The 54,809-nt window shown below is 47.6% G+C and carries 47 protein-coding genes, 2 tRNA genes and 3 rRNA genes (1 of these 52 running past the window's edge); 31 read left to right on the top strand and 21 right to left on the bottom strand.

Annotated features, from left to right (window positions below; all coding sequences use genetic code 11):
* Nucleotide 1 precedes the first annotated feature (1 nt).
* The 4 genes from rrf to NC996_RS05355 form a co-directional block, all read right to left on the bottom strand.
* A 5S ribosomal RNA gene (rrf, locus tag NC996_RS05370) occupies nt 2-119 on the bottom strand.
* Nucleotides 120-179: 60 nt separating this feature from the next.
* Nucleotides 180-3,067 (bottom strand): 23S ribosomal RNA (locus tag NC996_RS05365).
* A gap of 271 nt (nt 3,068-3,338) precedes the next feature.
* Nucleotides 3,339-3,412 (bottom strand) — tRNA-Ile (locus NC996_RS05360).
* A gap of 109 nt (nt 3,413-3,521) precedes the next feature.
* Nucleotides 3,522-5,012 (bottom strand): 16S ribosomal RNA (locus NC996_RS05355).
* The 16S, 23S and 5S rRNA genes sit together here with 1 tRNA gene alongside, the layout of an rRNA operon.
* 337 nt (nt 5,013-5,349) lie before the next feature.
* On the opposite strand from NC996_RS05355, the gene nadC reads away from it, so the two are divergent.
* Together nadC and argS are read left to right on the top strand one after the other, a co-directional pair.
* Complete coding sequence (gene nadC, locus NC996_RS05350) at nt 5,350-6,279, top strand: carboxylating nicotinate-nucleotide diphosphorylase (protein ID WP_190688585.1); 930 nt, start codon at nt 5,350-5,352, stop codon at nt 6,277-6,279.
* Nucleotides 6,263-8,020 (top strand): arginine--tRNA ligase, encoded by a 1,758-nt coding sequence (gene argS / locus NC996_RS05345; RefSeq protein ID WP_190688562.1) that lies wholly within the window; start codon nt 6,263-6,265, stop codon nt 8,018-8,020. The genes nadC and argS overlap by 17 nt, the downstream gene beginning before the upstream one ends.
* 67 nt (nt 8,021-8,087) lie before the next feature.
* Here argS and def read toward each other — a convergent pair whose 3' ends face one another.
* Nucleotides 8,088-8,624 (bottom strand): peptide deformylase, encoded by a 537-nt coding sequence (def, locus tag NC996_RS05340; protein ID WP_190688559.1) that lies wholly within the window; start codon nt 8,622-8,624, stop codon nt 8,088-8,090.
* An 80-nt stretch (nt 8,625-8,704) separates the two neighbouring features.
* Here def and dnaA point away from each other — a divergent pair, with 80 nt between their 5' ends.
* Both dnaA and dnaN read left to right on the top strand, forming a co-directional pair.
* Entirely contained in the window at nt 8,705-10,087 is a 1,383-nt protein-coding gene (gene dnaA, locus NC996_RS05335) for a chromosomal replication initiator protein DnaA (RefSeq protein ID WP_190688557.1), read from the top strand.
* Nucleotides 10,088-10,504: 417 nt separating this feature from the next.
* Nucleotides 10,505-11,677, top strand: coding sequence for a DNA polymerase III subunit beta (gene dnaN, locus NC996_RS05330; protein ID WP_190688555.1), 1,173 nt, complete (start codon nt 10,505-10,507; stop codon nt 11,675-11,677).
* On the opposite strand, the gene NC996_RS05325 is transcribed toward dnaN, so the two are convergent.
* The 6 genes from NC996_RS05325 to NC996_RS05300 form a co-directional block, all read right to left on the bottom strand.
* Nucleotides 11,674-13,116 (bottom strand): trypsin-like peptidase domain-containing protein, encoded by a 1,443-nt coding sequence (locus tag NC996_RS05325; protein ID WP_190688553.1) that lies wholly within the window; start codon nt 13,114-13,116, stop codon nt 11,674-11,676. The two genes, dnaN and NC996_RS05325, sit on opposite strands and share 4 nt — an antisense overlap.
* 128 nt (nt 13,117-13,244) lie before the next feature.
* Nucleotides 13,245-13,730: a PD40 domain-containing protein gene (locus NC996_RS05320; RefSeq protein WP_190410269.1), complete on the bottom strand. Its 486-nt coding sequence runs from the start codon at nt 13,728-13,730 to the stop codon at nt 13,245-13,247.
* A 215-nt stretch (nt 13,731-13,945) separates the two neighbouring features.
* Nucleotides 13,946-14,470, bottom strand: a complete 525-nt coding sequence (locus tag NC996_RS05315; protein ID WP_190410187.1) for a PD40 domain-containing protein — start codon at nt 14,468-14,470, stop codon at nt 13,946-13,948.
* A 2-nt stretch (nt 14,471-14,472) separates the two neighbouring features.
* Nucleotides 14,473-15,030: a PD40 domain-containing protein gene (locus NC996_RS05310; protein ID WP_190688551.1), complete on the bottom strand. Its 558-nt coding sequence runs from the start codon at nt 15,028-15,030 to the stop codon at nt 14,473-14,475.
* A gap of 100 nt (nt 15,031-15,130) precedes the next feature.
* Nucleotides 15,131-15,961 carry a Ycf66 family protein gene (locus NC996_RS05305; protein ID WP_190672827.1) on the bottom strand — a complete coding sequence of 277 codons (831 nt, stop codon included), beginning with the start codon at nt 15,959-15,961 and terminating at the stop codon, nt 15,131-15,133.
* A 238-nt stretch (nt 15,962-16,199) separates the two neighbouring features.
* Nucleotides 16,200-16,319 carry a photosystem II reaction center X protein gene (locus NC996_RS05300; protein WP_190410189.1) on the bottom strand — a complete coding sequence of 40 codons (120 nt, stop codon included), beginning with the start codon at nt 16,317-16,319 and terminating at the stop codon, nt 16,200-16,202.
* A 271-nt stretch (nt 16,320-16,590) separates the two neighbouring features.
* Between NC996_RS05300 and NC996_RS05295 the strand changes: the two genes are divergently transcribed.
* Nucleotides 16,591-16,884, top strand: a complete 294-nt coding sequence (locus tag NC996_RS05295; RefSeq protein ID WP_190410190.1) for a YggT family protein — start codon at nt 16,591-16,593, stop codon at nt 16,882-16,884.
* A gap of 61 nt (nt 16,885-16,945) precedes the next feature.
* On the opposite strand, the gene accC is transcribed toward NC996_RS05295, so the two are convergent.
* On the bottom strand, nt 16,946-18,298 hold the full coding sequence (gene accC / locus NC996_RS05290) for an acetyl-CoA carboxylase biotin carboxylase subunit (protein WP_190672824.1): 1,353 nt from the start codon (nt 18,296-18,298) through the stop codon (nt 16,946-16,948).
* A 192-nt stretch (nt 18,299-18,490) separates the two neighbouring features.
* On the opposite strand from accC, the gene NC996_RS05285 reads away from it, so the two are divergent.
* A tRNA-Leu gene (locus tag NC996_RS05285) sits at nt 18,491-18,571 on the top strand.
* A gap of 167 nt (nt 18,572-18,738) precedes the next feature.
* Nucleotides 18,739-19,362 carry a chorismate lyase gene (locus NC996_RS05280; protein WP_190536009.1) on the top strand — a complete coding sequence of 208 codons (624 nt, stop codon included), beginning with the start codon at nt 18,739-18,741 and terminating at the stop codon, nt 19,360-19,362.
* A gap of 245 nt (nt 19,363-19,607) precedes the next feature.
* Here NC996_RS05280 and purF read toward each other — a convergent pair whose 3' ends face one another.
* The 3 genes from purF to pdhA all read right to left on the bottom strand — a co-directional run bounded on the left by purF (nt 19,608) and on the right by pdhA (nt 24,843).
* Nucleotides 19,608-21,101: an amidophosphoribosyltransferase gene (purF, locus tag NC996_RS05275; RefSeq protein ID WP_190688548.1), complete on the bottom strand. Its 1,494-nt coding sequence runs from the start codon at nt 21,099-21,101 to the stop codon at nt 19,608-19,610.
* A gap of 164 nt (nt 21,102-21,265) precedes the next feature.
* Nucleotides 21,266-23,623 (bottom strand): phosphoribosylformylglycinamidine synthase subunit PurL, encoded by a 2,358-nt coding sequence (gene purL, locus NC996_RS05270; protein ID WP_190688545.1) that lies wholly within the window; start codon nt 23,621-23,623, stop codon nt 21,266-21,268.
* Between the two features lie 185 nt (nt 23,624-23,808).
* Nucleotides 23,809-24,843, bottom strand: coding sequence for a pyruvate dehydrogenase (acetyl-transferring) E1 component subunit alpha (pdhA, locus tag NC996_RS05265; protein WP_190410195.1), 1,035 nt, complete (start codon nt 24,841-24,843; stop codon nt 23,809-23,811).
* 169 nt (nt 24,844-25,012) lie between these two features.
* On the opposite strand from pdhA, the gene NC996_RS05260 reads away from it, so the two are divergent.
* The 6 genes from NC996_RS05260 (at nt 25,013) to NC996_RS05235 (ending at nt 32,832) form a co-directional block, all read left to right on the top strand.
* Nucleotides 25,013-27,451, top strand: a complete 2,439-nt coding sequence (locus NC996_RS05260) for an IMS domain-containing protein (protein WP_190688542.1) — start codon at nt 25,013-25,015, stop codon at nt 27,449-27,451.
* Between the two features lie 88 nt (nt 27,452-27,539).
* Nucleotides 27,540-28,502, top strand: a complete 963-nt coding sequence (locus NC996_RS05255) for an AEC family transporter (RefSeq protein ID WP_190688539.1) — start codon at nt 27,540-27,542, stop codon at nt 28,500-28,502.
* Nucleotides 28,503-29,248: 746 nt separating this feature from the next.
* Nucleotides 29,249-30,517: a DUF4912 domain-containing protein gene (locus NC996_RS05250; RefSeq protein ID WP_190426891.1), complete on the top strand. Its 1,269-nt coding sequence runs from the start codon at nt 29,249-29,251 to the stop codon at nt 30,515-30,517.
* A gap of 99 nt (nt 30,518-30,616) precedes the next feature.
* Nucleotides 30,617-31,186, top strand: a complete 570-nt coding sequence (locus NC996_RS05245) for a hypothetical protein (protein ID WP_190410199.1) — start codon at nt 30,617-30,619, stop codon at nt 31,184-31,186.
* Between the two features lie 23 nt (nt 31,187-31,209).
* A complete protein-coding gene (locus NC996_RS05240) occupies nt 31,210-31,611 on the top strand; it encodes a DUF2358 domain-containing protein (protein WP_190688536.1) in 402 nt (133 codons plus the stop codon).
* A 33-nt stretch (nt 31,612-31,644) separates the two neighbouring features.
* Nucleotides 31,645-32,832: a TRC40/GET3/ArsA family transport-energizing ATPase gene (locus NC996_RS05235; protein ID WP_190426895.1), complete on the top strand. Its 1,188-nt coding sequence runs from the start codon at nt 31,645-31,647 to the stop codon at nt 32,830-32,832.
* A 148-nt stretch (nt 32,833-32,980) separates the two neighbouring features.
* Here NC996_RS05235 and NC996_RS05230 read toward each other — a convergent pair whose 3' ends face one another.
* Entirely contained in the window at nt 32,981-33,181 is a 201-nt protein-coding gene (locus NC996_RS05230; protein ID WP_190672816.1) for a chlorophyll a/b-binding protein, read from the bottom strand.
* Between the two features lie 30 nt (nt 33,182-33,211).
* Nucleotides 33,212-34,231, bottom strand: coding sequence for a succinate dehydrogenase/fumarate reductase iron-sulfur subunit (locus NC996_RS05225; RefSeq protein ID WP_190535995.1), 1,020 nt, complete (start codon nt 34,229-34,231; stop codon nt 33,212-33,214).
* A gap of 453 nt (nt 34,232-34,684) precedes the next feature.
* On the opposite strand from NC996_RS05225, the gene NC996_RS05220 reads away from it, so the two are divergent.
* Complete coding sequence (locus tag NC996_RS05220) at nt 34,685-35,113, top strand: AbrB family transcriptional regulator (protein WP_190524196.1); 429 nt, start codon at nt 34,685-34,687, stop codon at nt 35,111-35,113.
* Between the two features lie 226 nt (nt 35,114-35,339).
* Nucleotides 35,340-36,221: a type II CAAX endopeptidase family protein gene (locus NC996_RS05215; RefSeq protein WP_190688533.1), complete on the top strand. Its 882-nt coding sequence runs from the start codon at nt 35,340-35,342 to the stop codon at nt 36,219-36,221.
* Between the two features lie 11 nt (nt 36,222-36,232).
* Here the strand turns inward: NC996_RS05215 and cbiE are convergent, their stop codons facing one another.
* The 3 genes from cbiE to NC996_RS05200 all read right to left on the bottom strand — a co-directional run bounded on the left by cbiE (nt 36,233) and on the right by NC996_RS05200 (nt 39,066).
* Nucleotides 36,233-37,516, bottom strand: coding sequence for a precorrin-6y C5,15-methyltransferase (decarboxylating) subunit CbiE (gene cbiE, locus NC996_RS05210; protein ID WP_190688530.1), 1,284 nt, complete (start codon nt 37,514-37,516; stop codon nt 36,233-36,235).
* Between the two features lie 94 nt (nt 37,517-37,610).
* Nucleotides 37,611-38,228, bottom strand: a complete 618-nt coding sequence (locus tag NC996_RS05205; RefSeq protein ID WP_190426908.1) for a cobalt-precorrin-8X methylmutase — start codon at nt 38,226-38,228, stop codon at nt 37,611-37,613.
* A 52-nt stretch (nt 38,229-38,280) separates the two neighbouring features.
* A complete protein-coding gene (locus NC996_RS05200) occupies nt 38,281-39,066 on the bottom strand; it encodes a DUF1868 domain-containing protein (RefSeq protein ID WP_190410208.1) in 786 nt (261 codons plus the stop codon).
* Nucleotides 39,067-39,100: 34 nt separating this feature from the next.
* Here NC996_RS05200 and holA point away from each other — a divergent pair, with 34 nt between their 5' ends.
* The 11 genes from holA to NC996_RS05145 all read left to right on the top strand — a co-directional run bounded on the left by holA (nt 39,101) and on the right by NC996_RS05145 (nt 50,987).
* The gene (gene holA / locus NC996_RS05195) at nt 39,101-40,120 is read left to right on the top strand and encodes a DNA polymerase III subunit delta (protein ID WP_190440258.1); all 1,020 of its coding nucleotides are present in this window, start codon (nt 39,101-39,103) and stop codon (nt 40,118-40,120) included.
* Between the two features lie 339 nt (nt 40,121-40,459).
* Entirely contained in the window at nt 40,460-40,939 is a 480-nt protein-coding gene (locus NC996_RS05190) for a DUF4168 domain-containing protein (RefSeq protein WP_190688527.1), read from the top strand.
* A gap of 98 nt (nt 40,940-41,037) precedes the next feature.
* Nucleotides 41,038-41,481: an urease accessory protein UreE gene (gene ureE, locus NC996_RS05185; protein WP_190410211.1), complete on the top strand. Its 444-nt coding sequence runs from the start codon at nt 41,038-41,040 to the stop codon at nt 41,479-41,481.
* Nucleotides 41,482-41,627: 146 nt separating this feature from the next.
* A complete protein-coding gene (locus NC996_RS05180; RefSeq protein ID WP_190440252.1) occupies nt 41,628-42,329 on the top strand; it encodes an urease accessory protein UreF in 702 nt (233 codons plus the stop codon).
* Between the two features lie 103 nt (nt 42,330-42,432).
* Nucleotides 42,433-43,050, top strand: coding sequence for an urease accessory protein UreG (gene ureG / locus NC996_RS05175; RefSeq protein WP_190688524.1), 618 nt, complete (start codon nt 42,433-42,435; stop codon nt 43,048-43,050).
* Nucleotides 43,051-43,190: 140 nt separating this feature from the next.
* On the top strand, nt 43,191-44,525 hold the full coding sequence (gene urtA, locus NC996_RS05170; protein WP_190688522.1) for an urea ABC transporter substrate-binding protein: 1,335 nt from the start codon (nt 43,191-43,193) through the stop codon (nt 44,523-44,525).
* Between the two features lie 290 nt (nt 44,526-44,815).
* A complete protein-coding gene (gene urtB, locus NC996_RS05165) occupies nt 44,816-45,976 on the top strand; it encodes an urea ABC transporter permease subunit UrtB (RefSeq protein ID WP_190410215.1) in 1,161 nt (386 codons plus the stop codon).
* A gap of 63 nt (nt 45,977-46,039) precedes the next feature.
* Nucleotides 46,040-47,170, top strand: coding sequence for an urea ABC transporter permease subunit UrtC (gene urtC, locus NC996_RS05160; RefSeq protein WP_190688582.1), 1,131 nt, complete (start codon nt 46,040-46,042; stop codon nt 47,168-47,170).
* A complete protein-coding gene (gene urtD, locus NC996_RS05155) occupies nt 47,145-47,924 on the top strand; it encodes an urea ABC transporter ATP-binding protein UrtD (protein ID WP_190410217.1) in 780 nt (259 codons plus the stop codon). The genes urtC and urtD overlap by 26 nt, the downstream gene beginning before the upstream one ends.
* A gap of 62 nt (nt 47,925-47,986) precedes the next feature.
* Nucleotides 47,987-48,688 (top strand): urea ABC transporter ATP-binding subunit UrtE, encoded by a 702-nt coding sequence (gene urtE, locus NC996_RS05150; RefSeq protein WP_190688519.1) that lies wholly within the window; start codon nt 47,987-47,989, stop codon nt 48,686-48,688.
* Nucleotides 48,689-48,866: 178 nt separating this feature from the next.
* Nucleotides 48,867-50,987: an ATP-binding protein gene (locus NC996_RS05145; protein WP_190688516.1), complete on the top strand. Its 2,121-nt coding sequence runs from the start codon at nt 48,867-48,869 to the stop codon at nt 50,985-50,987.
* A gap of 123 nt (nt 50,988-51,110) precedes the next feature.
* Here NC996_RS05145 and NC996_RS05140 read toward each other — a convergent pair whose 3' ends face one another.
* Nucleotides 51,111-51,932 (bottom strand): hypothetical protein, encoded by an 822-nt coding sequence (locus tag NC996_RS05140; RefSeq protein ID WP_190688514.1) that lies wholly within the window; start codon nt 51,930-51,932, stop codon nt 51,111-51,113.
* Nucleotides 51,933-52,044: 112 nt separating this feature from the next.
* Between NC996_RS05140 and NC996_RS05135 the strand changes: the two genes are divergently transcribed.
* The 5 genes from NC996_RS05135 to NC996_RS05115 all read left to right on the top strand — a co-directional run.
* Entirely contained in the window at nt 52,045-52,932 is an 888-nt protein-coding gene (locus tag NC996_RS05135) for an urease accessory protein UreD (protein WP_190440233.1), read from the top strand.
* Nucleotides 52,933-52,981: 49 nt separating this feature from the next.
* Complete coding sequence (gene ureA, locus NC996_RS05130) at nt 52,982-53,284, top strand: urease subunit gamma (RefSeq protein ID WP_190688511.1); 303 nt, start codon at nt 52,982-52,984, stop codon at nt 53,282-53,284.
* A 27-nt stretch (nt 53,285-53,311) separates the two neighbouring features.
* Complete coding sequence (locus NC996_RS05125) at nt 53,312-53,869, top strand: DJ-1/PfpI family protein (protein WP_190688508.1); 558 nt, start codon at nt 53,312-53,314, stop codon at nt 53,867-53,869.
* Nucleotides 53,870-54,006: 137 nt separating this feature from the next.
* Nucleotides 54,007-54,312 carry an urease subunit beta gene (locus NC996_RS05120; RefSeq protein ID WP_190429162.1) on the top strand — a complete coding sequence of 102 codons (306 nt, stop codon included), beginning with the start codon at nt 54,007-54,009 and terminating at the stop codon, nt 54,310-54,312.
* Between the two features lie 118 nt (nt 54,313-54,430).
* Nucleotides 54,431-54,809 carry the beginning of a DEAD/DEAH box helicase gene (locus tag NC996_RS05115; protein WP_190688504.1) on the top strand. The gene runs 2,141 nt beyond the window's last position, so 379 of the gene's 2,520 nt are visible here — the first part of the coding sequence; it begins with the start codon at nt 54,431-54,433; its stop codon lies off the right edge, out of view.

Below are 54,809 nucleotides of genomic sequence, written 5' to 3'. Positions count from 1 at the left end.
AACCTGGCACTGAGCTATTTTCCCAGGCAGTCACCCACCGAGTATCTTCGCCGCAGTTGCGTTTCACCTCCGAGTTCGGGATGGAGTCGGTGTGGTTCCACAACGCTAGTAGCACCAGGAAAGAATGTGAGGATGAACCCTCAATACTGCATAGTAACGTTAGTTTAGTTTTAGGAGTTGAGGTCAAGCCCTCGGTCTATTAGGACGCTTCGGCTGCATACATTGCTGCACTTCCACCTGGCGCCTATTTACAGGTGTTCTTCCTGTGACCTTACTGGATTATTTCCATGAGAGCACTCATCTTGAGGTGGGCTTCCCACTTAGATGCTTTCAGCGGTTATCCGCTCCGCACTTGGCTACCCAGCGTTTACCGTTGGCACGATAACTGGTACACCAGCGGTGCGTCCCTCCCGGTCCTCTCGTACTAAGGAGGGATCCTCTCAATGCTCTTACGCCTGCACCGGATATGGACCGAACTGTCTCACGACGTTCTGAACCCAGCTCACGTACCGCTTTAATGGGCGAACAGCCCAACCCTTGGGACGTACTTCCGCCCCAGGTTGCGATGAGCCGACATCGAGGTGCCAAACCTCCCCGTCGATGTGAACTCTTGGGGGAGATCAGCCTGTTATCCCTAGAGTAACTTTTATCCGTTGAGCGACGGCCCTTCCACGCGGTGCCGTCGGATCACTAAGGCCGACTTTCGTCCCTGCTTGAGTTGTAGCTCTTGCAGTCAAGCTCCCTTTTGCCTTTACACTCGCCGCCTGGTTTCCAACCAGGCTGAGGGAACCTTTGCGCGCCTCCGTTACCTTTTAGGAGGCGACCGCCCCAGTCAAACTGCCCACCTGAAACTGTTCCTCGCCCCGATTCAGGGGTCAAGGTTAGAATTCTAGCCTCGCCAGAGTGGTATCTCACCGTTGGCTCCATACCCCCCACAAGGGGTACTTCAACGCCTCCCACCTATCCTGCGCAAGCGAAGCCCGAACACCATTCCAGGCTACAGTAAAGCTTCATAGGGTCTTTCTGTCCTGGTGCAGGCAGTCCGTATCTTCACAGACATTCCTATTTCGCCGAGCCTCTCTCCGAGACAGCATCCAGATCGTTACGCCTTTCGTGCGGGTCGGAACTTACCCGACAAGGAATTTCGCTACCTTAGGACCGTTATAGTTACGGCCGCCGTTCACCGGGGCTTCAGTCGCCAGCTTCGGCTTGCGCCTAACCGACTTCTTTAACCTTCCGGCACTGGGCAGGCGTCAGCCCCCATACATCGTCTTGCGACTTAGCGGAGACCTGTGTTTTTGGTAAACAGTCGCCTGGATCTCTTCACTGCGACCTTCATTTCTGAAGGCACCCCTTCTCCCGAAGTTACGGGGTCATTTTGCCGAGTTCCTTAGAGAGAGTTATCTCGCGCCCCTTGGTATTCTCAACCTCCCCACCTGTGTCGGTTTCGGGTACAGGCGGTAATTGTTTATGGTGTTTAGAGCTTTTCTTGGAAGCTTGACTGATACCACTTCCCCCCCGTAGGGGGTCGTACTCGCGCCTTAGCTCGGGCCGTTTTCTCCGTCCCTCATCACCTCGAACGCTTGAACCGGTAACCAACATCCGGCTGGCTCTTGCCTTCTCCGTCCCTCTGCACCAACAATTACTGGTACGGGATTGTTGACCCGTTGTCCATCGACTACGCATTTCTGCCTCGCCTTAGGCCCTGACTAACCCTCCGCGGACGAGCCTTCCGGAGGAACCCTTGGGGTTTCGGGGCATTGGATTCTCACCAATGTTTGCGCTACTCAAGCCGACATTCTCACTTCCGTTTCGTCCACACCTGCTTGTCGCTAGTGCTTCTCACTACTGCGGAACGCTCCCCTACCGATACTTTATATATCCCACAGCTTCGGCATGTCACTTAGCCCCGTTCATTTTCGGCGCAGGAGCGCTTGACCAGTGAGCTATTACGCACTCTTTCAAGGATGGCTGCTTCTAGGCAAACCTCCTGGTTGTCTTTGCACTCCCACCTCCTTAATCACTTAGTGACCATTTGGGGGCCTTAGCTGGTGGTCTGGGCTGTTTCCCTCTTGACGATGAAGCTTATCCCCCACCGTCTCACTGGCTGTGTGTGCATCTGGTATTCTGAGTTTGTCTCGATTTGGTACCGCTCTCGCAGCCCGCACCGAAACAGTGCTTTACCCCCAGACTATAATCACAACCGCTGCGCCTCAACACATTTCGGGGAGAACCAGCTAGCTCCGGGTTCGATTGGCATTTCACCCCTAACCACACCTCATCCGCTGATTTTTCAACATCAGTCGGTTCGGACCTCCACTTGGTGTTACCCAAGCTTCATCCTGGACATGGTTAGATCACCCGGGTTCGGGTCTATAAACAGTGACTTATCGCCCTTTTCAGACTCGCTTTCGCTTTGGCTTGAGCATTGAATGCTTTGACCTGCCACTGCTTATAAGTCGCCGGCTCATTCTTCAACAGGCACACGGTCACTCGTTCAATCGAGCTTCCATTGCTTGTAAGCTTACGGTTTCACGTTCTATTTCACTCCCCTTCCGGGGTTCTTTTCACCTTTCCCTCGCGGTACTGGTTCGCTATTGGTCACACAGTAGTATTTAGCCTTACCGAGTGGTCTCGGCTGATTCACACGGGATTTCACGTGCCCCGTGCTACTCGGGATTCAGCTAGGGCTTTTGAAGCTTTCGACTACAGGACTTTTACCTTCTCTGGTGCAGTTTTCAGTTGCTTTGTCTAACTTCTCGAGTCCCACGTTGCTGTCCCACTACCCCACCAAGCATGCTTGATGGTTTAGGCTCTTCCCGTTTCGCTCACCACTACTCAGGGAATCTCTTTTGATTTCTTTTCCTCCAGCTACTAAGATGTTTCAGTTCACTGGGTTGGCTCTTTACTGCCTATGGATTCAGCAGTTAGTTCTTTGGGGTTGCCCCATTCGGATATCTCCGGCTCATTGCTTGCTTCCAGCTCCCCGGAGCGTTTCGTCGGTCGCCACGTCCTTCATCGCCTCTGTGTGCCGAGGGATCCACCATAAGCTCTTTGTAGCTTGACCACATTCTCTTGCTTGGATGATACGGACGCCTTCTTTGATTGGACGTCTCGTTTTTTCCTGCTTTTTAACGTTACTATGCAGTTTTCAAGGTTCTTTGGCTGGAATTAGAGTCCAGCAGTCTCTCTGAGGCTTTTCGAGTTTCAGAGTCGATGCTGACTTCTTTTTCCGGTTTTCGGTTTTGACTTGCTCGGGTGATAGATATGCCCCTCAACCGGGCTTCCCAACTCAAGCTTTACCCTCTTACTTGTCAAGCAATCAGCTTGACTTTAGGTGGGCCATCCTGGACTCGAACCAGGGACCTCACCCTTATCAGGGGTGCGCTCTAACCACCTGAGCTAATAGCCCATGAACCGGAACCGTAATAGTTTGAAAGCTTTTGATGACACGACCTCGACGACCTGGGATGACCTTCTGTGACCGACTTCATCGGTTTTCAGAGGTTTGGTCTCCCTTAAAAGGAGGTGATCCAGCCACACCTTCCGGTACGGCTACCTTGTTACGACTTCACCCCAGTCATCAGCCCTGCCTTCGGCGTCCCCCTCCTTTGCAGGTTAGGGTAACGACTTCGGGCGTGGCCAACTCCCATGGTGTGACGGGCGGTGTGTACAAGGCCCGGGAACGGATTCACCGCCGTATGCTGACCGGCGATTACTAGCGATTCCGCCTTCACGCAGGCGAGTTGCAGCCTGCGATCTGAACTGAGCCACGGTTTATGGGATTTGCTTGTCATTGCTAACTTGCTGCCCTTTGTCCGTAGCATTGTAGTACGTGTGTAGCCCAGGACGTAAGGGGCATGCTGACTTGACGTCATCCCCACCTTCCTCCGGTTTGTCACCGGCAGTCTCCCTAAAGTGCCCAACTTAATGATGGCAACTAAGGACGAGGGTTGCGCTCGTTGCGGGACTTAACCCAACATCTCACGACACGAGCTGACGACAGCCATGCACCACCTGTGTTCCGGTTCCCGAAGGCACCCTTCTGTTTCCAGAAGGTTCCGGACATGTCAAGTCCTGGTAAGGTTCTTCGCGTTGCATCGAATTAAACCACATACTCCACCGCTTGTGCGGGCCCCCGTCAATTCCTTTGAGTTTCACACTTGCGTGCGTACTCCCCAGGCGGGATACTTAACGCGTTAGCTACGGCGCGGCCCGGGTCGATACAGGCCACACCTAGTATCCATCGTTTACGGCTAGGACTACTGGGGTATCTAATCCCATTCGCTCCCCTAGCTTTCGTCCCTCAGTGTCAGTTGCAGTCCAGCAGAGCGCTTTCGCCACCGGTGTTCTTCCCAATCTCTACGCATTTCACCGCTACACTGGGAATTCCCTCTACCCCTACTGCACTCTAGCCGTTCAGTTTCCACCGCCTTTCCAGGGTTAAGCCCCGGTCTTTAACGGCAGACTTGAACAGCCACCTACGGACGCTTTACGCCCAATTATTCCGGATAACGCTTGCATCCTCCGTATTACCGCGGCTGCTGGCACGGAGTTAGCCGATGCTGATTCCTCAGGTACCGTCATTTTGTTCTTCCCTGAGAAAAGGGGTTTACAATCCAAGAACCTTCCTCCCCCACGCGGTCTTGCTCCGTCAGGCTTTCGCCCATTGCGGAAAATTCCCCACTGCTGCCTCCCGTAGGAGTCTGGGCCGTGTCTCAGTCCCAGTGTGGCTGATCGTCCTCTCAGACCAGCTACCGATCGTCGCCTTGGTAAGCTTTTACCTTACCAACTAGCTAATCGGACGCGAGCTCATCTTCAGGCTATAAATATTTCACCTCTCGGCACATCCGGTCTTAGCAGTCGTTTCCAACTGTTATCCCCGTCCTGAAGGCAGATTCTCACGCGTTACTCACCCGTCCGCCACTAGAATCCGAAGATTCCCGTTCGACTTGCATGTGTTAAGCAGACCGCCAGCGTTCATCCTGAGCCAGGATCAAACTCTCCATTGTGTTAAGTGAGTTTGTTTTTTTGGCTATTGGAAACTATTAGTTTCCTACCGACTTCGTCTGGGTGATTGAAGTTTCCTCCAATTCACCTGATTTTTTTGACGAGGTACTTGTGTTTACTTGGCTTTCAAACTATTATTTTTTCTAGGTTCGGTGCGCTTCGGTGTCGCTTCACTTTCGCTTGCTCTCCCGACCGCTTTATTAATGTAGCAACCACGAACCGCTTCTGTCAACTGTTTTGAAAAACTTTTTTGGAAAACTCTCAAAAGCTCCAAGGGCGCAGCTTTTGGGCTAAGTTGGTTGGGCAAGCTTTTAGAAAAATTAGGGGAAAACTGAAGTGGTGAGTCCCAGGGCTGTTCTACCTCCCTCGATCGTATTAGACCCGATGTTACGCAGCTGGTTGTTGGAGGATGTCGGTCGCGGCGATCGCTCGAGTCAAGGTTTGTTAGGCAACAAAGTACGTGTGGGGCAAGCTGAGTGGACTGCTAAGGAGGCAGGAATCATTACCGGATTGCCGATAGCTAGTCGGATATTCCAACTGTTGAACGATAGAGTCAGTTTTGTTGCTGTTGTCGCTGAGGGGGAACAGTGCCAGCGAGGACAGTTGGTTGCTCGCGTTGATGGCTCGCTCGAGGCTCTGCTGCTCGGAGAACGAGTTGCTTTAAACCTAGCTATGCGTTTGAGTGGGATTGCTACACTCACCCGTAAGTATGTTGAGCAAATTGCGGATTTGCCAGCTCAATTGGTGGATACTCGCAAAACGACTCCGGGGCTGAGAATTTTAGAAAAGTACGCGACACAGGTGGGGGGAGCGATGAACCACCGAATGGGGTTAGATGATGCTGTGATGATCAAGGATAATCACATTGCTGTGGCTGGAGGGATTGGCAAGGCGATCGCTTGTATTCGCTCCCAAATGCCCTATCCATTGACTATAGAAGTAGAAACCGAAACCCTAGATCAAGTGAAAGAAGCCTTACAGCACGGCGCTGATATCATCATGCTGGACAATATGCCGCTGGAGATGATGCGGCAGGCAGTGCAGATAATCCGCCATAGCAATGACCGGATCAAGATTGAAGCATCGGGCAACATTACTCTAGAAACTATTCGTGCTGTGGCTGAAACTGGCGTAGACTACATTTCCAGTAGTGCCCCGATTACTCGCTCAACATGGCTCGATTTGAGTATGAACATAGACGTTAGTACGATGGAGGAGAGAAGTACGCTGCCTGAGGTTTCGGCAAAACCCAATGAACTCTACCCTTGAACAACTTAAAAATAGATTTGAGCAGGCTTTAGTTGCCGCTTTCGGCAGTGACTATGCTGGGGTAGACCCAATGTTAGTGCCTGCTAGCAATGCCAAGTTTGGCGATTATCAGTCTAATGTGGCAATGTCTTTAACTAAAAAGTTGAGTCAGCCGCCACGAGCGATCGCCCAAAAAATCGTTGAGTATATAGATGTCACCGATTTCTGTCGTCCGCCAGAAATTGCGGGTCCTGGTTTTATCAATTTCACCCTGAAACCAGAATATTTGGAAGCGCAGCTAAGTGCTATTCAGGCAGATTCCCGATTGGGTGTCAGCAAGGCAAAACATCCCCAGCGGGTAGTGGTGGATTTTTCTAGCCCTAATATTGCTAAAGAGATGCACGTTGGGCACTTGCGTTCAACGATCATTGGAGATTGCATTGCCCGAACTTTGGAATTTCAAAATCACGATGTTTTGCGCCTGAATCATGTAGGCGACTGGGGAACCCAGTTTGGAATGCTAATTGCCTACTTGAGAGAAGTTTGTCCAGAAGCTTTGACAACTGCTAATGCGATAGATTTGGGCGACTTAGTGGCTTTCTACCGCAAAGCAAAACAGCGGTTTGATGAGGATGAGAAGTTTCAACAAACGGCCCGACAAGAAGTTGTCAAGTTGCAAGCGGGTGACGAAGAGTCTCGGCGGGCATGGCAGCTGTTGTGCGAACAGTCTCGGCGCGAGTTTCAGATTATCTACGAGCGACTTGATGTCTATCTGACAGAACGAGGTGAATCTTTCTATAACCCTTTGCTAGCAGGAGTGGTGGAAGACCTCGCCCAGATGGGCTTGCTAGTGGAAAACAATGGGGCTAAATGCGTATTTCTGGAAGGGTTTACCAACAAAGAAGGTGAACCTTTGCCCATGATTGTCCAAAAGTCTGATGGAGGTTATAACTACGCCACTACTGATTTGGCAGCCTTACGCTACCGAATTGAACAAGATCGAGCCGAGCGGATAATCTACGTTACAGATGCTGGACAAGCCAATCACTTTACTCAGGTGTTTCAGGTAGCGCAACGGGCTGGCTGGATTCCAGAAAATTTAGAGTTGGTACACGTCCCCTTTGGGTTGGTGCTGGGGGAAGATGGAAAGAAAATAAAAACTCGTTTTGGAGAAGCGGTACGGTTGCGGGATTTGCTGGATGAAGCGATCGCGCGTGCCCGTGCTGATTTAGAAACCAGACTCAAAGAAGAAGGTCGCGAGGAAACAGAAGAGTTCATCACCCATGTTGCTAAAGTGATTGGCATGAGTGCGGTTAAGTACGCCGACCTGAGCCAAAACCGCACTAGCAACTACGTCTTTAGCTATGACAAGATGTTGTCTCTCCAAGGCAATACCGCACCTTACCTGCTTTATGCCTATGTACGAGTACAGGGAATTAGCCGCAAAGGCGATATTGACTTTGAGCAGTTGGGAATGAATGCCAAAATTCTGTTGCAGGAAGAAACCGAATTGGTGTTAGCAAAGCATTTACTACAACTAAGCGAAGTTCTCAGTGACGTTGAGCAAAATTTACTACCCAATCGCCTTTGTCAATATTTATTTGAACTGAGCCAAAAGTTTAATCAGTTCTATGACCAGTGTCAGGTGCTTAAAGCGGAGGAACCAGTGCGGACATCTCGTTTGGTTTTGTGCAATCTAACAGCGCGAACTTTGAAGTTAGGATTATCCCTACTTGGCATTTCCGTGCTAGAGCGTATGTAGACAGGGTGGAAGCGATCGCTCACGCTTCTAATCAGTCAAACCAAACAATCGTCAACAATCTAGGATATCAGTGCTGCTGTTGAACAATTCGTTGCTGATATTCCTGTTCGGTCATCATCTCTTGCGTGCTTTGTAAACGATCTACAAACACGATGCCATCCAGGTGATCGGATTCGTGTTGAAAAATTCGGGCGACAAAATCTGTGAACTGTTGACGATGCAATTTAGCATCCCGACTGGTGTATTCCACATCAATCGCCTGATATCTGGGAACCAACCCTCGAATTCCTGGAATGCTGAGGCACCCTTCCCAGCCTTTCACCACCTCATCAGAGTGAGCAATGATGCGAGGATTTATTATGGCGGTTGGTTCCATCTCAGGAGCGGTGGGATACCGAGGATTCGGACGAGATGCGACGATGAACAAGCGATAAGATTGAGCTACCTGGGGTGCTGCAATGCCAACACCGCTTGCTTGAACAACGGTTGTAATTAGGTCATCAATCAGCTTTTGGATCTGTCCAGAGTGGACATTTTCAATAATTTGAGCTTGTTGGCGCAGGATGGGATTTCCCAGTTGAGTAATTGGCAGGATTTCAGCCATAGTTGAGACTGGTTTAAAAGAGCGATCGCTCTTCACAAGAATGGATAATACTATTCTGCACAAAGCCGTAGAGGTGAGGCGTGGATATTTCTCTTGAACAGCTCTGGAGCCAAGTGCTAGAGCGTCTACAGCTACAACTGAGCCGTCCTACCTTTGAAACGTGGATCAAAACTGCCAGCGCTCAAGAGCTGGAAAATAACTGCTTGGTGATTTGCACGCCTAACCCGTTTGCCCGGAATTGGTTGCAGAAATATTACATCAAAACAATTGCTGATGTCGTACAAGATATTCTGGGACAGCCGGTGGAAATTCACATCACGGTTGCCAAAGGAAATGAAATCTCTAGCGCTGATGATGCCGAAATTTCCTGGTCGCTGCCTATAGAAACGAGTGTCCCCGAAATTTCCCCTAACCAGCGACCCAGACCAACCGAATTAAATCCTAAATACGTTTTTTCACGCTTTGTTGTCGGCTCTAATAATCGGATGGCTCATGCAGCTTCTTTAGCTGTGGCAGAATCTCCAGGACGTGAGTTTAATCCATTATTTTTGTGTGGGGGTGTTGGGCTAGGAAAAACTCACTTAATGCAAGCAATTGGGCATTACCGTTTGGAAATTCACCCAGATTCAAAAATATTTTATGTTTCTACTGAGCAGTTTACAAACGACTTGATTGCAGCAATTCGTAAAGATAGTATGCAACGGTTTCGAGAACATTATCGAGCTGCCGATGTACTGTTGGTGGATGATATTCAATTTTTAGAAGGAAAGGAATATACTCAAGAAGAATTCTTTCATACTTTTAATACTTTACATGAAGCTGGAAAGCAAGTAGTAATCGCTTCTGACCGCCCTCCTAATCAGATTCCTCGCCTGCAAGAACGTCTTTGCTCCCGCTTTTCTATGGGATTAATTGCCGATATTCAGCGCCCAGACTTAGAAACACGGATGGCAATTTTACAAAAAAAGGCAGAATATGAAAATATGCGATTACCGCGAGATGTTATTGAATATATAGCGACTAACTATACTTCAAATATTCGGGAATTGGAGGGCGCTTTAATTCGGGCTGTGGCTTATATTTCAATTTCCGGTTTGTCGATGACTGTCGAAAATATTGCTCCAGTTTTGAATCCACCTGCGGAAAAAGTAGCGGTTTCTCCAGAAGCGGTAATGATAGCGATCGCAGAAACTTTTGAGCTTCGCATTGAAGATTTAAAAAGTAATTCTCGCCGTCGAGAAATTAGCTGGGCGCGACAAATTGGTATGTATTTAATGCGTCAGCACACAGATTTGAGTTTACCCAGGATTGGTGAGGAATTTGGAGGTAAAGATCACACCACAGTAATGTATAGCTGCGAGAAAATTACTCAATTAAAGGATAGCGATCCTGATGTAGCTAGAACGCTACGCCAACTTAGCGATCGCATCAATTTTGCTAGCAGAAGCCAAAATAAATCCTGATACTCCTCTCACAGCTAGCCAGTAGCCGTTAATTTAAGTTTTCGGAAAGTACTTATAAAGAATGATTCACCTTTAGAAGGGTTGTGGAAAACTCCTGGTTTTCTGTGGAAAAGCTTGTGGTAAAGCCGTGAAAAATTTTGTGCCATCAGTGGAAAACAATGACAAGTATAAATACCTTGTGGAAAAGTGACTCTTTTTTCCACAAGGTTTCCACAATTCATTAGAGCTGCTAAAACATACACAGGAAATTCATTTGACAACATTTTCCACATTTTCCACAGCTCCAGCAGTTTTGCCTGAAGCAGGTAAGCAGGCTAATCTGGATTGCTGAGGACAAGGGTGCTACGATCTCCTTCTGTGCCAAAAGTACCGCGCTATGAGCGTCGGTTGGCTGAACAACTCCAAGGTTGAACATCTATGAAACTGGTTTGCACCCAAAACGATCTCAGTACCAACCTTTCTCTCGTCAGCCGAGCAGTGCCATCGCGCCCGACACATCCTGTCCTCGCAAATGTCAAGCTGGAAGCTAACAAAAAAACTCAGCTCGTCAGTTTGACGGCATTCGATCTCAGCCTTGGCATTCAGACCAGCTTTCCAGCACAAGTGGAAGAGGAAGGTTCTCTCACTTTACCCGCTAAGCTGTTAAACGATATTGTTTCCCGTCTAGCAGACGGAGAAATTATTTTAGAGGATAAAGGGGAGGAAGGGACAAGTGAAGGAATTGTTGCCACGCTGACTTCTGCCTCTGGGCGTTATAAAGTCCGGGGTATGACCGCAGAAGAATTTCCAGAACTGCCAGTAATAGAAAATGGCGAAGCTGCTCAATTGCCTGCTGCGGCATTAATTGATGGCTTGCGGGGTTCCTTATTTGCCACTAGTCCCGATGAAACGAAGCAGGTTCTCACGGGCATCCATTTAACAGTCAAACCAGAATATCTTGAATTTGCCGCGACAGATGGTCATCGTTTATCGGTTGTTGAAACGACTAACCAAGGTCAAACGGATGAAGAAGCCTCTGAGACGATTAGTCAGACAGCTCCGTTAGAAGTCACAATTCCAGCACGGGCACTGCGAGAACTGGAACGAATTTTAGGAATGCGCCAGTCAGCGGAAGCTATCGCTCTCCATCTTGACCAAGGGCAGGTCGTATTTGAGTTGGTCGATCAACGTTTGACTAGCCGCACCCTAGAAGGTCAATATCCCGCCTATCGTCAGTTGATTCCCCAACAATTTGAGCGGCAGGTGACAATCGATCGGCGTCAGTTGCTCAATGCATTAGAACGAATTGCCGTGCTAGCTGACCAAAAAAATAATATTGTCAAATTCACGATAGACAGCACTAACCAGCAGATTGCCTTATCAGTGGAAGCACAGGATGTTGGTAGCGGACGCGAATCTCTACCTGCACAGATATCGGGAAAGGATCTAGAGATTGCCTTCAACATCACTTATCTCAGAGATGGACTGAAGGCGCTGCAATCCTCCGAGATTCAAATGCAAATGAATACAGGGAATAGCCCGGTGATTTTGACACCGCTAGGAGGTCTAAAAATGACTTACTTAGTGATGCCGGTGCAGATTCGTGCTTAACGAATTGTCAAGAGATAGCGACCTCGACCGCGCGGATTTGAGGCGGTGGCGATCGCTCGATAAACGCCTGTTCGGGGTAAAGTCACACTCATCTGAGAATTGGGATTGCTGCGGCTGATGTTATCATTCTCAGCAATCTTCCGACCATTTTGATCGACCAAAATCAGATAGGTATCAAAATCAGGACTGGCGAGTGCGATTGTCAGAGGCTGACCGGCACGACCTTGAAAGGAATATTCCTGAAACAAACTGCCATCAGAAAGCACCTTGGCACCCCGACCCAAAACGCCCGCTTGCCGCATCAGCAAGCGATTTTGAGAAGTTTGATAGCGATCGCTCCCAGCAGTTGCCATTGCTCGAAGACGGTAAGCACCCGCTTGTCTTCCCTCAGAAGAATTAGCAATGATTAAATAAGTGCCACTTGCTGGCAGTGTCGCCACAAGGCTGGCATTTCCCCTACCGCCCCTATCATCGTCTTGGGCAACTTCATTGCCATTGGGGCCAAGCAGAATTAAGTAGGAGTCAATCTGCTGACTAGCCATATCAATTCTGACTTGTTGACCCGCTCTCCCCTGGAAGGTGTAAAGGTCAAAATAGCTGTTATCCGCTCGGAGAACATTATCACCACTGCCGAGAGTGGCGTTAATCACCGTACCATTCAAAGCAATGGGCTGAGGCGGTTGCCTTCTACCAGGAGTGGGTTGTTGCCGTTGAGCGGTCGTAGGGGCGCGTCCTTGGCGCACCGCTGTTAAGAACGGTTGCACCTGGTCTACAGAAATCGCAAATCCAATACCAATGTTTCCCGCAGTCTGACCGTTGGTAAAAATGGCAGTATTGACGCCAATTAATTCTCCCTGACTATTGAGAAGAGGACCACCAGAATTGCCTGGGTTGATGGCTGCATCGGTTTGGATTAAACCGCGCTGTTGATCAATCCGACTAACAATGCCAACAGTGAAGGTTCCCTGAAATCGACCGAAAGGATTCCCAATCGCAAACGCCCGCTGACCGACTTGTACGGAGTTTGGAGGAGCGATCGCAACAGTAGGCAAATTGTTCTGTCCGCGAATTTTAAGGACGGCTAAATCTAGACTGTTGTTAGCAAAAGCAACAATATCGGCTGGGAGTCTTCTGCCATCTGAGAGAATAACAGTGACAGTTTGGCGACCATTTGCCACAACGTGAGCATTGGTCAATACCAGACCGTCTCGGCTAATGATGCTACCACTGCCGCTACCGTCACCAGCCTGGATAGAGACTACTCCTGGACTAGCGCGTCTATAAACCTGAATATTTGTTTGTTCTTCAGCATCTTGGGCAACAGCGATATTTGACTGTTGCCAGTTAAAGGGAGCAATTGCGTCGATTGCATTAGCACCAATGGCAGCGGCGGCTGCGATGATGCCCGAAGTGGCAATACGCAGAACTTTGGTACTCATTATGTTGATTTTTTAAGCTTTTTTGACTGTTCTAGCATATTTAGCAGCGATCGCTCTCAAGCAATGCTCTTTCCATAGAAGAAGCATCTGACTCGCTCGTGCAGGAACTCGCCAATTTCATCGATCTTCTACTGTTGTAAAGAGCCAGAATTTGTTGCTGAAGTTCCTCTTTCTACAGTTGCAATATGCCATTGGCCTAACTGGCTAGTTTCAAACGCGACGTAGCGACCATCACCAGAAATAGTGGGATGGCGTACCGAGCCTCGGATGCTGCTAGTGAGCAATTCGGAGCGTTGAGTTTGACGGTCGTAGACAAAGATATCCGTCTTGCCTCGTTCGCTAGAAACATAAGCAATAAATCGACCATCAGCATTCAAAGCGGGTTGATCCTGTCTGGAGTCCCGACGATTGATATTGGGGAGATCGACGAGACGGCGTTGCTGCAAGTCGTAAAGGAAAATGTCTCGATTATTATTGCGGTCAGAAGCAAAGGCGAGATAGCGACCGTCACTGCTGTAGGCGGGATATTCGTCAGGGGTCTGGCTGTTGATACCGCCAGTCAGTATTTGCGGCGGGTTGAAGAGCTGGGTATCAAGACAACCAGTTATCCCCATTGTGAATAAAATCGTTAGCCAGCGCCAGTTAATTAGCCATTTCATATCACTTGCGCCTAAATACCTGATGACTGTAGCTGTGAAGTGCGACTACACGAATCAAGCCTGCCTTTATAGGCTAAAAAAATCCCCTGATTCGCCAAAGCTGTGTATTCAGATAAGCGGGTATTTACTTTTTCCAAGCATTCCTTCCCAAATACTCAGCACTTTTACCCTCAAGGAGGTGCTGGAAGATTCAGCGTTTGTCCAGAGCGATCGCTAACTACAATATCCCACTGACCATTTTCACTAGATTCAAAGGCAATCGTACTGCCATCAGCGCTAATCGTTGGATTTCGCACTTCTGCTTGCACGTTTTCCGCGAGATTCCTTAACTGGCGAGTTTCCCGGTCATAGAGGTAGATTCCCGACCGACCCTGACGACTTGCAGCAAAGACAATGTAACGACCATCAGCGGAAACAGCAGGGTTAGATGCGATCGCATCCAGGGAGTTTAATCCAGGCAAATCAATCAAACGCCGATCCACCGTGTCGAAAAGGTAAACATCCTGACTGCTGCGCCGGTCAGAAATTAGCACAATGTACCGACTGGCGATTTGAGGATTAATGTCAGAAGCTGGGCTATTTAAACTTCGCCCTGCTGAATCAAAGGGAAAACTCATAAGACGACCTGAGCCAGTACAACTACTCAATAAACTGGCTAAGGTAACAAATACTGATAGAAAAAGGTTACGTTTCACGCTCAGGGAGAGGCAGATGGACTGCCATCGGGGATATCTAACTCAATATTAGGCCCCCGGTCTAGGACCTCTACATCCCACTGACCGCGACTGCTGCTTTCAAAGGCAATATAGCGACCATCTGGACTAATGCTAGGATTTCGCACCCAACCGCGATAGCCCATTGTAAGAATTTGTGAGGATTTGGTGCTGCGATCGTAAAGTTCAACTTCCGGGCGTCCTTGGTCGCTGGCAATGTAGACAATGTAACGACCGTTCTGACTGAGACTGGGATTTTCTGCGATCGCGTCTTGTCGGTTCAAGCGCGGTACATCTACAAACTGCCGCTGTTGCAAGTCATACAGCCAAATCTGTCGGCTGCCATTGCGGTTAGAAACAAAGGCAAGCAACCGACCATTGCCGCCCAAAGCCGGTTGCTCATCTGTATAACGACTGTTGAGGGCAACTGGTCCTGTTGAGCGATTGACTGGGGTACAGGCAACGACTAACCCAGCCATGCTAAACCAGATTCCCCATTTGACCCAGGTATGGATTCCCAGACCGCACGTCAATCTTTTCATGTCAAAGTTGGATTGTTGCTTGCAAAAGTAACCCGACCCAATGAACCAGATGCGTCTCATGAAACGCGGGGCAGACACGAAGACACCGCCCTTACCAGACTCATTCTTGGTCAAAATTGCTGGAGTTGCCGCCTTCGTCTTCCGGGTAGTCTATGGGTTTGTAGTCTACATAGTCGGTTGGGGTTGCTTCTACATCTTCCCGGCTCTCTCGATTAGGCGATCGCTCCGATGATTCTCCCCTAGGTGGACGACTTCTTCTTGGCTTGGCAGCAGTCTCTGGATCTCGGCTGGGTGGACGAGTCGAGCTGGGACGGCTACTGCGAGACGGTTTTTCCTCCCATGTGTCTGAGACTTCCCAATCGTCCGGTTGTTCGGTTGGGCGAGTTTCTGTTGGACGGGGACGACGCTTGCGAGGACGGTCTCCTTGTCCCAGCCTTTCAGGATTACTATTACTAGGATTACTGTTACTCCGACTGGATGGACGGCGACGCGGTTCATCGTCGTAAGTCTCTACCGTTCGGCTATTGCGAGATTCTTGCGTTCCCCGAATCCGGCGTCTCGGTGGTTCCTCATCCATCGGTTCGAGTTGATCCAACTCGGCTCGATACACGCGGCTTACGGGACGATCGTCATCGACAATTTGCGTATTTCGCTTTGCAACCTCCGTCGCCACTCCACGCATCCGAATACTTTCAAATGCAAAAAAGATAGCAGAGCCGGTCAACAGAAATTGACCGAATTGCAAAATCGGATCGAGTCGCCATCCTTGAAATAAAAGAATGAAGCCGCACAAGAGACCGACCGCTGCAAAAAAGATATCGTGATCTCGCGCTAGCTCTGGACGCACGGTACGCAGAAAGTACAGTGCTGCCCCTGCCACTGCCAGAAAAATACCCAGAAGACTGGCTGAGTTAAGCCCGAAGTTTACCATTGCTGTTTTCCCAAGACAAATCTATGTTAACGAGTTAACCGCAGAAATTGGTACGCAGGTTGGGAATTTTAATTCTAAGTATCCTGGGTCAGCAGGAGAACGAGCGGGCAGAAACTGGCTTGCTGCATCGCATCAGCTCTTCTCCCTTTAACATATAAAACCTCAGTTTTTTTAGAGCGAGCAACTAATTTAATAATTACTCTCTCGACAAACTGAGGTTTCCGGCTATTCCGACAATCTAGGAACGTTGGATTTTATCCTTCTGACTAATAAAAATCAGCGCCACCGTGGCTGGGATGACAACAATTACAGCACCCCAGAGCAGACTATAGAGAAAATTCGCTAATGAAGGCGTCATTTTTTTCGCTCGCTTTGACAACGATTTCTTTTGATCAATTTTAACGATATGTTATGAACTTGAGAAGCCTATTTTTCGCTTCATTTTGTTTTTACGTCTCTTATACCCCTGTACCAGTCTGGCTGAATAGGATTGAGTGCCACGCTGCGTTAGAATAATGAGAGATTTGGTTACAAAACTTTAACTATAATGCCTTGCCGCGTCAGTTGCATGACAAATACGCGACACGGCTAAAGTTTTGACACCCGGAAATATTCTTGATTAAGAACCAATGGACGCTGTTTCGCTTGCTAGCTGGATTCTTGGCCCGCTTGTGGGCTTGATGACTTTGCTGTTTATCTTTCGGATCGTCCTTACCTGGTATCCCCAGATAGACTTAAATCGGCTTCCCTTTAACTTGATTGCTTGGCCTACAGAACCTTTTTTAGTGCCATTGCGGAAAATTGTGCCCCCTATCGGTGGTGTGGACATTACCCCGATCGTTTGGGTAGGGATCTTTAGCCTAGTGCGAGAGATTCTCTTGGGTCAGCAAGGACTGCTGACGATGTTTGCTCATACTCATTAAGGTGCTTCGGAGGTTAGTAAAAGTGGGTAACGGAAAAAATTACCGATTACCCACTCCTTACTTACTGCTGGGACTGCATTAACTTCTCAACAAAATTGGTATAAACCTCGCCTTGTAAAAACTCCGGTGTCTCCATAATTTTTTGATGGAAGCCAATGGTTGTGGGCAAACCCGTGATGGCACACTCCCGCAATGCCCGTTTCATACGCTTAATTGCAGTAGGGCGATCGCTACCCCAAACAATTAACTTACCAATCAGGGAGTCATAGTAAGCAGGGATTTCGTAGTCCGTGTAGACATGAGAATCCATGCGAACACCAAAGCCACCAGGAGGCAGATAGCCGCTGATCCGCCCCGGATGAGGACGGAAGTTGTGGTCGGGGTCTTCCGCATTGATTCGACATTCAATGGCATGGCCTCGGAGAACGATTCGATCTTGAGTCAGCGACAATTTCTCCCCTTGAGCAATGCGGATTTGCTCGGCAATCAAGTCTAACCCAGTGATCATTTCTGTCACCGGGTGTTCGACTTGAATCCGAGTATTCATTTCCATGAAATAAAATTCCCCAGAGGGTGCAAGCAGAAACTCAACAGTCCCGGCACCCGTGTAGTTGATAGACTTAGCAGCCATGACAGCGGCAGTGCCCATTTTTTGGCGCAGTTCTGAACTGAGAACTGGACTAGGGGCTTCTTCTAGTAACTTTTGATGACGCCGTTGGATAGAGCAATCGCGTTCACCCAGGTGAATTACGTTGCCGTAGCTATCGGCTAAGATTTGAAATTCGATGTGACGGGGACGTTCAATAAATTTTTCCAGATAGACGCCTGGATTGCCAAATGCAGCTTCTGCTTCTCCCTGTGCAGCTTGGAAGAGCTTGACGAGTTCGCTTTCTTCCCGCACCAAACGCATTCCTCGCCCTCCACCTCCGGCGGTGGCTTTGATCATGACAGGATAGCCGATTTCATCCGCGATCGCTAATGCTTCCCGATCGGACATTAATATCCCGTCACTTCCCGGCACTGTAGGCACCCCCGCCCGTTGCATCGTTTCTTTTGCGGTGGATTTGTCTCCCATTGCCCGAATCGCTTCCGGCGTTGGACCAATGAAAGAAATCTGGTGATCCGCGCAGATTTCCGCAAATCGGGCATTTTCTGCTAAAAAACCATAGCCCGGATGAATAGCGATCGCGTTGCGCGTCAAAGCTGCCGCAATAATATTGGGAATATTCAGATAACTTTTGATACTGGGGGGTTCACCAATGCAAACGGCTTCGTCAGCCAGTTGCACATGAAGGGCGTGTCGATCGATCGTCGAGTGAACTGCAACAGTCGCAATCCCCATTTCTTCGCAGGTACGGAGAATGCGGAGAGCAATTTCCCCTCGGTTAGCAATTAAAATCTTTGAAAAACGCATCTTCTAGTTTTTAGAGAAATGGGGTAGCGCAAGGAACAATCATTATTATTTCAGGATGTTGCCTTCAGCATCAGTACAATATATAGATCGCATCACCTCGCATTAGAACAGTTATTGATACTGATTGAAAGTCTTGTTTCTTCCAAAGAGAACGAAATTGCCTCAAAGATGATACAATTGGTATATATGCAAGCGGATGTGGCGGAATTGGTATACGCGCACGTTTGAGGGGCGTGTGGCTTTGCCTTGCGAGTTCGAGTCTCGCCATCCGCATTACTTTTTCAGTTCTCAGTGCTGCAAGCGCATCAACGCATAGTATGCACTGAGAACTGAAATTGCAAAAGAACTAAACTCACCACTCAATTTTTTTTGCTGGAATAGGTTTCCGGCAAGAAATTGTTTATGATTTTATATAAGAAAATGAAGTTTTGTAAAGAGCTTTGACTTCAACTGTTATACCTACAAACAGCATTAGCCTACCAAGAAATTGGTATGCTCTCAGCCCGCTTTGGCAGGGAGGCGAAGAAGTGGTGCAGCAAGGACTGCCTCACACACAGCTAGCACCAGCATGGCAGATGCTTTTACTGGGAGATGGCTCCCCGACGCGCCACCTGCAACTTTTGACGGGTGAACCAACAGAAGTAGATGTCATTGATATGTCGCCTGTTGGCATGGATGCTGATGCAGCACCCAATCAAATCCAGGCTGTACCAGGACCTAGGTTGCGACGACAGGTATGGCTGCGTACTACCTCCGGTCAGCGGCTGGCTTACGCGACTTCCTGGTGGGAAGCCAGCCATGTAGATGAGTATTTACAAAACCGTTCCTTGCCAATTTGGGCAAGTTTGGCTCGCCTGCGTACCGAGTTATATCGGGATGTCCAGGGAATTTACTACGGTCAGTCCGATGCTTTAGAATCTGCCTTTGGACAAACAGGACCATTCTGGGGGCGTCACTACCTATTTTGGCATCATGGGCGTCCGCTGACGCTGATTTATGAAGTTTTTTCACCCTATTTGACAAACTACTTGGGGCCAATGCAGCCGGTGAAGCCAGGGGATTAATTAGAGAGACTTCATTAATTTTTAGGATGGGTAGAGCAGGAGCGAAACCACCCAACATTGTCAATGTTGGTTTGACAATCGCCCAAACTTCAAAATGACAGAGTTTTATTCAGTTCTCCCATCTTCTTGACACTCTCCGGCATAAATACGCAAAGCAAACATGAAGTGAAAAACTTACACGGGAATGAAGTTTTGACCTCTTTCCCGTGTAAGTTTTTCAAACTTATTTAACCACTGACAAAAAGCTAACAGGTGGCTGCTTTTTCCAACATCAGCTTAGAACGCTTAACTTGCTCTGGAATTGAAATGGGATAGTCACCCGTAAAACAAGCAGAACAAAAATTGTTGGGATCTTCGCCGGTAGTTTTTAACATTCCCTCGCGGCTGAGATAAGCTAGCGAGTCTACACCTATTTGTTCGGCAATTTCTTCGACTGACTTTGTTGCCGCAATCAACTGATCTTGGCTATCCGTGTCAATACCATAAAAGCAGGGATGAGTTACGGGTGGAGAGGAAATTCGCATATGAACCTCGGTGGCACCAGCATCTCGGAGGGCTTTGACAAGTTTGCGGCTAGTCGTTCCTCGCACGATAGAGTCGTCAACAATAACGACTCGTTTCCCACTCAGCACATCTTTAAGAGGATTGAGTTTCATCTTGATGCCACACTCTCGCATTGCCTGAGTCGGCTGGATGAAAGTGCGACCAACATAGCGATTTTTAATCAATCCCTCGGCGTAAGGAATGCCGGATGCTTGGGAAAATCCAATCGCGGCGGGAATGCCGGAATCGGGCACGCCAATAATGATATCGGTATCCGCTGGAGATTCATGAGCGAGTTGCCGTCCTAAGCGCAGCCGGTAGCTATAGAGACTCTCGTCATGCATGACGCTATCCGGACGAGCAAAGTAAATCATTTCAAAGATGCATAGTTTCCGCTTGGGTTGTTCTGCCCAGAAGAAGGAAGCCATACCTTCTTCGGTAATCCAAACTAACTCGCCCGGTTCAACATCCCGCAGGTACTCAGCCCCAATAATATCTAAGCCACAAGTTTCTGATGCGAGGACATATCGCTGAGGGTTTGTGTTTAAAATGCCAATCACTAAGGGACGAATACCGTTGGAGTCGCGGGCACCCATCAAGCCGTCTGGCGTTCCGATTGCCAGACTAAAGGCTCCTTCGCATTGCCGAAAGGCTCGGATCGCTCCTTCTAACCAGTCTTTGCCTGCGTTAATTTCTTCTGCGATCGCAAAGGCAATCATCTCAGAATCCGTCGTCGTGACTAAGTTACAGTCGCGTCGCAACAACTCTTCCCGCAGTTTCCCAGTATTGACTAAATTCCCATTGTGTGTTAGAGCAAGGGTTCCTAACCGAGTCTCTACAACTGCTGGCTGAGCATTAACAACGCGGCTGGAACCCGTCGTGGAGTAACGGGTATGACCAACTGCCAAGTTCCCCGGTAGCTGGTTCAAAATGGATTCGTTGAAGACTTGGGAAACTAAGCCCATCTCTTTGTGTAAATGAACCTGCTTACCGTCAAAAGCGGCAATACCAGCAGATTCCTGACCCCGGTGCTGTAACGCATACAAACCAAAATAGGTCAGTTTGGCGACATCTTCATCTGGTGCATAAACCCCAAAAACGCCACAGGCTTCCTCTGGCTTATCAGGTCGCTGATCGTTCAAGTGGTTAGACTCAGCTGGAGACTCATCACTTGCAAAGGGATGGTTGGGAATCATTTGAGAACTTGGCTCCTACTTGTTGAGGCAGAGAAAAACTAACCAGGCTTAGTAATTCTTAATAATCTCATAACAAAGCGTTAATGTCGCTAGCCGAAGACATAGACCAGGAATTTAGCTCTGTCTGGGTCAGCGATTTCTGGAAGTAAATTGGGGAAGGTTGACTAAACGGTTAAACGGCGTTGGATAGCATTGTGATAAGCATCGCCCATTTTCTTAATGCTAACGTCAATCAAAGTTTGGCTTTGAGTGGTAAAAACCCGTAACTCGCTGTCCGGTTTTCCGACGCGACCCATTTGTTCCCAGCAATTTTCCAGTTGCTCCTTTAAATAGGATTCCCAAATTTCTTGATGTTCTTGCACGACAGAAACTAAAATTCGCGCTCCCCCTTCACCAAAAAGGATAGAATCCCAGCGTACAGAGGGTTCTGGAGGAAGTTTCCAGTGAATTTCGGCTCCCAAATTGCTAGCGATGCAAGCTTCCGAGAGAGCGATCGCAACTCCTCCCTCAGCACAATCGTGAGCTGAGCGAATCCAACCTTGACGAATTCCCTCCCGACAAGCAGCTTGTACCCGACGTTCCAAATCAAAATCTACGGTGGGCGGTTTACCGGCGACAATGTCATGAATGACTGACAAATACTCGGAGGCACCTAACGTGACTCCCTCTGAGGAATCCAAACGTTTTCCCAATAAATAAATTAAATCTCCCTCGGCTTGCCAAGCTTGGCTGCAAACTCGCGTGATGTCAGGAATTAACCCCACCATCCCCACCACGGGCGTTGGATAAATTGGCTGGGGATTCCCGTCAGCGTCCAGGGTTTCATTGTAGAGAGACACGTTGCCGCCAGTCACCGGCGTTCCCAATTCCCGACAAGCTTCCGCGATTCCCCGACAAGCATTTGCCAGTTGCCAATAACCCACCGGCTTTTCTGGACTCCCAAAATTTAGGTTATCCGTTACCGCTAAAGGTTCGGCTCCCACACAACTAAGATTACGAGCCGCTTCTGCGACGACTGCCTTGGCTCCTTCATAAGGGTCAAGATAGACGTAACGAGCATTGCAATCGACAGTGGCAGCAACCCCTTTATTGTCCCCCTGGTTAATCGAGTAATTTGGCGAGGGTTCCAGCGGACGCACCCGCACCACTGCTGCATCTGCCCCGCCTGGAACAATCACAGTATTGTTTTGCACCTGATGGTCGTACTGACGATAAACCCAACGCTTAGAGGCAATTGTGGGAGTATCTAACAGACTCAAGAGAATCTCATTCCAGGTGAGAGAACGACCTTGAATTTCAATGCCTGCGCTGGTACAAGTCGGAAGGCGATCGCTTGTCCATTCCCAAGCTACACGCGCATACTCTGGCGCTTCAGTCAACAATTCTCGGTGATAAATGGGCGTATTATCCGCCAAAGCCGTTGCTGGAATTTCTGCCGCCACGCCGCCTTGGAACAAAATCCGCACAATCGGCTGCTCAATGACGGTGCCTGCAACGACAGCTTGTAGACCCCAGCGGTGGAAAATATCAATTAACTCCTGTTCGCGCCCTTTGTAAGCAACAAACAGCATCCGTTCCTGAGATTCAGAGAGTAAATATTCATAAGGCACCATTCCCGTTTCCCGCACGGGAATTTTGTCTAGATCCAGTTCAATCCCAACGCCACCTTTAGCTGCCATTTCTGACGTGGAACAGGTAATGCCTGCTGCACCCATATCCTGCGCGGCAGCAACAGCACCCGTTTTAAATGCTTCTAAGCAAGCTTCAATGAGAGATTTTTCTAGGAAAGGGTCGCCCACTTGTACCGCTGGACGGTCATCCATCGACTCATCACTGAGTTCTGCACTCGCAAAACTCGCCCCGCCCATGCCATCTCGCCCAGTCGTAGAACCCACATACAGCACTGGATTTCCAATCCCTACGGCTCCAGAGGTGACAATTTCCGGAGTTTCCATCAATCCTAGTGCCATTACATTCACTAGGGGATTGCCAGAATAAGCTGGATCAAAATAAACTTCACCGCCCACAGTAGGGACTCCCACACAATTGCCATAATGGGAGATTCCCGACACCACACCATTGAACAGTCGCCGCGTCTTGGCATCTTCGAGAGAACCAAAGCGGAGGGAGTTTAACAAGGCGATGGGACGCGCACCCATTGTAAAGATATCCCGGAGAATCCCGCCGACTCCCGTTGCAGCCCCTTGAAACGGTTCAACTGCTGAGGGGTGATTGTGAGATTCGATTTTAAATGCGAGTTGCAGTCCGTCGCCCAAGTCTACAACACCAGCATTTTCTCCTGGCCCGACGAGAATGCGATCGCCGTCAGTCGGAAACTGCTTGAGTAATGGTCGTGAGTTCTTGTAGCAGCAATGCTCCGACCACATGACGCCAAACATCCCTAGCTCAGCTTTATTCGGATGACGCCCTAGCCGTTGGACAATGTCTTCGTATTCTTCTGGTTTTATACCTTCTGCGGCAATTTCTTCGGGGGTAAACGGAGCGGATGAGATTGTAGACATGGAACCCTTGCACGAACGGCACAGGGTTATTGTATCGATATTTCCCCGCTACTTATGCGGTAAATGTGCTTGTAACTTTAACGGATATAAAATTGTGTCAATTTTAAGGAGTTTTAAAGCGCATCTAAAAAAATAGAGTAGGCATTGCCTACCCTATATTTGACTACCGTTATTAACGCTAACTGTTAATCATCACCGGCAAAAATATAACGGTACAGTTCGCTAGGATCGGGTTCTGGGCTTTCCTCGGCAAACTTCACCGCATCGTCGATGACGGCTTGGATTTTCCGGTCAATTTCCTTAAGTTCTTCTTGGTCTACCAGATTGTGTTCTACAAGATGAGCAGCCAACTTTTTGATTGGATCGCGGGCGAACCAATATTCCTTCTCATTTTTAGAACGAAGTTCGTCAGGGTCAGCGAGAGAGTGACCTCGGAAGCGATAGGTTAGGGCTTCAATCAAGGTTGGCCCTTCACCCGCACGGGCACGCGCGATCGCTTCCTGGGCGACTGCACGAACTGCTAACACGTCCATCCCATCAACCTCAACACCTGCCATACCAAAGGCATGGGCTTTCTTGAAAATTTCTGGTACAGAAGTTGCCCGTTCGTGCGCCATACCAATTGCCCACTTGTTGTTTTCCACAACATACAAAATTGGCAGTTTCCACAGCGCCGCCATGTTCAAGCATTCAAAAAATTGACCGTTATTCGCTGCACCGTCGCCAAAAAAGCAGGCGGTTACTTGATCGGAACCGGCATCTCCCAAGGCTTCGCGGCGGTACTTACTGGCAAAAGCCGCACCCGTAGCAACAGGAATCCCTTCAGCCACAAAAGCATAACCTCCCAGCAGTTTATGCTCCGAGGAAAACATATGCATCGAGCCGCCGCGCCCTTTACTACAGCCGGTTGCCTTACCAAACAACTCAGCCATTACCTCTTTTGCAGGCACCCCAGCACTCAGAGCATGAACGTGGTCGCGGTAGGTGCTGGAAACATAATCCTCATCTTGGCGCATTGCCTTGATGACGCCAGTTGACACAGCCTCTTGACCGTTATATAGGTGGACAAAACCAAACATTTTGCCCCGGTAGTACATCTCGGCGCACTTATCTTCAAAAAACCGCCCCAAGACCATGTCCTCGTAAAGGATCAATCCTTCTTCTTTGGTGATTTGGGTTTGATCGGCGTGAAAGACGGGTAAAATGCGTTCCTGAACCATTGATTTAAGGGATAAACTTGACGTGATTGGTTGAACGGCGGTTTTTATCTACCAAGATAAGCTTCTACTATAGAAGCTAGGGGGTATAATTATCGCACCTATTCTATCGTTTATGTTCGCTCGTACAGATACAGATTAATTTAGTTGCCTGGGGCTGAGGAAGTAGACTGTGAGAATTCCGCTCGATTACTACCGGATTCTGGGCCTGCCGATTCAGGCTACGGCTGAGCAGTTGCAGCAAGCGTATCGCGATCGCGCTCTGCAACTTCCTCGACGAGAGTATTCGGAAATCACGATCGCCGCCCGAAAACAACTGCTAGACGAAGCTTACGCGATTCTGTGCGATCCAGAACAGCGTTCCGCTTACGACGCTACATTTCTGACAAAAACATACGACCTGGATTCAGAATCAGGAACAGCAACTCGTCAGGAAGGAAACGGTACAGCAGACGCCGACCTTGACCCTTATACGCCCAGCATCGAAATTCAAGATGAGCAATTCGTTGGGGCATTGCTGATCTTACAGGAGCTAGGAGAATACGAACTGGTGCTGAAGCTGGGACGTCCCTTCCTCAGCCGTGCTAGCACCAGTATCGAAAAGGGTCGTTTGGGCAACCCTCAGCTAGTGCAACCAGATATTGTGTTGACGCTGGCATTGGCGTGTCTGGAACTAGGCCGAGAGCAATGGCAGCAAGGTCAATATGAAAACGCCGCCACCTCCCTAGAGACGGGTCAAGAATTACTATTGCGAGAAGGGATATTTGCCAGCCTGCGGGGTGAAATTCAGGCGGATCTTTACAAGCTTCGCCCGTACCGAATTTTGGAATTACTCGCAAGTAGTGAAGACAAAGTAACCGAACGCCGTAAAGGATTGCAGCATTTGCAAGAAATGTTGCAAGAACGCGGCGGCATTGATGGCACTGGAGACGATCAATCGGGATTGAACATTGATGACTTTCTCCGCTTCATTCAGCAGCTGCGGAGCTACTTGACCTCCGCCGAACAGCAGAATCTCTTTGAAGCAGAAGCGCGTCGTCCCTCGGCAGTGGCTACCTATTTAGCGGTTTATGCTTTACTAGGTCGGGGGTTTGCCCAACGACAGCCGGGTCTAATTAGACAAGCTAAGCAGATGCTGATGCGCTTAGGCAAGCGTCAGGATGTGCATTTGGAACAGGCGGTGTGCGCTCTCCTTCTCGGTCAGACGGAAGAAGCCAGTCGCGCCTTGGAACTCAGCCAAGAGTACGAACCCCTCGCCTTCATTCGAGAACATTCTCAGGGTGCCCCAGACTTGTTACCTGGGTTGTGTTTGTACGGGGAGCGTTGGTTGCAAGCAGAAGTGTTTCCCCACTTCCGAGATTTGGCATCGGTGCGAGCTTCTTTAAAAGATTACTTTGCCGATGACCAGGTTCAGGCTTACTTAGAAGAATTGCCAGTAGAGGAAGATACAACCAATGAGTGGGCGGTATTGCCGACTCAGCAAGTATCTTATGCTGCGACTCCCGTCTCGCGAGGGACAAGTGACTCCCCAGGATTTCGCAGGCCGGAGAGTGTGGTATCTCGCTCCAGTGGGCGGAACGGCAGTGGAGAAAATGGGGGCAGGATGAGCGATGCGGCATCAAGCAACGCGCCCTTGCGTCCCAATGCTGAAGAAAGTTCCTCGCGCGATCGCCTTCAACAATTGGTGGAACAGCAATCTGGTGCGGCTCATCGAACGGCGACAATGACCGCTACAATCGATCGCCCGCAAACAGGGGGAGGATCGAATTTACCGGCGGCAGAACGAGTTTCTCGGTCTCCAGAACCAGAAGGAAACGATCCGGGCTTGGCTGGGGATGCTGCCTCGAAGCGTCAGCGCCGCCGAGGGAATTTACCGGAACAAAATGAACAACCACGAGCAACAATCGCAAGTCGGTTGCGGAGACCAGATTCTGTGTCCAAGGCATCCCCCACAGGGGGAGATGTATCAGGTCGTCGTTCAGGTGGTCGTCTTCAACGTTCCGCAGCTTCCTTGCGGTCGGCAAAAACCGGACGGCTTCTTTTACTGGGACTTGCCGGGATTCTCAGTTTAGGAGTCTTGCTAATGCTAGCGACCGCTGCTTTCAGTTGGCTCCAGAGAAGTTTCTCAGGCCCGCTCTTAGAAGGAGAGCAACCAATGGTACAGCTAGCTGCTCCTCCAGTACCCATTCCCGAACCAGGCAGTAAACTACTGAGTCCATCTGGCCCTCTAACCCAGGAGACGGCTCGACAATTGGTTCAGATTTGGCTTGCTAGTAAAGCCGATGCCTTGGGTGAAGAGCATACCGTCGAAAAATTACAGCAAATCCTTGCCGATCCCGCTTTATCTCGTTGGCAAAAACGTTCTCAAAGCACAAAGAACAGTAACTCGTACTGGAAGTACAGGCACAAGGTCGAGGTAAAATCTGTTGAAATGAGCGATCGCAATCCCGATCGCGCCAAAGTGGATGCACAGGTGAATGAAGCCGCAGATTTCTATAAAGCAGGTAAGCTCAATCAAGCTTCTTCCTATGATGAAAGCCTGCGCGTGCGTTATGACCTGGTACGCAAAGATGGTCAGTGGCTGATCCAGGACATGAAGGTTCTGAGGTAGTCATTGGGGATTAGTCATGAGTCGGCTCGTCATTAGGCGACCGATTGTTAACGCTTGACCGTGGCTGATAACCAGTGGCTAATAACGAATGACCGAAACCTTATTTCATGCCTATACCCCCATCATCCTGTGGACGGTACTCGGTTTCATACTCTTTAGGTTTATCCCCAGTTCCTTACCCAGGTTGCTGGGTCGCGGTCTTTATTGGGTTGGGGTGCCGCTACAAATTCTGACGCTGGCTCGTCAGGCAAACTTATCGGAAAATGCTGGAGTAGTGCCGCTAATTGCCATAGGAGCTTTGGCGGTCGGTTTTACTTTTGCATGGCTAAGTTTGCAGGTCTGGAAACGCTTCAGCCGTGAAAATGGCGACAGTAAAAAATCTTCTTTTCTGCCTTTTTTAGACCGCCCTCGCTACGGAAGTTTCATCCTGTCTGCCATGCTGGGCAATACAGGTTTTGTGGGGTTAGCGATCGCTCCTTCTTTGATTAGCGCTCAAGCTGTGGGTCTAGCCGTCTTCTACAGCGTCACGAATAACATCATTGGTACCTATGGAATTGGTGTCTTTATCGCCAGCTACTTTGGGCGACCCGCAAAGCGAAATCATTGGTGGATTCAACTTCGAGATATCTTGACCGTTCCTGCCTTGTGGACATTTAGTTTCGGATACCTCACTCGCTCGGTTGAACTGCCGACTCTACTAGAATCAGGACTGCAAGCTTCTGTAGGGTTTGTCATTGCTAGCTCCTTTGTGCTAATGGGGATACGGCTCGCTCAGCTGCAAGGATGGAAGAGTTTTCGGGTTGCCTTACTCCCTGCCCTGGTGAAAGTTGTGGTGATGCCAGGACTGGTGGGTATTGCAGCTACCCTAATTGGTTTATCGGGCGATGCCCGCTTGGCAATGGTTCTCATGGCAGGTGTGCCCACTGCCTTTGCGAGTTTGATCCTGGCGGAGGAGTACGATCTCGACCCAGATTTAGCCGCCAGCAGTATTGTCCTAAGTATCGGACTGCTACTGTTGATGATTCCGGTTTGGCTGCTTGTATATGGTTAATCCGAAAACGCCAATACAGGAGTTCTCGTTTCTGCCTCATTAATCTAGCTTTCTTGCCGATTACCAAAAGTTGAGCCTCTGAAGAAAGCGTTCCCAAGGCAGGGGAGCTTAAGAATGAGACCAATCTCTCTTTGCCTCTAATGATTGGGGAAGGATTGGGGCAAGGACAGATTTCAACGATTGCCCCAAAAACGATTGCCCCAAAAAAGTGACTGGGTTTCGCTTATTTTGTCAAGATTCTCTGACATTGTAGATTTGCATGGGAACGCTTCCCACAAATTGACAAGTTACGGCGATCCCAATCCGTTTGCAATGTCAAAATATCATGACAATTCGATCCCCAAGTCCCTTATAACTTCGTAGATATACCTATAATCGGCTGAAACACCTCTTGACCTAACCCGGTATTTTTCTGCAACATGAAATTAACAAAGCGATCCCGCGATCCCAAAGAAATGCTCTAATCAGCAAATTTCTAAAATCCTGGGCGCTCAGTTAGATTCTCAATCCAGCCAAGAAAGCCAGTCAGTCTTCTTGGCGTCACAAAAGCAGCCCCTATTCAAGACTGACACCGGCTCATTCAAGACCGCAGCTAACCATTGAGACGTTACGGATTTCAGAAAGGGGATAACATGGCACAACTTTCCGAAGTTGAAGAGATGCGAAATAGCATTTTGTGCTGCTTTGCTAGTCAGTCTTTAGAGAAGTAACCTAACTGCCGCCCAAACTACCGGAGACTATTTGTTATGGCAAAAGAACGCCCACCATTGGAAGAGATGACATTAAGGCAACTCCGTAAAGTTGCTAGCGAATGCAGCATCTCTCGATACAGCAGAATGCGTAAAGAGCAACTGCTAACAGCAATTAAAGAAGTTCAACGCACCAAGATTTCTCTCGGTTCAACTCGTATAGTGGAGGCGCAAGAAGAAGTGGAAGCAGCAAAATTTGAACTGGGTCAGGAAGATCGCACAGGTGGAACCCTTGCATCCGTAGATGAAGGTCTAGGGGATCTTCCGGGTGGCTACGGTGAAAGCCGGGTTGTCCTGATGCCTCGCGACCCCCAATGGGCATACACCTACTGGGATATCCCCAACGATCATAAAGAAGATTTACGCCGTCAGGGAGGACAACAACTCGCGCTGCGACTCTACGATGTCACCGACGTAAATCTAGAATATCAAAGCCCTCACAGCATTCAGGAATATCCTTGCGATGAGCTAGCGCGGGAATGGTATTTGCCGATGCCCGTGAGCGATCGCGACTATGCTGTAGACATCGGCTACCGTTGTGCTGATGGTCGCTGGCTCGTCTTAGCTCGTTCCGCTCCCGTCCGCGTTCCTCCCGTTTATCCTTCAGATTGGATTGAAGACCAATTCATCACCGTTGCTTGGGAAGAAGACCTACGCGGCAAGACTTTCCTCGAACTGGTTCCCCCTGCCAAGAAAATGGCAATGGCTGGCTACGGTAGTGTAGCCACAGGTGGCAATCCTATTTACGACGAAATCTTCGGCATGGCTCAGACTGTCGAAGCTCAACGGGTAGCCGGTTCGTTGTTTGGCTCCATGCAGCAAGTACCTGGTTCGATGCAGTCAGTGTCCCTTGCCGAACAAGCTCTGAGTTCCTACGTCTTCCCCTCTGGCGTTGGGATGTGGGCAGTTCCTACCGTATCTGGTCTTACCATGTCTGGTGTGGGAATGTCCGGCGCTGGCTTCTCAGGTTCCGGCATCCCGATGCGTCCTCGCCAGTTCTGGCTGGTTGCCGATGCGGAACTCATTGTTTACGGTGCTACCGAGCCAGATGCTACAGTCACAATTGGCGGTCGTCCCATCAAGCTGAATCCAGATGGCACCTTCCGCTTCCAGATGTCCTTCCAGGATGGTCTGATTGACTACCCAATTATGGCAGTGGCAGCTGATGGCGAGCAAACTCGCTCGATTCACATGAAGTTTAACCGCGAAACGCCATCGCGCAATACCAACACCAAAGAAGACGCTGTTGAGGAATGGCTCTCTTGAAAAGATGAAGGATGAGGAATAAATTCCTCCTTCTGTCCTCAATCTTCTGTCTTTTGAAGTTTCCCCCGGCTAAGGCTGGGGGTTTATTATTTGGAAATTATGAAACCTGAAGACATTACCAAAACCCTTACAGAACTATTTGATGCCGCAGCGATTGAAGCAACTGCCCCCGGCTTGTGGCAAGTAGAAACGACTCAGATGCGTCTGTTGGTGCTGCTTTCCGATGACAGTTCTTGGCTGCGAGTTCTCTTACCGATTGCACCCGCTCAAGAAGCGCAACCGTTTGTAGAACAGCTGCTGGAAGCCAACTTTGATGACACTCAGGAGACTCGTTACGCCCTGAATCAGGGAGTGCTATGGGGTGTATTTCAGCACAATCTTGAGACTTTAAATGTAGAGGATTTTTCAGGAGCGATCGCGCGACTCATTTCTCTGCATCAGACAGGTTTATCTGACTGCTTTAATCAGCTCGTTGAAAGTCGAATTAGTCAAATTATCCTTGCTGCCAAGCAGCAAGGACAATCCCTCGAAGCCACACTCCAAACCCTCGATCGATTCTACGAAGAAGGTCTCATGGGCGATTTGGATCTGCCTCCAGAGGCTCGTGAAGAAGTGCTGGCAGCATGGCGGCGTCAGTTAGAACGCCTCTGGACTGAAATCGAACCGTAGCTTCTTGTCACCCTCTAAGTCTTATGGACATCATTCAAATCCTCAAAGACGACTACCAAAGATTTCCAGAAAACCAAACCTACAGCATCTATGTAGAAGACGTTTTTTTCAAAGATCCGCTGAACAAATTTAATGGTCTTGAGCGTTACAAACTCATGATTGGCTTTATCAAAACCTGGTTTATGAACGTCAAGATGGATTTACATGACATTCGCAAATCCGGAGATACAATCCAACTTGAGTGGACTTTGAGCTGGAATACCCCTCTGCCGTGGAAACCTCGTATCACCATCCCAGGCTGGAGTGAGTTGAAACTCAACACTGATGGAATGATTGCTTCCCATATCGACTACTGGAAATGTTCGCGTTTTGATGTGTTGAAACAACATTTGTTACCCTTAAAACAGGGAAAAAATAATAAGTAACGTAAACAATTCTCAGATAGGAAAAAAGCATTCATGCGCGTAATTTTGATGACCGGCAAGGGTGGCGTTGGCAAAACTTCTGTAGCCGCCGCTACTGGCTTGCGTTGTGCCGAACTCGGTTACAAAACCCTTGTTTTAAGTACCGATCCCGCTCACTCTCTCGCCGACAGTTTTGACTTGGAACTGGGGCACGATCCGCGACAGGTTCGTCCAAACTTGTGGGGGGCTGAATTAGATGCTCTGATGGAATTAGAAGGCAACTGGGGCGCAGTTAAGCGTTATATTACCCAAGTTTTGCAGGCAAGAGGCTTGGAAGGCGTACAAGCGGAAGAATTAGCAATTCTTCCCGGCATGGATGAAATTTTCGGTTTGGTACGCATGAAGCGCCACTACGATGAAGGCGAGTTTGACGTTTTAATTATTGACTCAGCTCCTACTGGTACGGCTCTAAGATTGCTCAGTCTACCGGAAGTCGGCGGCTGGTATATGAGACGTTTTTACAAGCCGTTACAGGGGATATCAGTAGCGCTCAGACCTCTAGTTGAACCGATCTTCAGACCAATTGCCGGTTTTTCCTTGCCCGATAAAGAGGTAATGGACGCTCCCTTTGAATTCTACGAGCAGATTGAAGCTTTAGAAAAAGTATTGAGTGACAATACTCAGACTTCGGTGCGCCTCGTCACCAATCCCGAAAAAATGGTGATTAAAGAGTCTCTCCGCGCCCATGCTTATTTAAGTTTATACAATGTTGCTACGGATTTAGTGGTGGCAAATCGGATTATCCCCGATCAAGTGACCGACCCTTTCTTTCAACGTTGGAAAGAAAGCCAGCAGCAATATCGGCAGGAAATTCACGAAAACTTCCATCCCTTACCAGTAAAGGAAGTTCCGCTTTACTCAGAAGAAATGTGTGGGTTAGAGGCTTTAGAACGGTTAAAGGAAACGCTCTATAAAGATGAAGATCCCACTCAGGTGTATTACAAGGAAACCACTCTGAGGGTTGTGCAAGACCAAAATAACTACAGCTTAGAACTTTACTTGCCCGGTATTGCCAAAGATAATATCCAACTAAGTAAAACCGGCGATGAATTAAACATTACGATAGGCAATCACCGCCGCAATTTGGTGTTACCGCAAGCCTTGGCAGCCCTGCAACCGGCTGGAGCAAAGATGGAGGATGATTATCTTAAAATCCGGTTTAGCACTCCGGTTCAGGTGTAGCCAGTTAATTTGGGTAGATATTAAGGCAGAATCTAGATGCGTAGGGGCGTGTTTATACCATGCCCCTACGGATGGAATTAGCAACTCACAAATCCACGCCCCTACGAATGGAATTGGCGGTTAACCAATCCATGTCTTTAAGTGCGGATTAGCGCAAACCCAGCCAGGTAAAAAAATCCTGATGGGTGAAAAACTCCAGTACCAATAAAGCAACAAACCCTACCATTGCGAATCGTCCGTTGATTTGCTCGGAGTAGAGCGTCCAGCCGAAAGCAGGCTCTGGTTGGTTGTAATTTTCTGCGGGTGTTTCTACGGGTGATTGTTCTGGGGAAGTTGTTTCAGGATTCATTGTTTTTACTTCAATCGTGATTCAATATGATTAAGACTCAAGGCTTTGGACAGATTCAATGAGCGATCGCACTACCTCAGCCCCAGCAGACGGCTCAAACCCCAAAGGAAACTTACCGCGAGCCAGCATTCTTAATCCGAGTGGCCCCAGGCTAATCATCCCCTTGATGTCTCTAAAAGAATTTCCCACGACTTGTAAACCAAACCGACGTTCATCAATCCAACCACCTTCCTTCACTAGATCAATTAATACTTTCCGGTGACGGATTGAACGACTGGCTTGATCGTCCTTGCGGTCGAGAATTTGCTGTTTAATTTTGCCGATTTGATCCATTGGTGCCACATCCATCGGACAAACCGTATTACACATAAAACAGCGGGTACAACCCCAGACGCCTTTGGTGCCTTCGTTGTAATTTTCCAAACGGGATTCTATTTCGGCGTCACGAGAATCCCCTACCATTCGATAAGCCTTTGCAAGGGCGTGAGGTCCTACAAAATCCGAATTGACCTCACGGGCGTTGCATTCAGAATAGCAGGCACCACACAATATACAATTGCCTGTTTGATTAAGGCGATCGCGTTCTTCGGGTGTCTGTAAAAACTCTCGTTCCGGTATAGGATTTGCCCCCGTACTCACATAGGGTTCAACTACTTCAAGATGATCCCAAAAACTACGCATATCCACCACCAAATCTTTAATGACCGGCATATTGCCCATTGGTGCAATAGTAATTTCTGGGATGGCATCTAAAGGTTTTTGCGGGGCATCTGAAAGGGTAGCACTCGCTGCTATCTGTTGCAGCCTTTGCACTTCACTGCCAATATTTTCCTTACACGCCAAAGCGGAACGACCGTTGATTCGCATTCCACAACTGCCGCAAATTGTGTTGCGACAATTCTTGCGAAAAGCTAAACTTCCATCCTGCTCCCACTTAATAAGATTTAGGCAGTCCAGAATTGTGTTACCAGGATCGACATCCAACGTATAAGTCTGTACTACAGGAGAGGAATTTTGCTCCTGCCGGATGACCTTAAAAAGGACTTGCATGCTTCAAAGCTCTTCATTGCTCTTAACTTCTAGTCTAAAGCTGAATTTACGATCTGTAGACAAATAGGAGCTTTGTTTGGCATGACTAGACTAAGGGGTGTAGCTGATTTTTAGATGCTGAAGGCTTGAAGGATAAAACAGACAGCTCTCCTGTCTTCCCCTCCAAAAGATAGATTTTCAGAAGTAAATACTTTACACTTTATACTTTAAACTTTACAAAATCTCTAGTCTCTAGTCTCTAGTCTATCCTTTAACGATCTGCTATCTGGTAGTAAGAACCTCAACTTTTACCCAATTACGCAATTTTGCTGCAATCTAAGAATTTGGAGGATGCTCTTGTAAATATCCTTGTGAAAGTTGAGTGATTTAACGATATATTTTTTTAGTCAGCCAAATATTGGCATTAGACACTCTTTACTATACTGTAGATTGAAGTGTATTTTGCATATAGCGATGAGTGAAACCGCAACAGCTCCATTGACAGGGAAAGCACTGCTTCAAAAAGTAAAAGAGCTTTCACACTTACCACGGCGAGAAACAGCAAAACGCTGTGGCTATTACACCGTAACAAAGAACAACCAGACTCGCGTCAACTTAACAGACTTTTATGACGCAGTTTTAGGCGCGAAAGGTGTTCCCCTAGATCCAGAAGGAACAAAAGATGGTCGGGGTCGCGAACCAACCTATCGTGTAAGCGTACACAAAAATGGTCAAATTGTTATTGGTGCAACTTACACTGAGGCAATGGGATTAAAGCCTGGTGATGAGTTTGAAATTAAGCTGGGTTACAAGCATATTCACCTAATTCAGGTGGATGGCGGAAGTAAGACTGGAGACGATACCAGTGATGAAAGCGAAAGTGAGGAGGCGACTGCATCATAAGCGGTAATGCTTTCTGATATGGCGTTGCTTCTAACAAATTTATCGGGAAATTTGAAAGAACCAACTGCCTCTCCTTTCAAGGGAGCATCCTAGGGAAAGCAAATACATCTTTTGTGGACTAGACATAAAAGCTGCGGGGGTTCATGCTTACCCCCAGCGGTAAATAAGGCAGTTTTTTCCCAAACTTGAGGTGTTACGCTTGAGCCAATGAAAGCTGTCTTTAACAATGCCTATTTTTGATCGAGCCGATTGGTGGCTGGTATCACTTCCACAAACTCCTGCTGTGTTGAAGGCGATCGCTTTCTTCATTGTCTGGTTAGTTCTTTGGTTGCCAGTTGCGATTCCTTTGGCAGCAGTGCTGAAATGGCGACCCTTTCACCCCTTGGCTGTAGAGCAAAAGCTTCCTTTATTAGCTTCGCTCTATTTAATTGCCCCTGCGATCGTCTGGGGTGCCGCTTGGGTGGAGGGGGCTTTTTTTGCGGATTATGGGTTGGACTGGAAAGCTTCAATATTCATTTCCCTAGGACAAGGCTTTGCTTTAGGGGTGCTAAGTCTGGTAGTGGTGTTTGGCATCCAAAAAGCGTTGGGCTGGGTCGAGTGGCGATCTCAAGAGAATCCTCTCTATGAAGATACACAGAACCCACCGCAAAATCTGTGGTCGGTAGTCGGATCTGTCTTACTACCAACATTGTTATTAGGATTATTGATTAGTGGAATTGAAGAGTTAATTTTTCGGGGATTTCTGCTTACGGAACTCCAGCAAGATTATTCAACTTGGGTAGCGGCGGCAGTTTCTAGCTTAATTTTTGCGCTGCTTCATTTGGTTTGGGAACAGCAGGAAACATTGCCTCAGCTACCGGGATTATGGCTGATGGGAATGGTATTAGTGCTGGCTCGTGTCTGTGATGATGGGAATCTAGGCTTGGCGTGGGGGCTTCACGCCGGATGGATTTGGGCGATCGCAAGTTTGGATACGACGAGAGTGATTCGCTACACTGGCATGGTTCCGGCTTGGGTAACTGGTTTGGGAGAAAAGCCTCTGGCGGGTGCGGCGGGAATTTTTTGTCTGCTGGGAACTGGGATTTTAATCTGGCAAATTTATCTTTAAAATGAGCATCTTTAAAATGAGCGATTTGCTGCCAGAATCGTGACCGGATTCAGCGGGGAAAACCGAGTCAGCGATCCCACCGGCACAGAACGCGATAACTGCACTTGCAACAAGTGATAATCCCATTGCTGACGCGATAACCAACTCAAAGCCTCATTCAGGTGTTCTAGTGTGGCGAGTGCCAGTACCAAGCGCCCTGAAGCCGTTAAATGCGAATTGCAGGTATCGAGAATTTCAGTTAAATTGCCGCCGCTACCGCCAATAAAGATGCGGTTAGGTGCAGGGAGGCTGTACAAAGCTTCTGGGGCGCTGCCATGAATAGAAATCACATTTTCTACTTGGAAGCGATCGCAGTTCTGCTGAATTAACATCGTGCCAGCAGCCGTTTTCTCAATCGCATACACGCGAGAAGTGGGGAATAAACGGGCAATCTCAATCGAAACTGAGCCAGTACCTGCCCCAATATCCCAAATAATTTGTCCCGGCTGTAGCGCCAGTTCTCCCAGTACAAGAACCCGCACTTCCCGCTTCGTCATCAAGCCAGGGCGATCGCTAAAACTCAAGAAACTCCCATCCGGGACTCCCAGCATCGGCAGGGCATCCAGATTCGGTAGGAATGCGTCCCCACTCTTACTCCCTGAATCAGAGGGACGTAGCAAGACAACAACATTCAAAGAAGCAAAATCTTGCTCTTGTAGAGCCGTAATTAATTGTCTTCCGACACAGGGAAAAGACCGAACTCGCTCATCGGCACCGCCTAAATTTTCACAAACCCAGAACTCATAAGTGCTAGGTAAATCTAAAGCGAGTAACAGACGAGCGATCGCTTCCGGTGTATTTTGAGTATCGGTTAATACAGCAATCTTCTCAATGCCCTGTTGCAGCGCTTGGGTTAACTCATCCAGCGATCGCCCGTGGGCGCTGATGACACGCGCATCCTGCCAGGGAACCTTAATCCGGTTAAAAGCCAGTTGAACCGAACTCAGATGCGGATGAAACGTTAATTCTGCTGAGGGTAGTTGTGCCACCAACAGCCGTCCTAGTCCAAAAAAGAGGGGATCGCCACTCACCAATACGACAATGCCGCCAGAACCCGCAGACAGGCGATCGCGAATTTCCTCAACTACCTTTGTCAAGTCACCCAGAATCAGACGTTGGGCTGAGGAATTGGGAAAGTAAGAGAGATGGCGATCGCTCCCAATTAACAGCATCGCTTGCTCTACAATCTCCCGCACATTATGACTCAGCCCATCTGCACCATCCAAGCCAATTCCAACAACGTGTACAAGTGTCATGAATAGCGGCTGAATGCACCCGATGGCGGGAAGTCGCTGCGATACCGACTCAACGCAAATCGATTTTTCGTGACCCTAAATAGGCAGCGAATCCCTAACATTCCTCTGCCTCCCAAGCCAATAGGAGTAAAGCATTCACAATCGCAGCGGTAATCGGTGAACCGCCCTTGCGCCCCTCAATCCGAATTTGGGGTACGGGCGTCTTTTCTAGTACCGCTTTAGACTCTACGACGGAGATAAATCCAACGGGTGCGCCAATCACTAAAGCCGGTTGAATGGGTGCCGAGGGTAACTCTGCACACAAAGCCAGCAGAGCAGTGGGAGCATTACCAATCGCATAAATTGCCTCTGGAAATTCTTGCCAACATTTTAGTAAGCCGGTTTCCGTGCGCGTCTTGCCAGGGAGAGCAACGCTTGCTTGTTCCACAGCGGCAACCAGGGGATTGTTAAAGGTTTGCGCCACCATTCCCGCCACTCCCTGTTTGACCATGCCAACGTCTGTAACAATCGGCACGCGACGCCGCAAGGCAGCGATCGCGCTTTCAATCGCCCCCTCACTAAATCGAATTAATTGGGCAAATTCAAAATCAGCGGTGCTGTGGATGGCTCGACGTACAATTGCGTACTCGGAGGGGCTAAAGCGGTGTTCGCCAATTTCTCGATCGATGAGAGCAAAACTTTGCTGGAGGATGGGATGAATGGGTAAGCTCATAAATCAGGAGTCAGCTAATAGCGATTTGTAAGCCGCTATTAGCCGATTGTTTTTAAAAAGTTAAAACGGGCCAATCAGGTTCCCGATAATACCGGGTCATATCGTCAAATTTTCGCAATTGCGCTTGGTGTGTCCAAATTTCTGGAGAATTTTCCAACCATTGGTTGTTAATTTGAGAAAGTTTTTCACACAAGCGAGCGCGGTTCAAATCTGGTGAAATATCGCCAAAATAGCCCAGCGTCACATGGGCAGTAAAACGATATTGCTGTTCAATCCCCAACTCTATCAAACTCCGACTTTGATAGATAAACCGGCGAAACTTCAACATTCGCTCGTAAGTGCCTTCGTCCTTGGGGACTAAACAAACCGCGACTGCACGGGGCATTACCATCAACCCCAGCAACTGCCAAAGCATCGGATTGCCGCCAGTGAGAGATGGCTGGGACTGCTCGAAAATTTGAGCAATGCGATCGCGCAGTTGTTCTTCAAACTCCGGATTCTCACTCGTGGTGTGCCGATAAGCACTGTCCCAAATCAAATCTGCTAAGGTCACATGAAAACTCTCAGCAGGGACTGGCACAATAAAACCAGGATCTAGCTGCTGTAGGAGTTGCTCTTGGCACGCTTTCAAGCTTTCGTAAAACGTCGCATTCTCGGATTCTTCTCCCGCAGGTGGCGTGATCGCCGAATAGCCAGGGAAAGGCACGGCTTGTCTTGTCCCTGACGGGGAGGGCTTAAACTTCGGAGACTCCTGTATATGCTGTACTTGGGACTCGTAGGTTGCAGGTAGTGTTAGCCGTGCTACCCGATTTAAATAAGTGTGATAAGTCTCGTCCAATCTTAATAGCCTCGTACTTTTCAGAGATGCTTTAATGCCAATTTACCTCTACTGGGGTGAGGATGATTTTGCCCTGGAAAAAGCTGTTGACTCCCTGCGCGATCGCATTCTCGACCCCCAATGGGCTAACTTTAACTATGACAAAATTTCTCAAGCGCTACCCGATGCGGTCATCACTGCTTTAAACCAAGCAATGACACCACCCTTTGGCAGCGCCTACCGTTTGGTATGGTTGGTTGATACTACTATATGCCTGCACTGTTCGGAAGATCTGCTGGCTGAACTGGAGCGTACGATACCGGCGATTCCTGAGTCTTCAGTATTTTTGCTGACGACTCGCTCTAAACCCGATGGGCGTCTCCGGTCTACAAAGCTGCTGCAAAACCATGCTGATATTCGAGAATTTTCGCTCATCCCGCCCTGGAAAACTGAAGAACTGCTAAAAAAGGTGCGTCAGGTTGCCCAGCAAGTCGGTGTAAAACTAACCCCCGCAGCTGCCGAACTGTTAGCCCAATCTGTGGGAAATGATACCAGACAACTTTGGAACGAACTGGAAAAGTTGCAGGTTTACGCCGGTATCCCGAAGCCGCTTCCCACCGCTTCTGACCAAGCAGGCGTATCCCAAGACGCGATCGCCCTTGAAGTCGTTGCTGCCCTAGTAACCTCTAACACCCAAAACAGCTTGCAGCTCGCATCGGCGATCGCCAAGGGGAATACCGCTCACGCCTGTTCGCTGGTTGCTGACTTAATCGGTCATAACGAACCCGCTTTGCGGATTGTCGCCACCCTCATCGGTCAATTTCGTACCTGGTTGTGGGTGAAACTGATGGTAGAGAGCGGTGAGCGAGATGAACGGGCGATCGCAACTGCGGCAGAAATTGGCAACCCCAAACGGATTTACTTTCTGCGCCAAGAAGTCAAAGACTTCTCTGTGCGTCAACTCACCTTAACCTTACCCTTACTCCTGGAATTGGAAGTCGCCCTCAAGCGAGGAGCTGACCCCATTTCAACGTTACAAATGAAAGTTATCGAACTGTGTCAATTGTATCAATGAAGGCATAAACACGTAGAGAGAATTCTTCCCTCCCTCCCTTTACACCTAGAGGTAGGGAGGAAAGCGCTACCCATACCACCCAATCGTTACAGCTTTGGTAACACCCCGCTTTTTATGCGAAAGTGTGGTAAAATCCTCACACTCATAATATCCGTAGTTAGTTGTAGATTACTACTCGATCCTTACTCCGTAGGGAGAAGGCTTCTGTTTTCTGAGGTACCAACACGAGATGTAAATCTACGAATGCCCATCTCTAGCTGGAACTTCTCACCCTTAAAACAGTTCAGAAAAAGTAATCCGTGTGTGTTTTGATTTTCTATTTTTTGGTCGCACTAGATCATGATGACTTTATACAGTTCACGTCGCTCTCTGAATCGAGTCTTATCTCAATGCCTGAGTGTTGGTACTCTCGCTACTCTAAGTCTGTTGTTAGGTTTTGCACCCGGTCTATCCGAGCGCTCCCATAGCCTTGACTTTAGTTCTCAGGCATACGCTCAATCACCCTTCAGCTCCAAAGACTTAAGCAACTTTGCCAGAGCTGTTTTGGCGATGGAACCGGGTCGCCAAGCGGCCTATAACGAGATCAAAAGAATTGTGGGCAGCCCTCCAAATATTGCTTGCAGCCAGCCGAATAGCCTGCGATCGCTTCCAGGAAATGCCCAGGCCATTGCCATCAATTACTGCAAACAGTCTCAAAAGATTGTTGAGAGCAACGGTTTGTCCATTGGATTATTTAATCAAATTACGGTGGAGGCGCAAAAAAATTCGGAGGTAGCAGCACAGATAAAAAATGAAATGATCCGTCTGCAAGCTCAGTAAAAAATAAACTTTTGCTGACCCTGCTTGACTCGGATATTGATGTCATCTGTGCTGATGTTAGTAGCATCACCATAACTTGCTGACTAAAGATTCCAGTGATGCTAACGATAACGCAACGCTTTCCCGCCAATTTGGATGCATCGGTCAACTTTACTCTTTTTCTGACTGCCGAGGAGCGCACGCGCAGCCGCTATCGCTTTGAAACTGCTGAGGGGCAAGCTTTGTATCTGCGCTTACCCAGAGGAACCGTGTTGCGCGATCGCGATCTCCTTCAATCTGAAATCGGTGATATCGTCGTGAGAATCGTGGCTAAACCGGAACCCGTTCTCACTGCGACTGCCCAGAAACCCCTCGATTTGCTGCGGGCGGCTTATCATCTAGGCAATCGCCATGTACCGATAGAAATTGCTGCCACTCATTTGCGGTTGTCTCCCGACCCCGTTTTAAAGTCAATGCTAGAACATCTGGGGATGGAGGTACGAGAGGAAATCTCGCCTTTTTATCCAGAAATGGGTGCCTATGGACACCATCATCACGCTTAGTTAATTGGGTAATCGGTAATGGGGGAGTTTTGAGTTTTGAGTTTTGATTTCTAGAAACGCGATAATCGCGTCTGAGTTTTAACGAGAACCGATACAAAACTCTAGGCTTCATCCTAAAACTCTTCCCCACTCCCTACGTACCAACAATGACCAACGAGCAATTACCGATTCCCCATTCTCCAGTTAACCTGCTGTGTCTTATGCAACTGGTGAGTCCCGCGTTGCCGGTAGGTGCTTATAGCTATTCCGAAGGGCTGGAAACCCTCGTCGATGCTGGTGTAATTGAGAACCTGCAACATCTGGGACACTGGCTCAAACAGGAACTGGGTTATGGGGCAATTCGGTTGGAAGCAGCGGTGATGATTCGGGGATATCGGGGGGCAATTGCCGGGGATTTAGAGGCTTTAAATTACTGGAATGTCTGGTTATCTGCTGCTAAGGAAACACAGGAGTTGCAAGCACAAAGTTGGCAGATGGGGCGATCGCTAATTCGATTGCTTTTGGAATTACAGCCGCAGGTTCGGTCAATGGTGGATGCAATTGGGAGTCCTTGTAATTATGCGATCGCTTTCGGCATTGCCGCCGCCCATTGGCAAATCGACGCTGCATCTACCCTCTTGGGCTACTTACACAGCTGGGCAACCAATTTGATCGCTGCCGGAGTCAAATTGATTCCCCTCGGACAAACGGCTGGGCAACAGCTACTCCTAGAACTACAACCCATCTTGATTCAGGCTGCCAAGGAAATTTTAGGGTTAGAAGATGACGCCCTGAGTAGTTGCGGCTGGGGATTAGCATTGGCGAGTATCGCTCACGAAACACAGTACACGCGCTTATTTCGGAGTTAAAAGAAATCGGCACAAAAACATATCGCTGGTAAAACCTGGGAATAGATTATCGTTAATTGCCTTGCTACGATGAGCAATTAGCCATTCGCTTTCAGAAAATTTTATGAATGCTTTTCGGGTTGGAGTTGCTGGCCCAGTGGGTTCGGGAAAAACTGCCTTGGTTGAAGCCTTATGTAAGGCGATGCGGCAAAAATATCAAATTGCTGTGGTCACGAATGATATTTATACCCAGGAAGATGCCCAGTTTTTAGTGCGGAGTCACGCCTTGGAAAGCGATCGCATCCTTGGCGTCGAAACTGGCGGCTGTCCCCATACTGCCATCCGCGAAGACGCTTCCATGAACATCGCCGCCATTGAACAAATGGAACAGCGATTTCCCGATTTAGACTTAGTGTTTTTAGAAAGTGGCGGCGATAACTTAGCGGCTACCTTCAGCCCAGAACTGGTAGACTTGACAATTTACGTCATTGATGTTGCAGCCGGTGACAAAATTCCGCGCAAAGGTGGTCCCGGAATTACTAAATCCGATCTTTTAGCAATCAACAAAATTGATCTTGCTCCTCAAGTCGGAGCAGATTTAGGGGTCATGGAACGCGATGCGCGGAGGATGCGTGGAGAAAAACCCTTTATCTTTACGAATTTGAAGACTCAGCAAGGATTAACGGCTGTGGTGGACTTTATCCGCCTAAATCTGGGCGAAATTTCAGAAACCGTAAGCTGACCTTTCCGAAAGCTGTTCCAAAAATTCGATTCTTTGTATCATTGATAACAATTTCTTGCCAGAACATCGCTCTAATATCACTGCTTAACTGTATATGTTCTCTATCATTGGGCTGATTCAGCCAGGAGTACGGTAACGGTATGGCAAGGCGATTAGGGCGACGTAAATTTCTTCTATACGGTTCTGCTACTCTGGGAACCAGTATTCTTCTCAAAGCTTGTAGCAGCACTCCCACTTCTACCCCTGAGACTGCCAGTCCAACGGCGGCGTCTCCCTCTTCCAGCGCAACAACCGTTGCTGCTGCCGGTGCAGGAAACACCATCAAAGTTGGGATTCTGCACTCTCGCAGCGGCACGATGGCGATTAGCGAAAACAGCGTTGTAGATGCCGAACTGTTGGCAATTGAGGAGATTAATAAAGCCGGTGGCGTCCTCGGCAAGCAAATTCAAGCAATTGAAGAAGATGGTCAATCCGACTGGCCTACTTTTGCAGAGAAGGCGAGAAAGCTAATCGATCAGGATAAAGTTGTCACCGTTTTCGGCTGTTGGACTTCCGCCAGCCGCAAAGCAGTGCTGCCAGTATTTGAAGAAAAAGGTCATATGCTCTGGTATCCCGTGCAATACGAGGGTCAAGAGTGCTCCAAAAATATTTTCTATACGGGTGCTGCTCCCAACCAACAAATCGAGCCAGCAGTCGATTGGCTCTTGCAGAATAAGGGCAAAAAATTCTTCCTAGTTGGCTCTGATTACGTTTTTCCGCGTACCGCGAATACGATTATTAAAGAGCAGTTAAAGGCAAAAGGCGGCGAAACCGTCGGTGAAGATTATTTACCCCTAGGCAATACAGAAGTTACACCCATCATCACTAAAATTAAAGCAGCTCTGCCTGATGGCGGCGTCATTTTTAATACCCTAAATGGGGATAGTAATGTGGCTTTCTTCAAGCAGATGCAAGGTGCAGGGTTGGGACCAGATAAATATCCCGTAATGTCTGTCAGTATTGCCGAAGAAGAAGTCAAAGCAATTGGCACAGAATATCTCAAAGGCCAATATGCCGCATGGAATTACTTCCAAACGGTAGATACCCCGGCGAATAAAAAATTTGTCGAAGCTTTTAAGGCAAAATACGGTCCAGATCGGGTAACAAATGACCCGATGGAAGCAGCTTACATTGCTGTTTATCTGTGGAAACAAGCTGTCGAGAAAGCAAAAACCGCTGACGATTTAGAGGCAGTGCGAAAGGCTGCGGTTGGTCAGAAGTTTGAGGCTCCAGAAGGCACTGTAACGATGGAAAGTAACCATCACATTTCTAAGTTTGTACGGCTAGGTGAAGTCGCAGATGATGGTCTCTTTAAGATTGTCTATGAGACGAAATCAGCAGTGAAGCCAGTTCCTTGGAACCAATTCGTTGCTGCAACTAAGGGTTTGGGATGCGACTGGTCAGATTCCAAAAAAGGTGGTCAGTACAAAATTTAAGCGGTTAAAAATTAGTCCTTAGTTATTAGTCGTCAATCTTGAGAAGATTGGTTGGGTTTCGTTACCTGATGGTGTTGGCTAATTAAGAACCTAACCCCCCATCCCCCTTCTCTATGAGGGAAGGGGGAGTCTGGAAGCCTCTACCCTTGTAGGGAAGAGTTTGGGGAGAGGTCAAAAATTAATGCCAACAGCATCCGTTACCTCAACTCAACCTAGGGGATTTGAAAGCTAATAACTAATGACTCACGATCCATGACTAATGACCCATGATTAATGGCTGAGGAAGCGGTGTGATAGCAGGATTGCTGGATGGGATTTTTAATGGAATTAGCATCGGCGCGGTTTTGTTAATTTCAGCGCTGGGACTAGCCATTGTCTTTGGACTCATGGGTGTCATTAACTTAGCTCACGGTGAGTTGATGATGCTAGGAGCCTACACAACGTTTGTTGTACAAAATGGCTTCAAAATATTGGGTAAGCCTTGGTCTGAAACCTATATTGTTTTTGCGCTAATTTTGGCTTTCCTGGTGACAGCAGGTGTGGGATTAGTTCTGGAACGGGGAGTGATTCGTTATCTTTACGGACGCCCGCTAGAAACACTGCTCGCAACTTGGGGCGTTAGTCTGATTTTGCAGCAATTCGCTCGTAGTGTTAGCTGGGTGTTAGTCATTGGCATTGGGATATTTTGCCTTTTGTTTTTTGGCGCTTTTTGGATTTTGTCCCGCCGCCCAGATTTTGAGCGTATTCGTAACTGGGTAATTGCAATAATGTTGCCGATATCTCTAGGCGTTGCGAGTGCCACAAGTGCAGTTTTGGGACAAACTTATAAACTGGCTGTCACCAAGCCTTGGTTTGGCGCTCAAAATGTAGACGTGACGGCACCCAACTGGTTACGAGGAGGATTGCGGTTGGGTACGTTGCAGATGCCTTATACGCGGCTATTTATTATTGCGCTAACCATTGTTTGTGTAGCCGGAATTTATGTATTTTTGCAACGGTCTCCGTGGGGATTAAGAATTCGCTCAGTCATGCAGAATCGCAGTATGAGTGCCTGTTTAGGAATTCCGACTGCTAAAGTTGATGCCATTACATTTGCTTTGGGTTCTGGATTGGCTGGAATTGCCGGTTGTGCGATTAGTTTGCTGGGTTCTGTGGGACCCAATACAGGCCAGAACTACATCGTTGATACATTTATGGTGGTTGTTGTCGGTGGCGTCGGTAAGCTGGTGGGCAGTATTGTGGCAGCGATGGGAATTGGCACGATTAACTACTTAATCAGTTCTAAAGTCTTGGTTCCGATGGTGGCACCAATAAAGCCTTTAGTGGATTTCTTTGAGTTTTTCGGCACAACCAGTATGGCGAAGGTGATGGTATTCGCCTTAATTATTGCGTTCCTTCAGGTGCGTCCAGGAGGGATTTTTCCACAGAAGGGACGTAGCGTTGATGCTTAAACAAAGACAATCGAGTAGAGGCTCAAGGCGATGATTTTGGATGCGGTTCTTGAAGTTAAGGGCATGAAGCAGCAACGCAGACGAGCGGTGCTGATGGAAGTGGGGATAACGATTGCGATCGCTCTCCTCCTCATCTTCGTAATGCCAGCAGTTCTCACAGGCTTTCGTCTCAACTTGTTAGCGCGATTCTTGGCATTAGCGATCGCTGCCCTCGGCATTGATTTAATTTGGGGCTATACGGGTATGCTCAGTTTGGGGCATGGTGTATTTTTTGCGCTCGGTGGCTATGCCTTGGCAATGCACTTGCAATTAGCTCCTCTCAAGAATGGTTTACCAGAATTTATGAGCCTCTTCGGCATCACAGAATTGCCTTGGTTCTGGCAGCCGTTTTATTCGTTTAGTTTTGCCGCCGCAGCCGTTGTGATAATTCCGGCTGTATTAGCCGCAATATTGGGTTATTTAGTATTTCGCAACCGGATTCGGGGCGTTTACTTCTCAATTTTGACCCAAGCCGCAACGATTGTATTTTTTAATTTTTTCAACGGGCAGCAGGGATTTTTTAACGGTACCAATGGTTTAACCAATTTCAAAACATTATTAGGGGCAACAGTCAGTAATAGTCAGACGCAATTTGTTTTCTACGCGCTAACAGTCTTATTTTTGGCAGGTGCTTATGCTTTGTGCCGGTGGCTGACTAGCGATCGCTTTGGACGAGTTCTGGTTGCGATTCGGGATGATGAGAGCCGGATGCGCTTCTCTGGCTATAATCCCACGGGATTTAAAGTCGTAGTGTTTGCGATTTCCGCTGCTCTGGCTGGAATTGGGGGTGCTTTATTCACCCTTCAATCTGGTTTAATTTCACCGAAAGCAATGGATATTGCTTTTTCGATTGAAATGGTAATTTGGGTAGCAGTGGGAGGTCGTGCCAGCTTAATCGGAGCCATATTTGGGGCGCTATTAGTCAACTTTGCCAAAAGTCTTTTAAGCGAACAATTTCCAGGTATTTGGGTATTTTTCCAAGGAGCATTATTCCTAATTGTGGTAACAGTTCTTCCCGATGGTGTAGTCGGTTGGCTACGCTATCAAGGTTTCCAGCGCCTGCTGACACTTCTAGGGCGGAAGCAGATGGCAACCTATCCCAGCCTTGAAGAAGACCCAGAGGTACAGCATGAACGCGAAAATATTAGAAACTGAAAATTTAACGGTGAATTTTGATGGTTTTAAAGCACTGAACCATCTGAATTTCAGCATGGATGTCGGAGAGTTACGGGTCGTAATTGGTCCAAACGGTGCCGGGAAAACAACCTTTTTAGATGTCATTACTGGCAAAGTACAACCGACTGAGGGACGGGTATTATTTAAGGGGAGAAACGTGAAAGCACTCTCCGAACATCAAATCGCCCGATTGGGAATTGGGCGAAAGTTCCAAACCCCCCGCATTTACCTCAACCTGACGCCCCGCGAAAACCTAGAACTTAGCTGCAATCGTAATAAAAATGTCTTAGCAACGCTATTTGGGCGTCCTGCTACTGGCGAACGTAGCAAAGTAATGAGTTTGCTCGAAACGATTGGTTTAAGTGCAAAAGCAGATATCCGCGCTGGTTTACTTTCTCACGGGGAGAAACAACGCTTAGAAATTGGAATGTTAGTTGCTCAGTCGCCCGATTTATTGTTAGTGGATGAACCCGTTGCAGGGCTAACTGATGAAGAAACTGACAATATTGGGGAACTACTGATCGCGTTAGCTCACAGTCATTCTATTTTGGTCATTGAACATGACATGGAATTTGTGCGCCAAATTGCTCGTAAAGTAACTGTGTTGCATGAAGGCTCGGTGTTGTGTGAAGGCACGATTGAGGAAGTACAAAATGACCCTCGCGTTATAGAAGTTTATTTAGGAGAGCAGTTAGATCCTCAGGGAGAACCGCTTAAAGAAATTGAAGAGTAAAAAGAAGCGCTAAATTAAGCAATTAAAAAACGATCGCGTCTTATTCAACCAAGCACAATAAAATGCTAAAAATTTCTAATTTAAATGTCTATTACGGTGAAAGCCATATCCTCCGCAATGTGGATTTGAGCGTCCCCTTAGGGCAAATGGTGTGTCTAATTGGACGTAATGGTGTTGGCAAAACCACTCTACTCAAAACAATTATGGGGCTACTTAAACCCCGTAGCGGCACGATTACTTTTGCTGATGAGATAATAATAGACAAATCTCCAGATCGACGGGCGCGGCTAGGAATTGGTTATGTTCCTCAAGGACGGGAAATTATTCCGCGCTTGACGGTGAAAGAAAATTTGTTGCTGGGTTTGGAGGCGCGACGGGAGGGTAGAAGTGGTAAAGAAGAAATCCCAGAAGAAATATTTTCCCTCTTTCCTGTTTTAAAAACAATGCTGTCTCGGATGGGCGGCGATTTAAGCGGAGGACAACAACAGCAACTCGCGATCGCTCGCGCTTTGATGGGGAAGCCGCAGTTACTTGTACTGGATGAACCCACAGAAGGCATTCAACCCTCGATTATTTTAGAAATAGAAGCAGCAGTGCGCCGCATTATTGAATCTACCGGCATTTCTGTTTTATTGGTCGAGCAACACTTGCATTTTGTCCGACAAGCAGATCGGTACTACGCGATGCAAAAAGGCGGTATCGTCGCGTCTGGCTCGACTAGCGAACTCAGTCAGGATGTAATTCAACGGTTTCTGGCTGTCTGATGCAGATCGCTAACAATCTTTGCGAGGAACCCGTAGAACTTACAGTTCTCAAGATAGGCGCTTTTACGCCTCCGAAAATAGAGCGGTCAGTTTACTCTCACAGCCGCTAAACTGTGGAGAGCCTTGTGACAGATTATCTGTCTGGAGGACGAAACACCGCATCTATATTAACTCAGAGATGTTCAAGCGGCTGCAACAGCTTCAACCCAAGCTGCTAATTTTTACCTTTGGGGCATCTTTGCTACCCGTGATGTTCCTGAGTGCTGTAGCGTGGCGGTTTGTGCAGCAGCCGCTCATCGACTTAGAAAAGACTCGGCTCGACGATCAAGTTTTAGCCTTTCGGGGATACACTGCGGCTACTGAGAAAGGATTGCAAAATTTATCCTCTAGCTATGCAATCTGGACAGATTTATACAACGCAATTGGGAAGCGAGATGAGGCTTGGATCAAAAAGGAAGTCTCCGAGCAACTTGTTCTTTCTACCGATGTCGATCATGTGAAAGTGGTGGATCGTAGGGGAGAGATTTTGGGAGAGCGGGGTGACGCTTTGCGAATTCCGAATGTAGCTGAGCGGATAACAGATGCGATCGCTACCAACAAGCCAACGACGATGTTGATTGATAGCGGCTTGCCTCAGATATTGCTCTTTTCAACAGCGCCTGTTTACAACAGCGATGGTACGGGGAAGTCACCCGGAACTTTGATTTTAGGGCAAAATTTAGATGAAACTTGGTTGCGTAACTTTCTTAATTTCTCTCAACCTACCACTAAACTGCAAGTTATTTCTCTAGATGGCAAATCAATCATTTCTAGCAATGCCAAATCCAGCATTGAGCCTTGGGAACAAGCAAATTTAAAGTCGCAGGTGTTACGCAAGATTCAAAAAGGTAAAACAGTTTATCGGATCGAACCAAAATCTGGTTTGAATACGATATATGCTCCGATTACTTCCCGCAATCAGCCTATTGCCATTGCCAAAATTCAAATTGTCTCAAAGTATTTTAATCAAGCTTCCATCAACCTAAACCGTGTGATTTGGCTAGGACTGGGATTGGCTACCTTGTTATCGATTGCGATCGCACATTTGCTAGCCAAACAAATCGGCAACCCGATTATCCAGCTCTCCGAACGCAGTAAAACCTTAGCCGCAGGCGATTTGACTACCCCCATTCCCGGTATCGGCGCGGGTGGTGAAATCGGTCAACTTGCTCATGCTTATCAAGAAATGGCTCAGGCGCTAAAAGCCCTCATCGAAAACCTAGAGCAACGAGTTGCAAAGCGTACTGAGGAACTAGAACAGGCGCGTCAGACTCTTGAAGAACGGGTGCAACAGCGTACTGAAGAGCTTTCGCAAAAAAACCAGCAATTACAGCAAGCCCACGACCAACTACAGCAACTGAATACTGAATTAACTACCAACGCTCAACAGCTAAGTCAAGCATTACGCAATTTGGGAAGGGCGCAGGCGCAACTCATTCAAACTGAAAAAATGTCTAGTTTGGGTCAACTTGTTGCTGGCATTGCCCACGAAATTAACAATCCGATTAATTTTATTTATGGTAATCTTCCCCATATCAGTGACTACACAAAAAATCTACTGAACCTCGTACAACGCTATCAAAAAAGTTATCCTGATGCTGAAATACAGCAATATATTGAGAACATCGATCTCGATTTTTTGACGGGCGATCTGCCTAAAATTATTACTTCAATGAGGGCTGGCAGCGATCGCATTCGTCAAATTATTCTATTACTGCGAAACTTTTCCCGACTCGATGAAGCTGAAAGGAAGCGCGTCAACATTCATGAAGGAATTGATAGCAGTTTGCTAATTGTGCAGCATCGCTTGCAATCAGGCGGAGACTGGAAGGCGGAGGGAAATCCAGAGATTCAGGTAGTTAAGCAGTACGGCGTTCTGCCACCCGTTGAATGCTATCCGGCGCAGCTTAACCAGGTATTTATGAATATTTTCAGCAATGCAATTGATGCTCTGGAAACTTTCAAAGAGCAACCCGAAAAACGGATTTACATTAAAACTGAATTTAGTGCAGCTAAGCAAATAATTATCAAAATTAAAGATAACGGTTCCGGGATTCCAACAGCGATTAAATCAAAAATATTTGACCCTTTCTTTACAACCAAACCTGTCGGAAAAGGCATAGGTTTAGGACTAACTGTATGTTATCAAATATTAGAACATCATCAAGGACGTATTGCTATTATCTCCGAACCGGGGCAGGGAACAGAAGTTATCATTGAATTACCCATTAAGTTAAACAATCCAATTGGTAATCCCTAAAAGGTGCTGATTGCCTTTTTCTAAGCAATCAACAAGCTAGTAAGTTTTAATTTATCGGATTTTTTGCACTTGATAAGTAATACTTACAAATTAGAGAATTACTATTTTATTTGCTATTTAAAATTAATTTTTATTTCTAGGATCTCCAAAGAGATAGTAACCAGTAACTTTTTTAAAAGCCTCGGAAGTTTTATCACCAAGGCAACCATCTACACTTAAATAAATTCCTGAAAATTGATTTAAAAACTGTTGCAGTTCTTTGCCGTTATCAATCTTAGAATCTGGTGAATAATATACCAAAGGTTGCTTTTCGCCAGGTTGGATATCTACATCTTTTTCTCCAACCTCACTGGTTTCTGGATTATCCCAAGTAATTGTTCCTCGATCGATCATTCGGCGCAGAAGTACGGCGGCACCGTATTGCTGCGATACGGCTGTATTTGACCAGGTGCCATCGTCAACGTATTTTCCTTTAGTATAGTGGTTTGAAGCACTCCACAAATAAGGTGAAAAAACATCAGAATGGTAGAGGCGATAACCCCAACCGTTGTAGCCTTCTAACTTAAAAAGAATGCTCGGAAGACTCCACTCTTTCCATTGGTCAAATTTATCAAAAGTTAAAGCATCAATAGCACTTTCTTCCCATGTAAAGGGAGGATTGCCATTAGAGGGGCGATTTTTTGGTTCGTGTACGGTTCTTTTTGTCAGCGGATCTCCATTATGCAGGTGAGTATTGAAATTTAAGGAAGATTCCATGTTGTGAATAATGGCTATCACATACCAGGGAATCGCCAGTCTTTTCCCTACCGCATCATACCTAGCCCGATTTGTATCAATGGTATCTAAAATATTATCTACTTGCTCAATTTTATTTTTAGTGATTTTGCAGCTATCAAAGAGTTGCTGGTATTCGTTTTTTAAGCTTTCAAAGCTGATAGCCGCCATAAGAATCTCCAGTATAAAGACTTAAGAATATTCGGTTGAATCGAGTTTAATGGTATTTTTGTTTAAGATGATTTTCCGGAGTAAAAAATTAACAATTTATACACCAAATTTAATGAAAGACCTCGATCCGGCAGTAGCAAATCCCTCATCCTCTGGATGGCACGGCATTCTTAACTTGGAGTTTTCTAAAACCCAAAGCAAAACCCAGGTGATTAGCGATCGCGTAAAAGCACCGCTGAAGGTACAGCGCCCATTTTATCCAGAAGGGTCGGAGATTTGTCATAGTGTAATTTTGCATACAGCGGGGGGTGTTGTGGGGGGCGATCGCTTATCGCTTAATTTCCACCTCCAACCCAACGCCCAAGCCTTAATCACTACCGCTGCCGCCGGTAAGGTTTATCGCAGCAATGGATTGCCAGCGAGTCAAACGATTGAAATCGAGGTGAACGCGGGTGCTACTTTGGAGTGGCTACCGCAGGAAACAATTATTTTTGACGGTGCGATGTATCGACAAGACTTGCGGGTAGAATTAGCTCCAGAAGCAAGTTGGCTGGGTTGGGAAATTACACGCTTTGGACGCAGTGCCAGAGGGGAGAGATTCTTACACGGAGAGTGGCGATCGCATACTGAAATCTGGCAGCAAGGACGCCCTCTGTGGATTGACAGGCAATGGTTACCCGGCGGGACAGAAATCCTCGACAGTCCTCACGGTTTAGCTGGGCAATCCGTTGTAGCGAGTTTAGTCTGGATTGGGCAAGCGGTGTCACCAGAAATTGTAGAAAAAGCACGAAATCTAGGGAATCATTCACCCTTTTTTAAGAAAGGGACAGGGGAAAATCTTCACCAAGCAGGCATTACTCGTCTTCCTGCTGGGCTATTGTGTCGCTATCGCGGTTCTTCTACTTCCCAGGTGCGAAACTGGTTTATAGATATTTGGAATTTGCTGCGATTGCACTTTTTAGAACGCCCTGCTTGTCCACCGAGAGTTTGGCAAATTTGAGCGAATCGTAGTAGACATAGAGAACACGAAAGAATGTAAGAGGTTATCAATGCAACTGACGCCACAGGAAAAAGATAAGCTGTTGATTTTTACGGCGGCACTATTAGCGGAACGCCGCAAGGGAAGAGGTTTAAAACTGAATTACCCAGAAGCGATCGCTTATATTTCTGCTGGCATTCTGGAAGGCGCTAGAGATGGACGCACCGTTGCCGATTTAATGAGTTATGGGACAACACTACTGTCACGGGAAGAAGTAATGGAAGGTGTGCCAGAAATGATTCATGAAGTGCAGGTAGAAGCTACATTTACCGATGGTACAAAATTGGTTACAGTTCACAACCCAATTCGTTAGGTAATCTCGTAACTTGGAGGATTATTTATGAATGTTGCATTTATCATTTACACGGGAATGACCGCTTTAGATTTTATTGGAGTTTACGATCCAGTTACTCGTCTCAAGACAATGAATTTTATAGCCGATTTGGAATGGGATATTTGTGCCCATTCTCCAGAAGTCAGCGATAACGCTGGACTTCGTTTCCCTCCGAATAAAGTAGGTGAATCTCTCCAACCCTACGACATGATTATCGTACCCGGTGGAATTGGCACCCGAAACTTAGTTGACGATCCTGAGTTAATGACATGGCTGAAAACCTCAGCAACTTGCAAGTTCAAAGTTTCTGTGTGTACGGGTTGTTTACTACTCGGCGCAGCGGGATTTTTACAAGGGAAAACAGCAACAACCCATCCCAATGCTTTCCAAGACCTTCAAAAATATTGTAAGTCTGTCGTAAACAAAAGAGTTGTTGATGAAGGTGACGTAATTACCGCCAGAGGAGTTACTTCGGCAATTGATTTAGGTTTATATCTTTGTGAAAAGTTCGCCGGATACGAGATTAAAGAGAAAATCCGTCAGCAAATGGATTATCAGACATAATCTTACAAAAATAAGGTAACTATGAGCAATTTACGGAGCGAATTATACTCAGCTTTTTACGACACCGATCCGGTTCCTATGGTTGAATTTATACAGTAGTTAGCCATTCTTATAAAAAACTAAAAGAGGAAGTTGAAATGATTCCTGGAGAAATAATTGTACAAGGTGGGGAAATAGAACTCAATGTGGGTCGCCCTAGTCTAAAAGTGCAAGTAGCAAATACAGGCGATCGCCCGATTCAAGTGGGTTCTCATTTCCACTTCTATGAGGTGAACGAATCTTTAGATTTTGATAGAGAACAAGCAAAGGGAATGCGCCTGAATATTCCAGCAGGCACGGCGGTACGCTTTGAACCTGGAGATGAAAAAGAAGTAGAATTAGTGCCATTTGTTGGTAGCCGCCAAGTGTATGGCTTCAATGGCAAAATAAATGGTTCGCTATAGCCATGAAATAGGGAAATAGAGGGTTACTGTATTTCATTGAGCGCTTACCCTCTCTGATGCTTAGAAAAAACCCCAAAATAATAGACATATCAAGAGCCAAAGAGAGGCTTTAGTTTCAATGGTAGATTTTAAAAAATTGCGTGAGTCTAAAACTCAATCGACTGTTATAGAGCCAATTGACATTTTCCGACGTTTACCGAAGCCTCCAGGAATTAATGATCTTTACACCAGTCAAGCCCAGGCGCTAGAGGCGTGGTTCAGTCGTCGAAATGAACGCGATCTAGTAATTAAGTTACACACGGGAGGTGGCAAGACGCTTGTTGGCTTGCTTATCGCACAATCAATCCTAAATGAACACTGCGAACCAGTTATCTATCTATCGCCTACTGTCCAGCTTGTCCAGCAGACTCTTGAGAAGGCTAAGGAATATAGTATTCCGGCAGTTGCTTACGAGAAAGGCACCGATTTCCCTGACGAGTTTCTTGCAGGCAAGAGTG

Source organism: Trichocoleus sp. ST-U2 (assembly GCF_039961875.1).
Lineage (GTDB): Bacteria > Cyanobacteriota > Cyanobacteriia > Cyanobacteriales > FACHB-T130 > FACHB-T130.
The sequence above is the reverse complement of the archived record's forward strand: the minus strand, read 5'-3'. Positions and strand labels throughout refer to the sequence as shown.

Excerpts from the sequence above, each read along its gene's own strand:
- argS (WP_190688562.1), top strand. The coding sequence starts at position 6,263 with ATGAACTCTACCCTTGAACAACTTAAAAATAGATTTGAGCAGGCTTTA.
- def (WP_190688559.1), bottom strand. The coding sequence starts at position 8,624 with ATGGCTGAAATCCTGCCAATTACTCAACTGGGAAATCCCATCCTGCGC.
- dnaN (WP_190688555.1), top strand. The coding sequence starts at position 10,505 with ATGAAACTGGTTTGCACCCAAAACGATCTCAGTACCAACCTTTCTCTC.
- NC996_RS05325 (WP_190688553.1), bottom strand. The coding sequence starts at position 13,116 with ATGAGTACCAAAGTTCTGCGTATTGCCACTTCGGGCATCATCGCAGCC.
- NC996_RS05320 (WP_190410269.1), bottom strand. The coding sequence starts at position 13,730 with ATGGGGATAACTGGTTGTCTTGATACCCAGCTCTTCAACCCGCCGCAA.
- NC996_RS05310 (WP_190688551.1), bottom strand. The coding sequence starts at position 15,030 with ATGAAAAGATTGACGTGCGGTCTGGGAATCCATACCTGGGTCAAATGG.
- NC996_RS05305 (WP_190672827.1), bottom strand. The coding sequence starts at position 15,961 with ATGGTAAACTTCGGGCTTAACTCAGCCAGTCTTCTGGGTATTTTTCTG.
- NC996_RS05300 (WP_190410189.1), bottom strand. The coding sequence starts at position 16,319 with ATGACGCCTTCATTAGCGAATTTTCTCTATAGTCTGCTCTGGGGTGCT.
- NC996_RS05295 (WP_190410190.1), top strand. The coding sequence starts at position 16,591 with ATGGACGCTGTTTCGCTTGCTAGCTGGATTCTTGGCCCGCTTGTGGGC.
- accC (WP_190672824.1), bottom strand. The coding sequence starts at position 18,298 with ATGCGTTTTTCAAAGATTTTAATTGCTAACCGAGGGGAAATTGCTCTC.
- purF (WP_190688548.1), bottom strand. The coding sequence starts at position 21,101 with ATGATTCCCAACCATCCCTTTGCAAGTGATGAGTCTCCAGCTGAGTCT.
- purL (WP_190688545.1), bottom strand. The coding sequence starts at position 23,623 with ATGTCTACAATCTCATCCGCTCCGTTTACCCCCGAAGAAATTGCCGCA.
- pdhA (WP_190410195.1), bottom strand. The coding sequence starts at position 24,843 with ATGGTTCAGGAACGCATTTTACCCGTCTTTCACGCCGATCAAACCCAA.
- NC996_RS05255 (WP_190688539.1), top strand. The coding sequence starts at position 27,540 with ATGACCGAAACCTTATTTCATGCCTATACCCCCATCATCCTGTGGACG.
- NC996_RS05250 (WP_190426891.1), top strand. The coding sequence starts at position 29,249 with ATGGCAAAAGAACGCCCACCATTGGAAGAGATGACATTAAGGCAACTC.
- NC996_RS05245 (WP_190410199.1), top strand. The coding sequence starts at position 30,617 with ATGAAACCTGAAGACATTACCAAAACCCTTACAGAACTATTTGATGCC.
- NC996_RS05240 (WP_190688536.1), top strand. The coding sequence starts at position 31,210 with ATGGACATCATTCAAATCCTCAAAGACGACTACCAAAGATTTCCAGAA.
- NC996_RS05235 (WP_190426895.1), top strand. The coding sequence starts at position 31,645 with ATGCGCGTAATTTTGATGACCGGCAAGGGTGGCGTTGGCAAAACTTCT.
- NC996_RS05230 (WP_190672816.1), bottom strand. The coding sequence starts at position 33,181 with ATGAATCCTGAAACAACTTCCCCAGAACAATCACCCGTAGAAACACCC.
- NC996_RS05225 (WP_190535995.1), bottom strand. The coding sequence starts at position 34,231 with ATGCAAGTCCTTTTTAAGGTCATCCGGCAGGAGCAAAATTCCTCTCCT.
- NC996_RS05220 (WP_190524196.1), top strand. The coding sequence starts at position 34,685 with ATGAGTGAAACCGCAACAGCTCCATTGACAGGGAAAGCACTGCTTCAA.
- NC996_RS05215 (WP_190688533.1), top strand. The coding sequence starts at position 35,340 with ATGCCTATTTTTGATCGAGCCGATTGGTGGCTGGTATCACTTCCACAA.
- cbiE (WP_190688530.1), bottom strand. The coding sequence starts at position 37,516 with ATGACACTTGTACACGTTGTTGGAATTGGCTTGGATGGTGCAGATGGG.
- NC996_RS05205 (WP_190426908.1), bottom strand. The coding sequence starts at position 38,228 with ATGAGCTTACCCATTCATCCCATCCTCCAGCAAAGTTTTGCTCTCATC.
- holA (WP_190440258.1), top strand. The coding sequence starts at position 39,101 with ATGCCAATTTACCTCTACTGGGGTGAGGATGATTTTGCCCTGGAAAAA.
- NC996_RS05190 (WP_190688527.1), top strand. The coding sequence starts at position 40,460 with ATGATGACTTTATACAGTTCACGTCGCTCTCTGAATCGAGTCTTATCT.
- ureE (WP_190410211.1), top strand. The coding sequence starts at position 41,038 with ATGCTAACGATAACGCAACGCTTTCCCGCCAATTTGGATGCATCGGTC.
- NC996_RS05180 (WP_190440252.1), top strand. The coding sequence starts at position 41,628 with ATGACCAACGAGCAATTACCGATTCCCCATTCTCCAGTTAACCTGCTG.
- ureG (WP_190688524.1), top strand. The coding sequence starts at position 42,433 with ATGAATGCTTTTCGGGTTGGAGTTGCTGGCCCAGTGGGTTCGGGAAAA.
- urtA (WP_190688522.1), top strand. The coding sequence starts at position 43,191 with ATGGCAAGGCGATTAGGGCGACGTAAATTTCTTCTATACGGTTCTGCT.
- urtC (WP_190688582.1), top strand. The coding sequence starts at position 46,040 with ATGAAGCAGCAACGCAGACGAGCGGTGCTGATGGAAGTGGGGATAACG.
- urtD (WP_190410217.1), top strand. The coding sequence starts at position 47,145 with ATGAACGCGAAAATATTAGAAACTGAAAATTTAACGGTGAATTTTGAT.
- urtE (WP_190688519.1), top strand. The coding sequence starts at position 47,987 with ATGCTAAAAATTTCTAATTTAAATGTCTATTACGGTGAAAGCCATATC.
- NC996_RS05145 (WP_190688516.1), top strand. The coding sequence starts at position 48,867 with ATGTTCAAGCGGCTGCAACAGCTTCAACCCAAGCTGCTAATTTTTACC.
- NC996_RS05140 (WP_190688514.1), bottom strand. The coding sequence starts at position 51,932 with ATGGCGGCTATCAGCTTTGAAAGCTTAAAAAACGAATACCAGCAACTC.
- NC996_RS05135 (WP_190440233.1), top strand. The coding sequence starts at position 52,045 with ATGAAAGACCTCGATCCGGCAGTAGCAAATCCCTCATCCTCTGGATGG.
- ureA (WP_190688511.1), top strand. The coding sequence starts at position 52,982 with ATGCAACTGACGCCACAGGAAAAAGATAAGCTGTTGATTTTTACGGCG.
- NC996_RS05125 (WP_190688508.1), top strand. The coding sequence starts at position 53,312 with ATGAATGTTGCATTTATCATTTACACGGGAATGACCGCTTTAGATTTT.
- NC996_RS05120 (WP_190429162.1), top strand. The coding sequence starts at position 54,007 with ATGATTCCTGGAGAAATAATTGTACAAGGTGGGGAAATAGAACTCAAT.